This window comes from Cellulophaga sp. RHA_52 (genome assembly GCF_007827205.1).
GTDB lineage: Bacteria > Bacteroidota > Bacteroidia > Flavobacteriales > Flavobacteriaceae > Cellulophaga > Cellulophaga lytica.
In genome coordinates, this window is sequence record NZ_VIRZ01000001.1 from 1,915,857 (window position 1) to 1,973,527 (window position 57,671).

Here is a 57,671-nt window from a genome sequence, read left to right on the forward strand (position 1 = left end):
CCAAATTAAATTGCTGCTAATGCTTTTTTCGTTTTTTGCATCAGGTTTAAAAATGGTAAAGTTGTAGCCATCATATCTATTTAACCCATCATGGGTTCCTAACCACATAAACCTATCATTGTCCTGAAAAATTACATTAACATCACTTTGCGATAAACCATTTTCTGTAGTTAAGTGCTCAAACTTTAAAGAGTTTTGAGCATATGTTGTAGTACTAAATAATAGAAATATGCTAACTGTTAGTAGCATTATTCTTGGGTAAGTATAAAGATTAGTAAGGTTATAGGTCATACTAACAAATATATCAAAATAGAACATACAATAGGTCATATGGTTTTTTGTATTTGTTAGGTGTAAAAACAAAGTAATTGTATTAAGGTGTTGGTTATTAGTTAATTGGTGTTTGTAGGTAAAAGTTTTAATGGCTTGCTAAATAACATATGTTCTAGATTTTAAAACATATACTGTAATTAACAAAACTGATATAAACGAACTTTACCAAAGAGCTAATAAAACAATTAACTGTTAAAAATAACTAACAATAACGCCATTAATAATGAAGTATATAGTTTGTGAAAAACCAGGAGAATTTCTTTTAAAAGAGAAAGATGCACCAGTTAGAAAAGAAGGTGAAGCCCTACTAAAAATTAATAAAGTAGGTATTTGTGGTACAGATTTGCACGCTTATGGTGGCAACCAAGCTTTTTTTACCTATCCTAGAATTTTAGGCCATGAGTTGGCATCAGAAGTTTTAGAAATTGGCGCAAATGATAAAGGAATAAAAGCAGGAGATAAAGTAGTTGTTATGCCGTATATAAGCTGTGGAACTTGTATAGCTTGTAGAAAAGGAAAAACAAATTGTTGTACTAATATAAAGGTTTTAGGTGTGCATACAGATGGTGGTATGCAAGAACAAATTACTGTGCCAGCTTCTATATTAATACCAGCTAATAATTTATCTGATGACCAAATGGCAATTGTAGAACCTTTGGCAATAGGAGCCCACGCTATCAGAAGAGCAAATATTGTAAAAGGAGAAACTATAGCTGTTGTTGGTTGCGGTCCTATTGGCATAGGAATTATGAAATTAGCACAAATTGCAGGTGCTAAAGTAATAGCACTAGATTTAAACGAGCAAAGACTACAATATGCTAAAGATAAAATAGGAGTAGACTATACCGTAAACGTTGCAGATAATCCTGTAGCTAAAATTACAGAGATTACAAATGGCGATTTATGTACAGCTGTTTTTGATGCATCTGGACATAAAGGAGCACTAGAAACTTGTCCGTCTTACATGTCTCACGGCGGAAGATTTATACTAGTAGGCCTGTCTAAAGGAGAGTTAACCTATACACACCCAGCTATACATGCAAAGGAAATGACCTTAATGTGTAGCAGAAACGCAACAACTGAAGATTTTGAGCACGTAATTAATGTGTTAAATGAGTTTCCTACAGATTCATTTATTACACACTCTGTACCTTTTACAGAGATGATTTCAAATTTTGATAGTTGGCTTAAACCAGAAACAGGAGTAATAAAAGCAACTGTAAATTTTTAAAAAATAGTAATGTCTAAAAACTACATACAAATAGATGCTAAAGATAATATTATAGTTGCCATTACAGCATTAAGTAAAGGTACAGTAGTAACTATTACAGGCAAACAAATAGTTTTACAACAAGACATAAAGCAAAAACATAAGTTTGCTTTGCACGACTTTAACCCTGCAGATAAAATTTTCATATATGGGGTTTTAATAGGTAAAGCAACCACAACAATTAAAGCAGGTAGTGCAATTACAACAGAAAATATAAAACACGCATCATCAGACTTTACCAATCAAAAAAAGGAGTTTGTTTGGAGTACGCCAAACATATCTAAGTTTAAAGACAAAACATTTAATGGATATCATAGAAAAGATGGTAAGGTAGGTACTGCCAATTACTGGTTGGTAATACCACTAACTTTTTGTGAGAACAGAAATATTGATGTTATAGAAGCTGCACTTGCAGAGAAACTAGGCTACCAAACAAAAAAAGATTTTGCTGTAGATACAGATGCTTTAATTAAGCAGTATAAAGCAGGAGCCCATAAAGATGATATTTTAAATACTCCAATTATTACCAGTCACGAGGAAATGGCTAAAAATAGGGTGTTTCCTAATGTAGACGGAATTAAATTTTTAAAGCATGATGGTGGTTGTGGCGGTATACGTCAAGACTCTGAAACCTTATGTAAATTATTAGCAGGTTATATATGCAACCCAAATGTTGCAGGTGCTACAATTTTAAGTTTAGGGTGTCAAAATGCACAAATTTCTATGATGCAAGAAGCTATTTTGGCTATAGACCCCAGCACTACCAAACCAGTATATTATTTAGAGCAACAGCGTAGTTTAAGTGAGCGTAACTTTATAGAAGAAGCTGTTAAGCATACATTTTTAGGTTTAATAGAAGCTAATAAAATTACCCGTAAACCAGCACCATTACATAAACTTGTTTTAGGGTTAGAGTGTGGTGGCTCTGATGGGTTTTCAGGAATATCTGCAAACCCAGCTTTAGGTTATGCGTCAGATTTATTAGTGGCTTTAGGCGGTAGTCCTGTTTTAGCAGAGTTTCCAGAGTTAAACGGCGTAGAACAAGAAATAATTAATAGGTGTGTAACAGAAGAGGATTCTAAAAAGTTTTACAATTTAATGAGAGCGTACTCAGCAGCAGCAGTTGCTGTTGGTTCTGGTTTTGAAAACAATCCGTCTCCCGGAAATATTAAAGATGGTTTAATAACAGACGCAATGAAATCTGCAGGAGCAGCCAAAAAAGGAGGTACATCTCCTGTTGTTAGCGTGTTAGATTATACAGAGCAGGTTACAAAACCGGGTTTAAATTTATTGTGCACACCAGGTAATGATGTAGAGTCAACTACAGGCTTGGTTGGTTCTGGTTGTAATGTAGTAGTATTTACAACTGGCTTAGGAACACCCACCGGAAACCCAGTTGCACCTGTTTTAAAAATGTCTAGTAATACCAACTTATACCAACGTATGCAAGATATTATAGATATAAATGCAGGTACTGTAATTAGTGGCGAGGATACCATAGAAACTATGGGTGAAAAAATATTAGAACATATTATAAAAGTTGCTAGCGGAGAACTAGCATCAAAAGCAGTAATACATGGCAATAACGACTTTATTCCGTGGAAGAGAGGAGTTTCTTTATAAATACTATTTACGTAGTAAACAAAGCATTGTAAAAATGGCAACAAAAGAAAAAACAATACAATTATTGGATAGGCATACAGCTCAAAAACCAGTTATACATCCCATACGTGTTATGCAATTTGGCGGAGGTAACTTTTTGCGTGCCTTTTGTGATTGGATGTTTGATGTACTAAACAAAACAACAGCGTTTAATGGTAGTGTAGCTGTAGTTAAACCAACAGAAACAGGAGATTATACTGCTCTTAGAGAGCAAAACGGTTTGTTTACTGTAGCCTTAGATGGTATTAAAAATGGGAAAACAGTATCAGAAGTTACTTTAGTAGAATCTATAAGTACCATTATTCAGCCTTATACAGAATGGGATAAGTATTTGGCATTGGCAGAGTTGGCAGAATTACGATTTATAGTTTCTAATACAACAGAAGCCGGAATTCAGTTTTCTGAAAATGATAAAATTACAGATTGTCCTCCTAAAGAATTTCCTGCAAAACTAACATTGTGGCTGTATCACAGGTATAGTTATTTTAATGGAGACAAGGATAAAGGCTGTATTTTATTGCCTTGTGAGTTAATAGAAGATAATGGTGAGGCTTTAAAAGAAACAGTTATACAGTATGCAAAACATTGGCAATTAAAACAAGAGTTTATAGACTGGATTTTAGATTGCAACCATTTTTGTAGCACACTGGTAGACCGCATAGTATCTGGTTATCCTACAGACAGAGCTCCATTTTTAGAGGAAAAAACAGGTTTTAAAGATAAACTTTTAGTTGCTGGTGAAGAGTACCATAGCTGGGTAATTAAGGCAAATGCATTGGTACAAAAAGAATTGCCTTTTTCTAAAACAGATTTAAACGTACAGTTTGTAGATAATTTACACGATTACCGAGAAATGAAAGTACGTATTTTAAATGGTGCACATACTTCTTTAGTTCCGGTTGGTTATTTAGCCGGTTTAAGAACGGTAAAGGAAAGTATGGATAATGAGGTGGTTAGCAATCATATTTTTCAAATTTTAGCTACAGAAATTAAACCTACGTTAACCAAGTTTTCTTCAAATGAAATAGATGCTTTTATAGATGCTGTGGTAGACAGGTTTAAGAACCCTACACTTCAACATTTTTTAATTGCAATATCATTAAATAGTACCTCAAAATTTCAATCTAGATTATTGCCAGCATTTAAAGATTACAACCAGTTACACGGTTCTTTTCCTAAACGCATTGCTTTTTCATTAGCTAGCTTAATTCGTTTTTATAAAGGTAGTTTTAATGGAGAAGTTATTGCTGTTACTGATGATAAGTTGGTTTTAAATTTTTTTGAAAACCAATGGAAAATGGTAGATAATAAATCACAATCTGTAACAGATTTGGTTGCACACACCTTAGCTAATAAAACCATAGTAGGAGAAGATTTAACAAAGTATAAAGGACTGGTAGATTTTATTGCTAAAAGCATTACGGCTATTGATGAATATGGAGTAGAAGAATGTTTAAGAAAAATAGAAAACTAATATGATAATAGATGCTCATCAACACTTTTGGAAGTATGAACCAACAAAACATAGTTGGATAGATGATACTATGGCTGTAATTAGAAAAGATTTTATGCCAGCCAAACTAAAGAAAGTTTATTTAGAAAATAATATAGATGGTTGTGTAGCTGTACAGGCAGACCAAACTACACTAGAAAATGACTTTTTAATAGACTTGGCATCTAAAAATAACTTTATAAAAGGTATTGTTGGTTGGGTAGATTTTAGAGCAGATAACATAAATGAGGTTTTAGAACATTACAGTAAAATAAAAATAATAAAAGGGTTTAGGCACGTAGTACAAGGAGAGCCAGACCATAATTTTTTATTAAGATCCAATTTTTTAAACGGAATTGCTCAATTAGAACAATACAATTTTACGTATGATATTTTAGTGTTTCCCCATCAATTGGGAGCAGTGTTAGAGTTTGTGAAAAAGTTCCCTAAAATAAACTTTGTTATAGACCATATTGCTAAACCATATATAAAAGATGGTTTTTATGATGGTTGGGCAAACTTAATGTTGGCAATTGGCGCCCAACAAAACGTGTATTGCAAACTATCTGGTATGGTAACAGAAGCAGATTATAAAACGTGGACATCAGAAACTATAAAGCCTTATATGCAGTTGGTTTTAAAAGCATTTGGAGCAGATAGGTTATTATTTGGGTCAGATTGGCCTGTGTGTTTAGTAGCAGGCAATTATAAAAGAGTAAAAGAGTTAGTTACAGATTTTATTTCCCAATTGAGTGCAGAAGATCAAGAAAAGATACTTGGGTTAAATGCTGTAAAATTTTATAATTTATAAAAGATATAAAATGGATTTAGGATTAAAAGATAAAGTAGTTGTAGTAACAGGCGCTGCAGGTATAAAAGGTAGTATAGGAGAAACAATAGTGCAGCATTTAGCGGCAGAGGGCGCAATACCAGTTATAGTTTGTAGAAATGATAGAGGTTTTGGATATGAAAAAGGACTTAAAGAAAAGGGTATAGATGCTTTGTTTGTGAAAACAGATTTATCAGACCACATACAAATTGAAGCAGCAGCTAAAATAATAGAAAAAAAATACGGTAAAATTGATGCCTTAATAAATAATGTTGGTGTTAATGATGGTGCAGGTTTAAATGCTTCTATAGAAGATTTTATGTATTCTCTTAAGCTTAATATGGTAAGTTATTTTGCAATGGCAAAATACTGTTTGCCAATGCTAAAAAAAGCCAAGGGTAATATTTTAAATATAGGGTCTAAAGTAGCACTTACAGGCCAAGGAGGCACATCTGGTTATGCTGCATCTAAAGGAGGTGTGTTTGGCTTAACACGTGAGTGGGCAGTAGATTTAGTTAAGTACGGCATACGCTCTAATGCCATTGTTATTGCAGAAAGTTGGACACCTGCTTATGAGGCTTGGATTAAAACCTTAGAAAACGGAGAAGACAAGCTTCAATCTATTGTAAAAAAGATACCATTAGAAAATAGGATGACAATGCCTGCTGAAATAGCAGACCAATGTTTGTTTACAATATCTTCAAAATCATCACACACAACAGGACAGTTTATTACTGTAGATGGTGGTTATGTCCATTTAGATAGGTCTTTGTTAACAGAATAGCACATAAAATCATTTGTTCTGCTATTTAAGCCAGAAGTAGCCCTTTTTAACAGCTGTCATTTTTAATTTTATACTAAAGTAATTAACCTGTATTATGAACTCAACCAACAATAAACCTATAGTAAAAAAGGAATTGTTATTTCCTTTTATAATGATAACCTCTTTATTTGCTTTATGGGGAATTGCAAATGACTTAACCAACCCTATGGTTTCAGCATTTAAAAAAGTAATGCCAGAATTGTCTAATATGCAGGCATCGTTAGTGCAGTTTGCTTTTTACTTTGGTTATTTTTTTATGGCATTACCTGCAGCTTTATTTATAAGAAAATACAGTTATAAATCTGGTATTGTATTAGGGTTATGCTTGTATGCTATAGGTGCTTTTTTGTTTTATCCGGCAGCAGCTTTTCAGGAGTTTAATTACTTTTTAATATCGCTATGGGTTATAACATGTGGTTTAGCTTTTTTAGAGACTACATCTAACCCACTAATTTTATCATTAGGAGCAAAAGAAACTGCAACGCAACGTTTAAACTTAGCACAAGCATTTAATCCTATTGGTTCTTTAATAGGAATGATAGTTGCTCAACAGTTTGTTATTTCTGCACTACGTTCTGATGATAAAAATGAAGCAGGGGAATTAATTTATGACGGGTTGTCCTCATCTGCAAAGGCAGTAATTAGAGAAAATGACTTAAGTGTAATTAGCGTGCCATATATTATACTTGGAGTAGTAGTTTTATGTATTATGGCAATTATTTTATTCATTAAAATTCCTAAATCTGTAGATGGTGATAAAATGTCTATCTCAGATTCTTTTAAAAAACTGTTTTCAAATAAAAATTACATTTTTGGTGTAATAGCTCAAGCATTTTATGTGGGAGCACAAATTATGTGTTGGACCTATATTTTTCAATACGTAGATAATATAAATGAAGGTTTGCCAGCAAATGAAGCCTTAACGGCTACTTGGTATAATGTAGCAGCTATGGTTATTTTTTTAACAGGCAGGTGGATTGGTACAGCTTTAATGAAAACCTTAAACCCATCTCGTGTACTGTTATTATTTGGTTTAGGCGGAGTACTATTTTCTGCAGGAGCAATTTTATTACAAGGGCAATTAGGCTTGTACTCTTTAGTGGGTATATCTTTATTTATGTCTATTATGTTTCCTACCATTTATGGCATAGCACTTAAAGATATGGGAGACGAGGCTAAAATAGGATCTGCTGGCTTGGTAATGGCCATTGTTGGCGGTGCTTTAATGCCGGTTTTACAAGGTGGAATTTTAGACTGGGGCGGTCCTGGTTTTTCAGATGTAAAAATATTAGGATTTATTCCAGAGATTAACTTTTCATTTATACTACCACTTATATGTTTATCAGTGGTTACTGCTTATGGCTATGTAACCTATAAATCCTCAAAAAAAATATAAAATGCAAACCAAAAGATATTGTTACTCTTGCGACCTAAATAACGATTCTAAGCTTATTGAAGAATATAAGGCGTACCACGCAAAGGGCAAAGCTTGGCCAGAGATTACTAAGAGTATAAAAGATGCAGGTATTGTAGATATGCAAATATACCTTACAGGCAATAGAATGTTTATGATTATGGAGGTAGATGCTACTTTTAATGCCAAAAAAAAGGCAGAAATGGATGCTAATAATCCTAAAGTACAAGAGTGGGAAAACTTAATGTGGAAGTACCAGCAAGAGTTGCCTTGGGCAAAAAAAGGAGAAAAGTGGATTGCTTTAGAGAAGATATTTCAATTGTAAAAATTAGTTTTTTTTAGTTCTTTTTGTTAGTGTTTAAGCTGTTTTACTAACAGTTTAAATTTTTTTAGTAAAGAGTAAAAGACCCGCATAATTGCGGGTCTTTTTTGCAAAAACTAAAAACTAACTCTAATTTTTTTTAAGATATACTGTTGCTATATGCAACTATTACAATACCAATTACCATACAGCTAAGACCTAGGTATAAAAAGTTTCGTGCTTTTTTAGAGGCGTTAATCCATTCTTTGGTAATAATACCACTTACAATTGCAGTGGCTACACATGAGGTGTTAAAAATGGCATAACCAACAGTGTTGCCAGAAGCTCCTAATTTGTAGGCAGCAAAGGCGAATAGGGCAGAAGCAGCATAATGAAAAAATGCCATTACTAGTATTAATACAAAGTTTTTGCCAAAAGCTGGAGTTTTAAAATCCCCCCAAGCTTTTTTACTATTTAATTGCCATAAAAAATAGGCCGTCATTACAATACCCCCACTAATAAAAATTGGGAACATAACAGCAACAGCAGTTATCCACTCTGCATTTCCTGCAGCTTGGCTAGCCTCGTGTAAATAAGGTCTTCCTGCTGCATTAGCATAACTAAAACCTGTAGCAAGTAAACCACCAACTACTGCTATTAAAATACCTGTGGCCATAGATCCTTTTTTAGCGGTATTTTCTTCTGTGCTTTTCTCTACTTTTTCTCTAATAAAACCAGCTTTTCCGTTAGCAAAAATGCCAACTAAAACAACTAATAAGCCAATTAAAATAATGGTTAGTTTGTTAGTAGGTGGTAAGCCGTCTTCAATAAAAGGCAATACAGAACCTACCAAAATTATGGTTCCAATAAACAAAGAAAAGCCTAAGGACAAGCCAATGTGGTTAATTGCTTTACTCCACATCATTACACCAACTCCCCATAAAAAGCTGGTAAGTCCCATTTTAATCCATATGTCTGTTGGCATATTTCCAAAAATATCACCAAATCCTTTTATTAGTGATACAGATGCTATTATAGGAACCACAAACATGGTTAGTAAAAAGAATAAGCTCCACGTGTTTTCGTACTTAAAATCTTTTGTAAATTTTTCTGGTAGGGCATACAGGCCCAACATTAATCCTGCAAAAATTGCTAGTAATACTCCTTCTGTCATAGTTTGGTTGTTTTTTGAGTGAATTAGTTATGTTAAAATGAAAATTTAAAGACGGTTGTGCTCTTAAAATTTTCACCAGCTTTTGTAATAGATTTTGGAGAGTTTTTAATATTTGGTCCGTTAGGGTACCTGTGTGTTTCACAACAAAATCCTTTGTATTTTCCGTATTTAAGTCCGTTTTCTCGTTTAAGATTATCTGCGGTGTATTTACCTGTGTACAGTAACATGCAAGGTTCTGTAGTAAAAACATCAACACTTAATTGTCCGTTTTCATTAGCTATGGTAGCTACTTTTGTTACCTCATCTTCAGTAGTATCAAAAACGTAAAAATGTTCAAAACCGTCATTCATTGCATTGTGTGCGTCTGCAATTTTCTTAGGCTTTGTTAAATCATCCACAGCATTAGATACATCTATTATTTCTCCTGTTGCGGCACCAGTTTCATCTATTTTTAAACGTTTATTAGTATATACTTGTGCAGTATGGTTCTCTATAGATGTGGTAAAGCCAGATAAGTTAAAATACGTATGGTTTGTTAATGATAATGGTGTGTCTGCATCTGTTGTAGCACTGTAGCTAATGGTTAACTCATTACTATTTGTTAGTGTAAATGTTACAGATACATTAACATTGCCAGGAAAGCCCTCTTCTAAATTTTTACTTACTAAAGATAACTTTAATTTATTTTCACTAGCAGAAGTAGTATCTACTGTCCATATTTTTTTATCAAAGCCAACAGCACCTCCATGTAAATTATTGGGCCCACAGTTTTTTGCTAATTCATATTTTTTACCGTTTAAAATAAACGTAGCATCTTTAATTTGTGAGCAGTACCTACCTACGGTACTTCCAAAATAAGGAGCATTATTTTTGTATTCATCAGAAAAATAACCATCTAAAGTATCAAATCCACAAGCAATTTCTACTAATTCTTCTTTAGCATTAGGCACTTGTATAGACGTAATTGTTGCTCCGTAATTGGTTATTTTAACAACCATTCCGTTTGCATTTTTTAATGTATACAAATCTATTTCTTGCTCATTTAGAGTTCCAAAATTGCTTTTTATTGGTTTCATACTATTATTTTTTATTGTTGATAAGGCGCTAGTTTTTCCCAGTTAAATACAACTCCCGTACCAGGGGTATTAGGAGCAACAGCTCTATAATTTTCTACTACTAATGGTCTTGTAGTATATTCATCTATAGGAAAACTATGTACTTCTAGCCACCCAGCGTTTGGTTGTGCAGATACTAAGCTCACGTGCAGTTCTTGCATACCATGGGAACAAGCAGGAACTCCGTGTTTGTCTGCTAAACGTGCAGCTTTTAACCAGCCTGTAATTCCTCCACAGTTTGATGCATCTGGTTGAATAAAAGAAAGCTTTGCTTGGTTAAAAGCATACTCAAACTCGTGTATCGTATGCAAGTTTTCTCCCATAGCTAAAGGAAATCCTGTTTTATCAACTATTTCTGCAAACCCTTTGTAATTATCGGGTATAATTGGTTCTTCAAACCAAGTAATATTGTATTGTTTAAAACCTTCAATTGCTTTTATGGCTTTTTCAACAGTCATAGAGTAATTGGCATCTACCATAAAAGTTACATCCGGACCAACAAATTCTCTTACTGCCTTTATACGCTCTAAATCTTCTTCTAAATTTTCTCTTCCTATTTTTATTTTAACAGCATTAAATCCGTTAGCTAAATAGGTTTTCATATTATTTAAAAGTTTTTCTATAGGAAACTGTAAGTCTATACCACCACAATATGCTTTACAAGTGTTGTCTGTTCCGCTGACCATTTTCCATAAAGGAAGGTTGGCTTTTTTGCATTTAATGTCCCAAAGAGCAATATCTATAGTAGAAATTGCAAATGATGCAATACCACCACGACCTACGTAGTGAATATGCCACTCCATAAAATCATACAAGCCATCTATGTCTGTACCATCTTTACCTATTAAAACAGATGCAAAATCGTTTTCTACCATTGCTTTAATAGCGTGCCCACCTTTACCGCCAGTATAGGTGTAGCCTGTTCCTGTACTGCCATCTTCTAAAGTAATGGTAGTGGTTACTAGCTCAAAATGTGTGTGGTCTCCGTGTTTGGCATCATTTAAAACCTCTGGTAACGGAACCTTAAAAAGCTTAGTTTCTACACTTTTAATTTTTGTACTCATTTTTAATCTTTAAAAGTTGCTATTAAGCTTTATGTTTAATGTAAAACGTTTTCTTTTCCATATACTGTTCAAAACCATATTTACCATCTTCGCCACCAGAACCAGATAATTTGTAACCGTTATGAAAACCTTGGTGTTGCTCTCCGTGACCACGATTTACATAAATTTCTCCATATTCTAGTTCGTCATTACATTTCATAATGGTGTTCATATCATTGGTAAAAACCATAGCAGCAAGTCCGTATTCACAGTCATTAGCATAACCTATAACCTCATCAAAAGTTTTAAACTTTAAAACAGGTAAAATAGGACCAAAAGACTCTTCATGAACAATAGTCATATCTTGTGTTACGTTGGTTAAAACGGTAGGCTCAAACCAGTATCCTTTTTCAAATTCTGCTCCTTCTGGTTTTTTTCCTCCAGTTGCAATTGTAGCTCCTTCTTTTACACTAACAGCAACTAAATGCTCCATATGTTTTAACTCGGCAGCATTTACTTTAGGTCCCATATCTGTATCCTCTAACATAGGATTACCAACTTTTAATGCCTTAGTTTTTGTTATGAATTTCTTCATAAAAATATCGTAAATATCTTCATGCAAATACATACGTTCATTACAGGTGCAAACTTGTCCGCAATTGTCAAATCTAGAATGTAATGCTGCATCAACGGCAGCATCAATATCAGCATCTTTAAAAACTATAAATGGAGCTTTACCACCAAGCTCTAACTGAACGTGAGTAAGGTTATTTGCAGCATTTTTAGCTATTTGCTGACCAACAGGTGTAGAACCCGTCATTGTTACCATTTTAGTAATAGGACTTTCTACCAAAGCATTACCCATAGCTCTACCAGGGCCAGTTATAATATTTAGTACTCCAGCAGGAATACCCACGTTGTTAGCCAAATTTCCTAACTCTAAAGTTGCTAACGGTGTTTCTGATGTAGGCTTAATTACAATGCTGTTACCAGCAACCAAAGCCGGACCCAATTTACGGCCAGCCAAAGCCAAAGGAAAATTCCAAGCTGTAATTGCAACAACAACCCCACGCGGAACTTTTTGAATCCATATTTGCTCGTTAGGGTTATCAGAAGGAATAATATCACCTTCAATTCTGCGAGCACCTTCACAAGCGTATCTAATAAACGAAGCCGTAACAGCAACCTCAAAACGAGCAACCTTTAAAAGTTTTCCTTGTTCTTTGGTTAATAGTTGAGCCAAATGCTCTGTATTGGCATCAATTTCATCTGCCAATTTATATAACATATCTGCTCTAGAACGTGCAGGTAATTTTTTCCATTCTTTTTGTGCTTTTTCTGCTGCTTTTAGTGCCTCTAAAGCTTCTTCTGCAGTGCCGTTTTGTACATTTGCGACTACTTCTTCTGTAGATGGGTTTACAATAGCTATAGTTTCGCCAGATGTAGATGTTACCCATTCTCCGTTAATAAATAACTTGTATTCTTTAGTTGATGACATAGTGTATGGTATTATTATTTTGTGTTTGTTTTTTTGTAAGCATCCATGCGTTTTGCAGCATAACCTTCAAACTCTCTTCTTAATTGCCAAAGTGGTCTTTCTAATGTTAGTTCCCAAGCAAATAATTGCTTGTATAGCTCTTTAACTTTTTTAGGATATTGATAAGCAAGGTTATGTACTTCAGAAATATCTTCTTTTATATTGTATAGTTCAGCAGGCCTATCAGGAAATCGTATTAGTTTCCAATCCATATTTCTAATAGCGGCTCTGTTTTCTTTTTTCCAGAAAAGAACCTTATGCGGTCTCTCTTTATTTTCTCCTTTTACATAAGGCATTAGGTCTACACCGTCTAGTTGTTTTAATTTTGATGAGTTTCCGTTTGCTACGTTTAAAAATGTTGGAAAAAGATCTAAGGTGCTAATTGGGTAGTTGTAAGTTGTATTTTTCTTAAGCTTACCAGGCCATGACATTAAAAAAGGCACTCTAATACCACCTTCTAAATGGTTAGCTTTTGTACCGCTAAGCGGATTATTGTTAGATTGGTTTGCATCTGATGGTCCGCCGTTATCATTGGTAAATACAACTAAAGTATTTTTATCTAATCCTTGTTTTTTTAGTTCATCTAAAACAGTTCCAATAGCTCTGTCCATAGCTAAAGTCATTGCAGCTAATGTTTTTCTTTTACCAGTTAAATGAGAAAAATACTTTAGGTCTTCTTTTGTAGCCTCCATTGGAGTATGTACAGCGTTAAAAGATAGGTAAATAAAAAAGGGAGTTTTTTTATTTTTATTGATGAATGATATAGCCTCATTGGCTAATTTGTCTGTAAGATAGCCTTTGTGTTCTAAATAATTTCCAAAACCTTTTTCTAATCTGTCTTCATTTTTGGTTAGTACATTGTTTTTATCATATGGTAAATAGCTACGTGAACCACCTCTAAAACCATAAAATTCGTCAAAGCCTCGTTTTGTTGGGTGAAAACGATCTGCGTTACCCATATGCCATTTTCCAAATAGGGCAGTAGTATATCCTTGTTTTTTTAAATAGTTTGCAATAGTAAGTTGGTTTGTGGGCAATCCCATTTGATCACCTAGTAAGCCAGAACTACTCATATAACCAGGTACATTATTTTCTTCAAAACCAAATTTTTGCTGGTATTGCCCGGTAAGCATTCCTGCTCTAGATGGTCCACAAACAGCTGCACTTACATATGCTTGTGTAAATTTCACACTTTTTTTTGCAAGTTTATCTAACTCTGGAGTTTTAAACTCAGTACTACCTTGAAAACCAAAATCAGCATAACCAGCATCATCAGAAAGTATAAAAACAATATTGGGTTTTTGTTGTCCAAATAGTAAACTCACCTCTAAAAGAACAAATAAGAGAACCGTTATTTTTATATTTTGATGATGCATTGTATATCTTTTAAATTATCTTCCCATCCATCCGCCGTCTACTAGCATAACAGCTCCACTCATATAATTAGCAGCTTCAGAAGCTAAAAAAACTACAGGGCCAGCAAAATCTTCTGGTTTTCCCCATCTTCCAGCAGGAATTCTTGCTAAAATAGATTCTGCTCTCTCTGGATTATTACGTAAAGCTTCAGTATTGTCTGTAGCAATGTAACCCGGAGCAATTGCGTTTACATTTACCCCTTTGCCTGCCCACTCATTTGCAAAGGCCATAGTTAATTGGCCTATAGCACCTTTGCTTGCAGCATAACCAGGAACAGTAATGCCACCTTGGTATGTTAATAATGAAGCTGTAAAAACAATTTTTCCATTACCTCTAGCAACCATTTCTTTACCAATTTCTCTGGTAAGTATAAATTGTGCATTTTGGTTTACTTCAATTACCTTATCCCACATTTCATCTGGATGTTCTACAGCAGGAGCTCTTAAAATTGTACCAGCGTTATTAATTAAAATATCTATTTGTGGATGATCTTTTTTTACCTGATTGATAAATGTGTACAAAGCTTTTCTATCAGAGAAATCGCATTGATAAGCACTAAAATTTTTGCCTTTTGCTTCTACTTCTTTAGCCACACTACTACCGGTTAATTCTAAACTAGCAGAAACCCCAATAATATTTGCGCCAGCTTCTGCTAAGCCAATAGCCATAGCTTTACCTATACCTCTTTTACAGCCTGTTACTAAAGCTGTTTTACCTTTTAATTTAAATGTATCTAAAACACTCATTTTTTATATTGTTTCTTTAAAAATTATAAACTGCAATCCATCAATACTTTCATTCCAGAAGGGTTTTTATCAATGTTTTCAAACACTTGCTGAATTTTGCTTAAAGGCTGTACATCTGTAATCATAGCCTCAAAAGGAAGTTTGTTTTCTGTAATAAGCTCTATAGATTTTTCATAATCTTCTTTTTCATAAACTCTAGCACCAATTAAGCTCAATTCTTTCCAAAAAAACTTAAAAAGGTCTACAGGTTTTTTATCTCCATGAATAGCAACCATTAAAATTCTGCCTCTAATACCTGCAACCTCACACATAATATCTAAAGCAGGTTGTACGCCAGCTACTTCAAAAACAACATCTGCTCTTTTGTCCTCTGTTTTACTTTTAACGTATGCTACTAAATCAACCTCAGTTGGGTTAACAGCGTCAAAACCTAGCTCTTTTGCCATTTTAATTCTTGTAGGGTTTACTTCAGAAATTATAACCTGTGCGCCAACTTCCTTAGCAACCATAGCAACCAACATACCAATTGGCCCGCCACCTAAAACAACAGCAGTTTCACCTTTAACTAGTCCGCTTCTGCGTACATCATGTGTTGCCACAGACAATGGCTCAATTAGCGCAGCTAATTTTAAATCTGTTTCTGGTTTTAGCTTGTGTAAAACAAACGCAGGTACGTTCCAGTACTGTTGCATAGAACCAGGACTGTCAATACCAATAAATTTTAAGTCCTCACAGATATGATTAAACCCTTTATCAGAAGGTTCTACTTTTCTGTCATCTAAAGGCCTTACTACAACTTTTTCTCCTGCTTTAAAATTGGTTACATTTTTACCTACAGCATCAATAACACCAGACATTTCATGGCCAATTGTTTGCGGTATAGAAACTCTTTTATCCATCATACCATGATAAATGTGTACATCTGTACCGCAAACGCCAGAATAGGCTACTTTTATACGAACCTCATCATCTTTGGGTTCTTCAATTTTTTTATCAATTACAGCAAAATTTTTATTGCCTTTATATTGTGTTGCTATCATTTATTTAAGTTTCAAATAGTAAACTAGTTTCATATTTGAAACAAATATACATTTTTTTATAAACTATTTATCATCTAATTAAACATAAATTAGAGGTAAAGTGTTAAAATATAATGAAGTAGGAGTAAACCCTTTTTAAAATAAGGGTTGTAGAATGTTTGTAAGGTTAATATTTTACAAAATGAAGATTGCTTTTATTGAGAAATAAAACCAAGTTTAACAGATATTTCTAAGGCGTATTTTGCTACAATTTGTCCTTTTTTATGAAATTCTTCATGTGGTAGTCTACCGTGTGGAGCTGTAATCCAGAGTGCAGCAACAGGATAGCCAGACTCATTAAATATTGGTGCACCAATACAGTGTATACCTTGTATATCTTCACCGTTATCTATGGCATAACCATTTTGTTTAACCAAGGCTAGCGTTTCTTTAAACTCCTTTTTAGATGTAATGGTGTTTTTTGTGTATTTAGTAAGACTAATTTTTTTTAAAATGCTATTAGATTCTTCTTTAGGTAAAAAAGCTAAAATACTTTTTCCGCCAACAGAACTGTGTAAATTAAACTGTGTACCTGGTTCTACAAATAATTTTACAGGATAGGAAGATGATACCTGCTCTAATATTGTGCCTTTAGTGTCTAATAAAACTCCAAGCATTACAGATTCCTTTAGTTTATCTCTTAAGGCGCGCATAACATCTATAGACATTTCTACAATACTTTGTTCGTTCATTGCAGATATGCCTAGTGTAAGCATTTTTCTAGAAAGTGTAATTTTTTTAGTGGTCTCGTTTTTTTGCAAGTAATTTTTAAAAATTAACGTGCTTACAACTCTAAAAGCAGTGGTTTTTGTAAGGTCTAGTGCTTCTGTAATTTCTGCAAGCGTTAAACCGTCTTTTTTAGTGGCTAATATTTCTATAACCATTAAGCCTCTTTCTAAATTAGGAACATTGTATTCAGATTTTAAAACTTCCTTTGGTTTACTCATTACCGGTATGCTTTTATACTGTAAAATTACTATTATTTATTAAACTACACGTACAATAAAAAAAGGAACAATAATTTACTGTTCCTTTTTTTGTGCTTAGTTTATAGTGTTACTTATTTAGATTTTACACCTTTAGCTCTGTGTGTAGTTTTTCTGGCAGATGTAAAACTCATAATACTTTGGTAGTCGCTACTATTGTATACATGTGTAAGTCCCCAGCGTAATATTTCTGTTGGATCTTTTTCTGTATCTGCAGATCTGTTTAAGCCTATTGCATGTGCTGGTACACCAGGAATAACAGATTTAATTTCAAAATTAATACCGTCTGGAGCCCATTGTATGGTATTTTTTTCTGGACCATCTGTAGTAATTAATGACGCAATACCACCATTGTATGGCCAAACACAAATTTCATGACCACTATTACTTATTGGGTTGTAAGGTGATTTTACATAAGGCCCTAAAGGATTGTCTGCAATAGCAACGCCATGGCGTATTTGTCTGCCGCCAAACGTAATTTTTTCGCCCATTTGCTCGCCTTTATAGTACAAGTAAAATTTACCTTTGTAAGGCAAAATACAAGGGTCATGTACTTTGTGACTATCAAAATCTCCTTTTTTCTCTACAGCAAAACGGTCTTGTTCTTCTCCTTTCCAGATGCCATTATCTGCAGGACTAAGTATAGGCTCTTCACTTTTTGTCCAAGGTCCGTTTGGCGAATCTGACCACGCTAAACCAACCTGATTTTTAACGCGTACTGTATAGGGAGATTTTACGGTTTGGTAGCATAAGTAATATTTGTTCTGATATTTCATTATTTCTACTGTAAAAACAGACCTGTCATCATAAGCGCCTTTTTCGCCTCTTGCAACAGCAATGCCTTCTTCTTTCCAAGTTTCACCGTCTTCAGATGTAGCGTACCAAATATCACATCTATCCCAAGGAAAAACTTTTTCATTTTCTACATCGCCACCAAAACCTTGTGATGGCCCAGTGCTTTTGCTGTACCAAACGTAGTATTTGCCATCTTCTTTAATAATAGCACTTGGATCTCTACGCACAACACCTTCTTCATAAGCTAAATCTCCTTTTAAGGGTTTAAGGTTAGAGAATTGTATAAACCATTCATTACCTAAATCTTTTGGCCATTGTAATGCTCTTTTTGTTGCAGCACTTAAAGAGTCTGGGTTTGTTATACCCAACTCATCTATTTGCTCTGGTGTAATTTCTTGCTTAGGTTCTTCTGCTGTGGTAACACTTGCTGTATTCGTATTATTTTTACAAGCTGTAATTAAAAGTATACAGGTAATTGTGCTTAGTACTATACTTTTCTTTATCATAGTATTAATTTTTTTTAGGTTCTAAAGTAATTGTTATTTGGTTGCTTTTTAATGAAGCAGAGTTTGCTGTAATATTTATAGGAGTTGTTTTGTTTTGTAAAGATTGAACTATTAAAAGAGCCCTTCCTTTACTGGTTTTAATTTTATTGCTTTTAAAATTTTGTGTATTAGTAATGCTACCGTTATCTACACCTAAAACTGTTGCATTACCAGAAACACTAAAGTTAATAATTTGATTTTCAGTTTTTATAGGGTTACCGTTTTTATCTACAAGTTGTGCTATAATATGTGCAACATCATAACCGTCTGCAGTTAATTTTTTCTGGTCTGTGGTGAGTTTTATAGTTGTTGGTTTTGTTGTAGTTGTAATAGTAGATTCTACTTTTTTACCATCTTTTAAGCCAACCGCTTTTAAAGTTCCTTTTTTGTAGGGAACTGCCCATTTGTAAATATGATCTTCAAAGTTGCTAAGCTTTTTTACCCCTAAAGATTTATTGTTTAAAAACAGCTCTACCTCTGTACAGTTAGAGTATACTTCTACAACCGTAACAGTATTGTTATTATAGTTCCAATGTTCATTTACATTATGCCATTGCCATAAAGCCGTTTTCCATTTGCCATCTTGTTTTTCTACAGGGTTGCCATTGGCATCTAGTTTATAAATAGATTTATCTAAAGTTTGAGAAGTAATATAAATATTAGGCTCAGTGTTCCATAAAGCATTAAACATATGGTATGATGGTTTTTTAAACCCAGCCACATCTAATAAACCGCTAGAGGTTCCTTTTTTTGGCCATCCTTTGTTAGATTCTCCCATATAATCTATTCCTGTCCATAAAAATGTACCAGAAATAAAAGGTCTTTCCATAACTGCTTTCCATTCATGCCATTGACCAAGATTTTCGGTTCCCATAAGTGGTAAATTAGGATAGTTTTTATGTCCGTAATCATATATTACTCTACGGTAGCTAAAACCTATAATATCTAGAGCATCTGCATACCCAGACTCATAGCTAGAAGAAGGTAAAATGCAATTTGCAATTACATATCTAGTGGTATCTAACTCTTTGGTCCATTTTGCTAGTTTTTTTGCAGTTTCACCAATATCATATTTGGCTTTTGGGAGCGTTTTAAGTTTTTCTTTTATAGTACTTATATTGTTAGGAGGTAAAGACCAAAAATAATTACCACTCCAATCTATATTATTAAAAAAACCAGTAGCATTTGCATTTCTTGGGTAAGTCCATTCAATTTCATTACCAATACTCCATTGAAAAATAGAAGGGTGGTTTCTGTGTGATAAAACTGTATTTTTTAAATCTATTTCTGCCCACTCTTGAAAATGTTCTGCGTAGCCTCTTGTAATGTAGTCTACGCTTTTTTCATTCATATTTTTCCGTTTGTCTTTAGGGTTGTCCCACTCATCAAAAAACTCATCTTGTACAAGAAAACCCATTTCATCACATAGGTCTAAAAACTCATTAGAAGCTGGGTTATGAGATATTCTAATAGCATTGCAGCCTATATTTTTTAAAGTTTGTAAACGTCTTCTCCAAACTCCTTTTGGCACAGCAGCACCAACTAGCCCGGCATCATGGTGTAGGCATACACCTTTTATTTTTCTGTTTTTTCCATTTAAATAAAACCCTGTATTAGCGTCAAACTTAATACTGCGTATACCAAATTTTGTTTTTTGTGTGTCTATAACTTCATTATCCTGTGTAATGGTAGTTATTGCAGTGTATAGTGTAGGGCTATCAATATCCCATAATTTAGGATCAGTTACTTTAATAGTAGCTAAATTTTTTAGGGTTGTATTTTTAGCAACAGTTATATTTTTGGTATTGGTATTAACTACTACATTATTTGTATCATATATTGTTGTGCTTAGTATTGCTGTTTTGCTGCTATTGAATTTATTATTTATAGTTGTTTGTATGCTAACAGTAGCTAATTTATTAGTAACGGTTGGTGTTGTAATAAAAGAACCCCAAATAGGAATGTGTAATTTGTTTTTGGTAATAAACTTTACATTTCTGTATATTCCAGAGCCAGTATACCATCTACTATCTGCATATCTTGTTCTGTCTACCTTAACATTTATAGTGTTTTTGTTGCCATTTTCATTTAAGGCAGATGTTACATCGTAATAAAAGGGAGAGTAGCCGTAAGGATGAAAACCTAGTTCTTTATTGTTTAAGCTAATGGTTGCGTTGTTGTAAACGCCATCAAAAAGTATATAAGCAACTTGGTTACTATTTAATTGTGTATAAAAGTCCTTTTTGTAATACCCAATGCCACCTAGTAAATAAGCTGTAGCACCTTCCCCTTTTATAGAGTCAAACTTATTAGTAACACTCCAGTCATGTGGTAATTTTATTTTTTTCCACTCGGTATCATGAATTCCTGCAACAGTGTCTTCAAGTTTAAAGTGCCAATCAAAATTAAAATCTGTTTGTAATGTTACAGTTTCTTTAGACTTGCAATTAAAAGCTGTAATTATGCATAAGGTAATAAGTGCTAATTTATATTTCATTTTAATAGTATTGGTTTTCTGCTTTTTAAAAATTGATTTTAGCTTAGTTATACTTATGCGTATAACACTACTGCTATGTGGAGGTATGCAAATATGTGTATATATTGATACTTAAATATATATAAGTACTAGACAATAACTGAACAATACACAATACGTTGTATGTTTTTAAACATTTGCACTAGATATTAATTTAGCAACTACAAAAAAGTGTAAGTTTTTACTAAAGTTTACTTTTTATACAAATGATAAATAGTAAATAAGGTATAGAGACGTTATTTGGTAAATTATGATGGAAGTAAAACTGAAAATATTTCTATAAAAGAAAAAAACCTTGCAGATAAATTCTACAAGGTTTTAAAATAAGATTTCTCTTTGTGACCGGGCTGGGGCTCGAACCCAGGACCCTCTCCTTAAAAGGGAGATGCTCTACCAACTGAGCTACCAGGTCATTATTCCAACAAGCAGCGCATTGCTGTTTGCGGGTGCAAATATATGACCTTTATTTTATTCTACAATGGTTTTTTTTAGAGAAAAACACATAAAATAGAACTTAATATGTAACACCTTAAAAAAGAATAATTTATATTTAAAATAAGGCATAAAAAAAACCGAAAGTATAAACTTTCGGTTTTTTATTTTTGTGACCGGGCTGGGGCTCGAACCCAGGACCCTCTCCTTAAAAGGGAGATGCTCTACCAACTGAGCTACCAGGTCATTATTCCAGCAAAACAGCGTATTGTTGTTTGCGGGTGCAAATATATGACCTTTATTTAAATTCACAAGTACTTTTGTAAAATTTATTTTATTTTTTTTATTTCGATGTAAAATAGACCATCTTTGTATAAAAAAATAGATGCAAATAGTACTTGTTGGTTATATGGGGAGCGGAAAATCTACAGTAGGAAGAGAGCTTGCCAAGCGTTTGAAAATCAATTTTTTGGATTTGGACTCTTACATAGAAAAAAAGTTTGAGATGTCTATTTCAGATCTTTTTTCTATAAAAGGAGAAATATTTTTTAGAAAAGCGGAAATTTTATGTTTAAACGAAATTTTTGCAACAAATGATGATTTTGTGCTCTCTACAGGGGGCGGAACACCTTGCTACGGAGACAATATTAATGTTATGACTAATAATACTAGTAATGTTTTTTATTTAAGCGTGCCAATACCAGAACTTATAAAGAGGTTAGTAAAAGAAAAAGCAAACAGACCTTTAATAGCAAACATACCAGAAAACGAACTGCCAGAGTTTATAGGAGCACATTTGTTTGAGCGTAGTTACTTTTACACAAAAGCTCACCATACTATATTAGTACAGCAAAAGAAAGCCGCTGAAGTGGTAAATGATATTGTAGAAAAGTTAGTTTAAGTACACAGCATCATCATTATCTTTAAATTCTACCTCTATATGTTCTTGTAAAGATGTAGATAAAGACAATCCTTTATAATCTGCTTTTACTGGATATTTTTTATGGTTTCTGTTTACCAAAACAGCCGTTTTTAATTGGCGTAAGGGTACTTTTAAAAAATGAAAAACACCGTATATTAAGGTTGTTCCGGAGTTTAAAACATCATCTATTAAAACAACAGATTTATTGGTGTATTCTTCTTTAGAAATAGAAGTTGTAACTCCGCTGTTTAACGGGTTTTTTTTATCCATTTTTACTGTACACAATGTAATTTTAGCAGTGGTAATGTCTTGTAAAACAGTACTTAGTTTTTTTGCAAATTTTAATCCGCCACCATCTATACCAGCAATTACAATCTCTGTTTCTTCTACATTAGCCTCGTAAATTTGGTAAGCAATACGCTTAACTTTATGCTGAATTTGGTTGTGAGATAATATTTTGTTCTGCATTGTGTATTGTAATTTTATATAGTCAAAGATACTAAACACTTTTTAAGTGTTATTCCTCTTCGGTAGAATTTGTAGTTGTGTAATCATCAATTTCTCTACGGTCTTTTTTTGTAGGTCTTCCTGTGCCTTTTTTTCTATAATAGTCCTTAGAGTATTTAAGTAGTTCAGAGTGCTCAAAAGCTTCTTTAGGTGTAGTATCTTTACGGTACATATCTACTAATTTAGCGCCAACTCTGTTAGGTGGTACATCTAAAATAGTAAACTGGTAATTTATTTGGTTTTTACGTACCGTTATTTTGTCCATAGGAAAAACATCTCTAGACGGTTTTACCACTTTATCATTAACTTTAATGTGTCCTTTTTTACAGGCTTCAGTAGCAATATTTCTTGTTTTAAAATAACGTGTACACCATAAATATTTGTCTATCCTCATATTAACTCCAAATTCTTTGTTAACTACTTCTGCAAAAATAGTGGAAAATTGTATCTTGCGGCTCATAAATTAGAATAGATGAAATTTAAGAACGTTTTTTTAGTTGCTATACTGGCCATAATAGTATGGGCTTGTAATAGTGATGATAATGGCTTTTCTATAGAGCCACCAAAGGCATTAAGTGAAATAGTAGACCAAGATAAAGACTCTATAGTTAAATACTTAGAGACACACTTTTACAACTATGAAGATTTTCAAGATCCACCAGCAGATTTTGACTATAAAATTGTTTTAGGAGAAATTGAGGGGGAAAATGCAGATAAAACACCGTTAATTGATATGATGACGGCAGTTAAAACAACTGTACGCTCTGAAGAAATAGGATTAACTGATAATAAAGAAGTAGAACATACTTATTATTACCTTGTAGCAAGACAAGGGGTAGGGGCACAGGCTAACACAGCAGACTCAACATATATACGTTATGAGGGGTTGTTATTAGATAATACTGTTTTTGATGCATCTACATCTACTCCTTTATGGTTACCATATACAGGTAGAATTCGTGGCTTTTCAGAAGCAGTACAACATTTAAAAGCAGGCAAGGCATTAACAGAAGATGATGTTAACCCTGATGGTACTTTTGAAATAAGTGATTATGGTGTTGGAATGATTATTTTTCCTTCTGCTTTGGGTTATTACAATAATGCTACTGGTTCTATACCTGCATATAGTCCTTTAATTTTTAAAATTGACTTAGTGGCTGTAAATGAGTCAGATCATGATAATGATGGTATTCCTTCTTATATAGAAGATTTAAACGGTAATGGCTATTTATATGATGATAATACAGACAAGGCTTCAGAAGATAGTTCTTCTTCTATATCTAGTGTAGCTAACTTTTTGGATGATGATGATGATAACGACGGGATATTAACTAGAGATGAAATTAGTGATGAGGATGGTAATATAATTTTGCCTTACCCAGATACAGACGGTGATGGTATTCCAAACTATTTAGACCCAAATAACTAATAGTTTTACCATTATAGTTAAAAATACAAAAAGCCCTAGAAATTAATTTCTAGGGCTTTTTGTTTGTTGTGTGTTAAAACTTATAGTTTTAGAGATAAACTTAAAATAAGTTGATCTGGCCTAGTGTCTATTCTGTCTTTTTGTACAGATGTAATATCAGCATTTATAATATCAACTTCATTATCGCTAAATCCTCTTTCATACCTAATGTCAACTCCTAATTTACCTAAGTTAACACCTATACCTACGTTAAGGCCTACGGTAAAGTCGTTCTCTACATCACCAATAGTTATACCATCATAATCTGTATCTAAAATGTACTGAAAAGCAGGACCTGCAAATACGTTTAACGGACCAATTACCTTTGCGCCAACTAAAACAGGTAAGTCTAACTTTTGCATTTTAAAATCTTCTGCATAACCAGATTTTAGAGATGTATACACTAATTCTGGTCTAAGATATAAATTGCCGCCAGTTTTTGCATAAAGTCCAATGTGGTAACCTACATTTTTATCAGGGTCATTATAAGCATCTTTTGCAGAGTCATAATAATCTCCATTACCACCATAGTTTAAACCTCCTTTAATACCAAAACCAGCATCAGTTTGGGCAAAAGTTGTTAAACTTGCCAAAGCCATTGTAATTACTAAAAGTGTTTTTTTCATTTTAAAAGTGTTTTAAACAATAAGAGAGCGACTGTAAAAAAACAATCACTCTCAATATGTTATTAATTAATATGTAAGTTAAGTATCAAAAACGATACCATTTTCTTACTTGCGTTCTATAACTTTTAAAACGGCTTTTTCTATAGCTTTATTGTCTAAACCGTATTTTTCCATTAATTGTGCAGGAGTACCACTTTCACCAAAAGTATCGTTAGTACCAATAAACTCTTGCGGAGTTGGTTGGCTAGTTGCTAAAACACGAGCAACACTTTCTCCTAAACCGCCTAAAACATTATGTTCTTCTGCAGTTACAATACAGCCTGTTTTTTTAACAGAATTAATTATAGCATTAGCATCTAATGGTTTAATAGTGTGTATATTAATTACTTCTGCAGAAATCCCTTGACTTTCTAAGTTTTCGGCAGCAATTAAAGCTTCCCATACCAAGTGGCCAGTTGCAACAATAGTAACGTCTGTACCTTCTGTTAAATGTAGTGCTTTGCCTATTTCAAATTTTTGATCTACTGGAGTAAAGTTAGCTACTTTTGGTCTTCCAAAACGTAGGTAAACAGGACCTTCATAATCAGCAATAGCAATAGTAGCTGCTTTTGTTTGGTTGTAATCACAAGGGTTAATAACTACCATTCCTGGTAACATTTTCATTAAACCTATATCTTCTAAAATTTGGTGTGTTGCACCATCTTCACCTAAAGTTACCCCAGCATGCGAAGCACAAATTTTTACATTTTTACCAGAATAAGCAATAGACTGGCGTATTTGATCATAAACTCTTCCTGTAGAAAAGTTAGCAAAAGTACCTGTGAAAGGTATTTTTCCTCCAATGGTTAAACCTGCGGCAATCCCCATCATGTTAGCTTCTGCAATCCCTATTTGAAAGAATCTCTCTGGATTTTCTTCAATGAATTTATCCATTTTAAGAGAACCAATTAAATCTGCACATAATGCAACAACGTTAGGATTTGATCTTCCTAATTCTGCTAAACCTGCACCAAAACCACTTCTAGTATCGTTTTTTCCTTGATCTGTGTATTTTTTCATATCCTTTATGATTTTTCTCTTTTGTATAAGAGAAGGTAGATTTAATTTTTATTAGTAGTCTCCTAAAGTTTCAGGGTTTTGTGCTAGTGCTGTCTCTAGTTGTTCATCACTAGGAGCTTTACCATGCCATGCGTGTGTGTGCATCATAAAATCTACACCATTACCCATAACTGTATGTAATAAAACACAAATTGGTTTTCCGTTACCTGTCATAGATTTAGCTTTTTTAAGACCAGCTATTACTGCTTCAAGGTTGTTTCCTTCTTTAACATCTAAAACATCCCATCCAAAAGCTTCAAATTTAGCTCTTACACTACCCATATTTAATACAGTGTCAGTAGAACCGTCAATTTGCTGACCATTTAAATCTATAGTAGAAATTAAATTATCAACCTTATTGGCAGAAGCATACATCATAGCTTCCCAATTTTGACCTTCTTGTAACTCACCATCACCGTGTAAACTATACACAATGTTGCTGTCTTTGTTTAGCTTTTTTGCAAGTGCTGCACCAATAGCTACAGACATTCCTTGTCCTAATGACCCAGATGCAATACGCACACCAGGTAAACCTTCATGTGTAGTTGGGTGTCCTTGTAGTCTAGAATTAATTAGTCTAAAAGTGTTAAGCTCGTCTACTGGAAAGTATCCGCTACGTGCTAATACACTATAATAAACAGGAGAAATATGACCGTTAGATAAAAAGAAAAGGTCTTCACCCTTACCATCCATGTCAAATCCTTCGTTTAGTTCCATTAATTCATTGTACAGGGCAACAAAAAATTCTGCACAACCCAAAGAACCACCTGGGTGGCCAGAGTTTACTTTGTGCACCATTCTTAAAATATCCCTTCTCACTTGCGTGGTCAAATCTTGTAATTCTTCCAGTCTTGGCATTTTATATGTTGTGTTAATTCGCGTGTAAAAATAAGTCCTATCTTTTGCGTGTACAAGGCTAGTTGTTATAATTTATTAACTACTTTACAATTAATACCTAACTTTATTTTTTTGTTAGCAATTTTTTGTAGATGAGTTGATTATATTTGCGGTCATAAATACTATAGTTTTTGAAATTTACATTAGAAAAAAAGGACCCACAGAGTAAGGCACGTGCTGCTACAATGGTAACAGATCATGGTGTTATAGAAACACCTATTTTTATGCCTGTAGGTACAGTTGCGTCTGTAAAAGGGGTTCATCAGAGAGAATTAAAAGAAGAAATAAATCCAGATATTATTTTAGGAAATACATACCATTTGTATTTACGTCCTAAACTGGATATACTTGAAGCAGCTGGTGGTTTGCATAAATTTATGGGCTGGGATCGTAATATTTTAACAGATAGTGGTGGTTACCAAGTATATTCTTTATCTGCTAATAGAAAAATAAAGGAAGAAGGTGTAAAGTTTAAATCTCATATAGATGGATCTTACCACTTTTTTACTCCAGAAAACGTAATGGAAATTCAGCGTACCATTGGTGCAGATATTATTATGGCTTTTGATGAGTGTACACCTTACCCTTGTGATTATAATTATGCAAAGCGCTCTATGCATATGACGCACCGTTGGTTAGACCGTTGTATGAACCACTTAGAAAAACTACCTTTTAAATACGGATACGAACAAACTTTTTTTCCTATTGTACAAGGTTCTACATATAAAGATTTACGTAAACAATCTGCTGAATATATTGCAAACGCAGGTGCAGAAGGAAATGCTATTGGTGGTTTGTCTGTAGGTGAGCCAGCTGAAGAAATGTACGCAATGACCGAGGTTGTTTGCGATATTTTACCAGAAGAAAAGCCAAGATATTTAATGGGTGTTGGTACACCAATTAATATTTTAGAAAATATTGCTTTAGGTGTAGATATGTTTGACTGTGTTATGCCAACACGTAATGCACGTAATGGTATGTTATTTACAGCACACGGTACTATTAATATTAAAAATAAGAAGTGGGAAGCAGATTTTTCTCCTATTGATGAAATGGGAATTACATTTGTAGATACTGAATATTCTAAAGCATACTTACGTCATTTGTTTGCTGCTAATGAATATTTAGGTAAACAAATTGCTACCATACATAACTTAGGTTTTTATTTATGGTTGACTCGTGAAGCTAGAAAGCATATTATTGCCGGAGATTTTACCGAATGGAAAAATATGATGGTAAAACAAATGGATAAAAGATTGTAATAGTTGAGTATATTAGATAAATACATATTAAAACGCTACCTGCTTACCTTTGCGGTAATGCTATTGTTATTTGTGCCAATTGGTGTAATGCTAGATTTGGCAGAAAAAATAGCTAAAATGGTACGTAATGAGGCCCCAACCTTAGAGATTTTAGAGTATTATATGAACTTTATTATCTATATAGGTAGTTTGTTATTTCCTATATTTTTGTTTTTATCTATCATCTTTTTTACATCTAAACTCGCCTCAAATACAGAAATTGTTGCAATATTAAGCTCTGGTGTTTCTTTTGGTAGGTTTTTAAGGCCTTATTTTATGGGTGCTACCATTATTGCAATACTAATGTTTGTAATGGCAATGTTTATTGTCCCCAAAGCCAGTTTAGACTATCATGAGTTTATATTTAAATACCTTAAAAAAGGTAAAAAGTTTCAGGAGACCACTAACATTTATAATCAATTAAACGAAAACGAGTTTTTATATATCAGTAGTTTTGACCCTAACAGGCAAAGAGGTAGTAATTTTGTTTTAGAACATTTTGATAATGATGATAAATTAGCATACAAACTTACTGCATCTAGTATAAGGTGGATACCAACAGATACCATATATAGGTTAACAGGTTTTACTTCTAGAACCGTTAAAGGGAATGTAGAGGTAATTGAAAAAAAGAGTAGGTTAGACACTATTTTTGATTTTAAAATAGATGATTTAACTCCTGTTAGTTATGTAGCAGAAACTAAAAATATTTTTGAGCTAAATAAGTTTATTGAAGACCAGCGTAAAAAAGGAGCATCTAACATTAATACGTATGTAATGGCTAAATACAAGCGTTGGGCTTTGCCAGTTAGTGCTTTTATATTAACACTAATAGCAGTATCTGTTTCTTCAATAAAACGTAGAGGAGGTATGGGGCTTAATTTAGCATTTGGAATTGTAATTGCCTTTGTGTACATATTTTTTGATAGAGTTTTTGCTATTCTTGCAGAAAAGGCTGGTTTATCACCCTTAATAGCAATTATTATTCCTAATGCAATATTTGCAATCATTGGCTTATACTTGTTAAAAAATGCTAAGCGATAAATTTAAAAATTACCTGCATTTACATTTTATAGTTTTTGTTTGGGGCTTTACTGCTGTATTGGGTAAATTAATAACTATAGACGCGTTACCGTTAGTGTGGTATCGTATGTTATTTGCAGCTCTTTTTGTATTGCTGTTTATAGTAGTGCGTAAAAACAAATTACAAGTTAACCGCAAAACATTATTGTTATTGCTTGGTACAGGTGTAATTATAGCTTTGCATTGGGTAACTTTTTTTTCTTCTATAAAAGTGTCTAATGTCTCTGTAACCTTAGCAACCATATCATCTGGAGCTTTTTTTGCTGCTATACTAGAACCAATTTGGTACAAAAGAAAAGTTATTTGGTACGAGATTATTTTTGGACTTATAGTTATTGGCGGTTTAGGACTAATATTTAATATTGATGCATCATACAAAGAAGGTATTGTACTAGCATTAATTTCAGCATTTTTAGCAACAGTTTTTTCTTTAATGAATGGTAAGCTTATTAAAGAACACAAGCCTTCAATTATTTCTTTTTATGAGCTTGGTGCTGGTGTAGTGTTTTTATCAATTTATATGCTTTTTCAAGGAAATTTTAGTCAAGTAAATTTTCAACTATCAGTGTCAGATTGGATTTACATTTTAATACTAGCTTCATTTTGTACTGCATATGCCTTTATTGCATCGGTTAAAATAATGAAATTTTTAAGTCCGTATACCGTAATGCTAACTACAAACTTAGAGCCTGTTTATGGTATTCTATTGGCATTTATAATTTTTGGAGATAGTGAAAAAATGGACCCTATGTTTTATTTAGGAGCATTCATCATTTTAATTACTGTTATAGCAAATGGTATTTTAAAAAACAGAACAGCCAAAAAGAATTTAAAAGCGGCTAATAAGCAAGTGGTTGTTTAACTTTTTTAGGTTATAAACTATTATTGTTGATATCTACCAAAGTTTATTGCTGCTAATTTTATGGATTACATTATTTTTGCCTCAAAGTAAAAAAGTATGAGTTCATCTAATAGCGAAAGGTATAACCAAAGAGGAGTTTCTGCATCTAAAGAAGATGTGCATAATGCCATTAAAAACATAGATAAAGGGCTTTTTCCTAAAGCTTTTTGTAAAATTGTTCCAGATTATTTAACTGGTGATAATGACTATTGTTTGGTAATGCATGCAGATGGTGCAGGTACTAAATCTTCGTTAGCATATATGTATTGGAAAGAAACAGGAGATATTTCTGTTTGGAAAGGCATAGCGCAAGATGCTTTAATAATGAATATTGATGATCTTATTTGTGTAGGTGCTACAGATAACATTATGTTGTCTTCTACCATAGGAAGAAATAAAAACTTAATTCCGGGTGAGGTTTTATCTGCTATTATTAATGGTACAGAAGAACTTATAACTGATTTAAAAGAACACGGTATTGTAATACATTCTACTGGTGGTGAAACTGCAGATGTAGGCGACTTGGTGCGTACTATAATTGTAGACTCTACGGTAACTGCTAGGCTTAATAAAAAGGATGTTATAGACAATGCTAATATTAAAGATGGTGATGTTATTATAGGCTTAGAGTCTTTTGGACAAGCAACATACGAAACAGAGTATAATGGAGGTATGGGAAGTAACGGACTTACTTCTGCAAGACATGATGTGTTCTCTAAATACTTAGCAGAAAAATACCCAGAGAGTTTTGATGCTGCCGTACCTGAAGATTTGGTATATTCTGGTGCTGTTAAATTAACAGATAAAATAGAAAACTCTCCAATAGATGCAGGTAAACTGGTATTGTCACCAACTAGAACGTATGCGCCAATTATTAAAAAAATATTAGAAAAATACAATGCTACAGACATACATGGTATGGTACATTGTAGTGGAGGTGCGCAAACAAAAATTCTTCATTTTGTAGACAACTTACATATTGTAAAAGACAACCTTTTTCCGGTTCCTCCTTTATTTAAGCTAATACAAGAACAATCTAAAACAGATTGGAAAGAAATGTACCAAGTTTTTAACTGTGGTCACCGTATGGAATTGTACGTAAATCCTGCTGTAGCAGAAGATTTAATTGCTATTTCTAAAAGTTTTGGTGTAGACGCTAAAATAGTTGGTAAGGTAGAGGCTAGTGCCACTAAAAAGTTGATTATTACTAGCGAGTACGGAACTTTTGAGTATTAATTAACAACAATTTTCACCTTTTAACCGTTGTACTTATAAAACAACTTATTATGGAAAGAAAACAGTTTTTAAGAACTTTAGGGGCAGGTGCGGCTTTTGCTTTAACGTTTCCTTGTTTAGGTGGGTGTTCTAGTGATAGTGATAGCGAAGAAGGAGATAAAAAAGAAGTGCCAACAGGTGTAGATTTTACTGTAGATTTAGAATCAGATGAAGCATCTAATCTGAAAACCAATGGCGGTTTTATTTTGAAGAATGATGTTGTTGTAGTTAAAAATTTAGAAGGTGAGTTTGTAGCTGCCAGTCAAATTTGTAGCCATGAGAGTTATGACCAAGTACGTTTTGCAAATGTAGATGGCGGTATTTTTTATTGTGATGTTCACGGTTCTAGATTTAGTCAAACTGGTACTCCTTTAAACCAAGTAGATAGTAAGGCAGCAAAACCATTAAAAGTATACCAAACAACACTTACAGGTACTATGTTACGAGTATTTGAATAGTTTGGCAGTGTTTTTTGGACTTAAAATAATATGAAAAATTTAGTTTTAGCATTATTCATTTTCTGTACATATACTATTACGGCACAGGAGTGGAGTAGTAGTTTTAGCAGTGCAGTAGAAAAAGCCCATAAAGAAAATAAATTGGTTTTATTGGTTTTTTCTGGGTCAGACTGGTGTGCACCTTGTATAAAGCTAGATGCCGAGATTTGGCAATCGTCAGAATTTAAAGAATACGCAAAAAAAAGCTTAGTACTTTACAAAGCAGACTTTCCTAGAAAAAAGAAAAATAAACTTTCTAAAGCTTTAAGCTTGGCAAACAAAGAGTTAGCAGATACATATAATCAGCAAGGATATTTTCCGTTGGTTGTGTTGTTAGATGGCGACAAAAATATTTTAGAAAAATCAGGATATAAAAACATTTCTCCTTCAAAATATATAGCGCATTTAACTACTTTTGTTAAGTGAAAAAAATAATATTCCCCCTGTTTTGTTTTTTTGTATTGCTTACAGTTGCACAAGAAAAACACATAACTGCCCATAGAACTGTAAAATTAATGGGCAATAGATTTGATTTTACCATTGTTGCAAAAGAAACAGTAACAGCAAATGCTTATATAGATGAATGTATTGCAGAGGTAAAACGTATAGAGACAATAATATCTTCTTGGAACCCAAATTCCCAAACAACAAAAATTAATAAAAATGCAGGTATAGCTCCAGTAAAAGTTGCTCCAGAACTTTTTGGTTTAGTAGAGCGTGCCATACAAATATCTAAAGTAACAGATGGCGCTTTTGATATTACTTATGCAGCATTAGACAATGTTTGGAAATTTAATATAAATATGGAGTACTTGCCTACCAAAGCACAAGTAGAAAAATCTATTGAAAAAGTAGGTTACCGCAACATTGTTTTAGATAAAGAAAAACAAACCATTTTTTTAGCAAAAAAAGGAATGAAAATAGGGTTTGGAGCTATTGGCAAAGGTTTTGCAGCAGATAAAGTAAAGGAATTAATGATAAGCAAAGGTGTTGTTGGTGGTATAATTAACGCATCTGGAGATTTAACTACTTGGGGAACGCAAGTTAGTGGCAAAAAATGGCTTGTAGGTATTAGTAACCCGTTAGATGCAGATAAAATATTTTCATGGCTACCAATTGTAGATTCTTCTGTGGCTACGTCTGGTAATTATGAAAAATACATCATTTTTAAAGGAGAAAAATATTCGCACATTATAGATCCTAGAACAGGTTGGCCATCTAAAGGAGTAAAAAGTGTTTCTGTTTTTGCAAAAAAAGCAGAATTGTGTGACGCCCTTGCAACATCAATATTTGTAATGGGAGTAGAAACAGGTATGTCTGTTATAGAGCAGTTAAACGGAGTAGAGGTTATTATTGTAGATAAAAATAACCAAATACATAAGAGTAAAGGCATAACCTTTCAAAATAATTATTAATTTTAGACTATGAGAAATTTAATACTTCTTTTTGGTTTAATAATTACTGCTACATCTTGCGTTACTGTAAAAGGGTATGATAAGGTATACCTTAATGATGACGAAATGATTCTTGCAGCAAAAAATATAGAACGTTATGAAACTAATTTTCAGGTGTATAGAGAGTCTGCTTCTGGTGCAAACGGAGGTAAAACAGGTGGTGGCTGTGGCTGTAATTAAAAAATAAAGTAATGCAAAAGGTTTTAATACCAATAGCTTTATTGTTTTCTGTTTTTATATACGGACAAGAAGAGGCTACTTACACAAAACGCGTTTTAGAAGATACAGAAGTAGATTTACTTTTTAGTTATTATGACCAAGATGGTAAAAATGCAGCAGTAACTGGTGGCGAGGGAACACAAGAGTTAACAGATGTAACCTCTACCATAGTAGTAAAAATGCCTTTAAATAATGATGATGTACTAACTGTAGATGTTGGAATTTCTGCGTACACATCTGCATCCTCTAGTAATGTAAATCCTTTAGATGGTGATTTTAATAAGGCTGTAAATCCTTTTAATGCTTCTTCAGGAGCATCAAAAAGTGATAAATTAATACACATTAAAGCCAATTACGAGCATAGTTCCAAAGATCGTAATAAAATAATAGGAGCAAGTTTGTATGCAGCAAATGAGTATGATTACAGCTCCTTGGGATTGGGAGTAAATTATGCCTATTTGTTTAATGAAAAAAACACAGAACTATCTATCTCTGGTCAGGTGTATTTTGATACTTGGAAACCGCAATATCCGGTAGAATTAAGAGATGGTTTTTTTGATAGTAGAGTTACAGGTAACGGAACTTATAGTCCTAATTTTACAGCATTTACAGATAAAAATAGAAATACTTATTCAGTTTCTTTAGGCTTATCACAAATACTAGGTAAAAAAGTACAAGGATCATTATTTGCAGATTTTATTGTGCAAAGCGGATTATTGAGTACACCTTTTCAGCGCGTGTATTTTGGAGATGTAGACAATTTTTATATTGATGATTTTCAACTAGCTGATGATGTAGAAATTTTACCAGAAAATAGAGTTAAAATTCCAATAGGAGGTCGTTTAAATTATTATGTAAACGATGCTTTAGTGGTACGCACATATTACCGTTATTATACAGATGATTGGGGAATTAATTCTAACACAGCAAGTGTAGAGCTACCTATTAAGCTTAATACAGTTTTTACGTTGTACCCAACATATCGGTTTTACAACCAAACAGCTGCAGATTATTTTTATAAGAAAGAAGAAGCCTTATCTACACTAAATTATTATACGTCTGATTATGACTTAAGTAAGTTTACAGCTCACCAGTACGGAGCAGGTTTACGTTACAAAGATATTTTTGCAAAACAACGTGTTTTTGGCTTTGGTTTAAAGGCTTTAGATGTTAGAGGTACAATGTATAATAGAGATAATGGTTTAGACTCTTTTATAGTTAGTTTAGGAGCAACATTTGTTAATGTTAACTAATAAATAGCTCTTTTTTCTTGTCAAGATAGTTTTGTTGTTTATAAATCTTTAAAAATATCGTAAATTCGCAGTCCAAGCGAAGCACGGATTATGATTGACAAATTAAATATAGTAAAACAACGTTTTGATGAGGTATCGGATTTAATTATCCAGCCAGATATTATATCAGATCAAAAACGCTATGTAGAGCTCAACAGAGAATACAAAGATCTTAAGAAGTTATGTGACAAAAGAGAACTTTATCTTGAGTTTACAAACAATATAGAAGAAGCTAACGAAATTATAGCAGACGGAAGTGATGCTGAAATGGTAGAAATGGCCAAAATGCAGCTTGAAGAAGCTAAAGCAGGTTTGCCACCGTTAGAAGAAGAAATTAAACTATTGCTTATACCAAAAGATCCAGAAGATTCTAAAAATGTTGTGGTAGAGGTTAGGGCAGGTACTGGTGGAGATGAAGCTAGTATTTTTGCAGGAGATTTGTTTAGAATGTACACTAAGTACTGTGAGTCTAAAGGTTGGAAAACCAATGTTATAGATTTAAGTGATGGTACCAGTGGTGGTTATAAAGAAATTCAGTTTGAAGTTACCGGTGATGAGGTTTACGGTACATTAAAGTTTGAAGCTGGTGTACACCGTGTACAGCGTGTGCCACAAACCGAAACTCAAGGTAGAGTACACACAAGTGCAGCAACAGTAATGGTATTGCCAGAAGCTGAAGATTTTGATGTGCAAATAGATCCTAAAGATGTACGTATAGATTTCTTTTGTTCATCTGGTCCAGGTGGGCAGTCTGTAAACACAACATATTCTGCCGTACGTTTAACACACGTGCCAACAGGTTTAGTAGCACAATGTCAAGATCAAAAATCACAGCATAAAAACAAAGAAAAAGCATTTAGAGTATTGCGTTCTAGATTGTATGATTTAGAATTGGCTAAAAAGCAAGAAGAAGACGCAGCTAAACGTAATTCACAAGTAAGTAGTGGAGACCGTTCTGCAAAAATTAGAACCTACAACTATCCGCAGGGTAGAGTTACAGATCATAGAATTGGTTTAACACTTTATGATTTGCAGAATATTATAAATGGTGATATTCAAAAAATTATTGATGAATTAAGACTAGTTGAAAATACAGAGAAACTAAAAGAAGCATCTGAAATTTTCTAGTAAAACATAATTCTAAAAACAAGAAGAGATTTTGTACGTTGATATATTGATGAATGAAGAAGTTCAGATTCAAAAAAAATCAATTACAAAATCTTTTTTTATACACTAAAGTCAAAAAAATAATACACAAATGACAACAGAGCAGTTAGTAGCGCAAATACATAAAAAAAAATCTTTTTTATGTATAGGGTTAGATGTAGACTTAGCTAAAATTCCTGAACACTTATTACAAGAGGAAGACCCTATTTTTGCTTTTAACAAACAAATTATAGACGCTACACACCATTTATGTGTAGCTTACAAACCTAATACCGCTTTTTATGAAGCATATGGTATAAAAGGTTGGATGGCTTTAGAAAAAACAATTAAATACCTAAACACTAATTATCCAGAAATTTTTACAATTGCAGATGCTAAACGCGGAGATATTGGTAATACGTCTACAATGTATGCTAAAGCATTTTTTGAGGATTTAGCGTTTGATTCTGTTACTATTGCACCATATATGGGTAAAGACTCTGTAGAGCCTTTTTTAGCCTTTAAAAACAAGCATACCATACTTTTGGCCTTAACATCTAATGCTGGTGCTTTTGATTACCAAACAAAGCTTGTAGACGGTAAAGAGTTGTATAAGCAAGTTTTAGAGACCTCTAAAGCATATAAAGGAGCAGAAAATTTAATGTATGTTGTAGGAGCAACTAAAGCAGAATATTTATCAGAAATAAGACAAATAATACCAGAGAGTTTTTTACTTGTGCCAGGAGTAGGGGCACAAGGAGGTAACCTTGCTGATGTTTGTAAATTTGGGATGAGTAGTAACGTAGGTTTACTTATAAACTCATCTAGAGGTATAATATATGCTGGCGCCGATTTAAATTTTGCCGATAGCGCAGCAGAAAAAGCATTAGAGTTACAACAGCAAATGCAGATAGAGTTAGAAAAACTAAGCTAGTTTTTCTAACGTTTTTCTAGTTTTAGTAGCTTTTACTTGTAAAAACTCAGCTAACTTAGTATTACTATTTCCTATTTGTGCAGCCATCTCAATAAAAGAGTTATATCTGCGTTCTAATAGAGAAACCATATTTTTTTCGTTAGTTAAAGGAGTAGTAGCACCTACTTTGCAATATTGATTTTTCATAGCTAATGTTTTGTTCTTTACAAAGATACGTTTCAATTAGCTGTTTTGGTTCACTAGAAATGGGGTGTATGGCTAATATATTGGTAATTTATCTTTTTTTTAACTTTAATTGCTTAAAATCCTAACATTGTGATACAGACAATACATATAATTCATATTTTTACGCACTTATTACATCATCAATCAATACAAAAATATATTGCTTAATTACACAACTTATAGGCACAAAACTTCAAAAAAATGGGTTACGTTTATACACGGAGCAGGAGGTAGTTCTTCAATCTGGTTTAAACAAGTAAGAGCATTTAAAAATGAGTTTAATATTTTACTAATAGATCTAAGAGGTCACGGAGGATCTAAACATAGTTTTAAAGATGTGTATGATAAAAAATACACCTTTAATTTTTTAACTGAAGATATTGTACAAGTTTTAGAATTTGAAAAAGTTGAAAAATCACATTTTATTGGTATTTCTTTAGGAACCATTTTAATTAGAAACCTTGCTGAAAATTACCCAGAAAAGGTAGAGAGTATGGTTTTAGGCGGAGCTATTTTAAAATTAAACTTTAGATCACAGGTTTTAATGCGTTTAGGAACCATTTTTAAGTCTGTAGTACCTTATTTATGGTTGTACAAGTTTTTTGCTTTTGTAATTATGCCAAATAAGAACCACAAAGAATCTAGATCTCTTTTTGTGCGTGAAGCAAAGAAATTGTACCAAAAAGAGTTTATACGTTGGTTTAAGTTAACTGCTGATATAAACCCATTATTGCGTTTTTTTAGAACTAAAGATATTAAGATACCTGCTTTGTATATTATGGGGCAAGAAGATTATATGTTTTTACCCTCTATAAAAAAAGTTGTACAACAGCATACAGCTTCAGAATTGGTAGTTATAGAAGATTGCGGACACGTTGTAAATGTAGAGCAGCCAGATGTTTTTAACGAAAAAGTAATAAACTATATAGCATCGTTTTAAATACAAACTACTGTAAAAAATAAAAACCGGTGCTCCCACCGGTTTTAAACTAACTAACTCAAAAAAATACTAACTCAATTTTTTTACAAAAATCGAAAATTTTGTAATATCCACGGTTAACTAAACATTAATAATAAGTTAGATAACGCGTTTCATATTTACATAACGTCCTTATTTTTAGATTATTGTAAAATTGTAATAAAAATTAGTAATATTTTTAATCTTGTAGGGCAAATACTTTTTTAAGAAGATCTGTAGACCTAGAAGATACCTTGTTTCTTATTTCTTTTTCTTCAACAGCAATCATTGTAAAAACACCTTCTAAAGCCTGTTGTGTAACGTAATCTGTTAAATCTGGATTTACAGGTTGTACCAATGGTATGTTGTTGTATTTAGTAATTAATTGTGTCCAAATTTTATCTGCACCAACTTTAGAAAAAGAGTTTTTAATTACAGGATTAAATTTATTGTATAGTGCAGTTTCTGTATTTGCAGTTAAATATTGTGTAGCGGCATTATCTGCACCAACTAAAATATTTTTAGCATCTGTAAAACTCATATTTGTTATAGCATTAACAAAAATAGGAGTAGCCTCACCAACAGCATCTTCTGCAGCTCTGTTAATAGCTTTTAAACCTTCATCTGCTAAGTTGCCTAACCCAATTTTACGTAAAGTGTTGTCTACTTTCTGTAATTCTTCTGGTAGTAATATTTTTACCAGTTCATTTTTATAATAGCCATCTTTTAGGGTAAGTTTGCTAACTTGTTTTTGTACGCCTTGGTTAAGTGCTGCGGTTAAGCCATTTGCAATTTCTTGGTTGCTTAAAACGGCACCACTTTGCGGTAATTGATTTACTACTTGTTGCAACTCTGCACAACTAACTAAGTTAAATAAAACAATTACCAATAGTAATTTTTTCATAATGTTATGGTTTGTGTTTATAAAATACCTTATTAGGTACTGCAAAAGTAGTAAAAGCCCCGAGTTTTTAAGCGTATTTAATTTTTTTTTAACCTTAATTATATAATCTTATTATTTCTCCGTTGCGTTTGCCTTTTACGCTTCTAACATAAGCGCCAATAAGCCTGTTCATTGATATTGGCATATTTCCTGGAAAAAAATCTTTATACTTTTCATATGCATCCTCTACAACATTAGCAGACACGGCATTAACTCTTATTCCGTTTTCTATTTCTAATGCAACGGCCATAACAAAACTATGTATAGCCCCATTAACCATTGCAGCACTAGTAGTTTTAGCTACAGGATCATCTGCTAAAATGCCAGTAGTTAAAGTTATAGATCCATTTGTGGTTAAATAATCCTTGCCAATACGTACCAGGTTTACTTGTCCCATTAATTTACTATTTAGGCCTATATGGTAGTCTTCTTCAGTTAAATTATTAAAAGTGTCCCATTTGGCTTCGCCGGCAATAGATATAATTGCATTGAGTTTACCAGTTTTAGCAAACATTTTTTTTATAGATGTGCTATCTGCTATGTCTACTGTTAGGTCTCCACTTGTTCTTCCTGCAACAAGTACTTCAGCTTCATTTTTAAAGTGGGCTGTTACTTTTTTTCCTATGGTACCATTACCACCAACAATTAAAATTTTCATATCAATATATTTTATAGTTAAACGTATAAGTTTTAAATGGTTTTTCTTCTATTTCGGTTTTTATAAATGGTTAATGTGGCAATTATACTCCACAATAAATTGGTTACAAAAGGCGGAATAGCATTGTAGTAATAGCAATTTATGGCAATAAATAGTCCGCCAATTAGGTTAAGGTATTTACCGTAATTTAAAAACTTTTTGTTTTCAATAAGTGTAAAGCCATATGCTATTATAATAAAAGCAGATCCAGACCAACCCAAAATATCAATAAGTGTTTTCATATTGTTATATCTAAATATGTCTATATATAAAGTAAAAAAAATACTAACTTATAAAACTAGTATACTCTTTAATAATTTTTTCGTTTCGTTTAAAATAAGACCATTTTCCGTGTTTGGTAACCACAAGCAATCCGCATTTTTCCATATTAGTTAAATAGGTAGAAATGGTAGATTGAGAAAGTCCAGATTTTTCTTGAATATATGTAACACAAACTCCATCATTAAAATGTTTTAAAGTTTCGTGTGGCGGAAAATTAGCTTCAGGTTTTTTTAACCACTCCATAATTTGAACTCTGGTTTGGTTAGATAAACATTTTCCTATTTCTGTTGCTAATTTAATATTCATACTTCAAATATATCTATAATTCTAGATATATAAAAACGTAAAAATCATATTAACTTATAATTTAACAAATAGGTTCCCAATAATTTGCGTGAAGTAGAAAATTTTTAAAATTAATAGCTTTTGGTTTATCGCCTTTTTCTTTTATAAAAAAGGAACCCTTTTCTTTGTTCCATCCTAAAATTATGTAGCTATGTTCTATAGTTAAATAAGTGTTGTAAATATTTTTTAGCTCGGTAAAAATAGCAGACAACTCCTTAGTACTACTAAAAGCTTTATTAGTAATGCTAGTTTTAATAACCTTTAAATCCTTTGGAGAAATACTATCTATAGCTCCAGAAATTAAATAAGTTATAGTTTCATTATTTTCAATACCAGTTACAATTTTTTTTATATCAGATATAGATTTTGGTTCTGCTTTGTTTTGGCTGTAGCTATATACCCAAGCGCTTTTTTGTTTGGCGTTTAACCCAAAAGGAATAAGCTCTGGAGTTACTTTAGTATCTGTGCCTTTAATAGGAATAGTAAAATTAAGGTAAAAAGCAGGGTTTTTTAAAAAAGGAATTATTTGTGTTGATGAAAAAGAATTAAAGCCAAAACCTTTTGGTAATACTTGATTTAACTCTTGGTTTATTTTTACATTTTTGGTCCAACTGCAATCATTTTCATTAGTCTGTAGTAAAGTATAGTTGTTTTTATCATCTTTGTAAGCAGCAACTTTTGCACTACAATAACAACCACAAGTAGGGTATGTACCGCAAACTTCTAGATATCCATTTTTGGTATCCTCTATAATTTCTAAATTATTTTTATCTTTTTCATCTAAGTCATTAAAATTTGAAAAACAGCTTTCTACGTTCTCCCAAAGCAATTTTTTTAACTCATTATTTTCTTGCGCCAAAATAGCATTAGAGAATAGTATAACGCAGCATATACTGAAAACAATTTTTTTCATATATCAATGTTTTGTGATTGTAATTTATTTAAAAATAGCAAATTAAAATCACTATTTAAAAACGTCTGTATATTTAGCTGTTACCTTGCTTAGATTTTCTGATAAGGTTTTAAGCCACACTAATTGGTTAGATATTAGGTGAGATTCTTGTAAATTTAGCAAAGTATCTTCATCAATTTCTGTTTTACCTGCCTCAATATCTTTATCTCTGGCCAATGCTAAAGCATCAAAATCTTTTAATAGTTTTTGTTGCGCTTTGTTTACATGATGTTCTTCTTCATCTGCAGTAAAATTCACCTGCTCTAAAGTTAATGCAGAGTTTTTTAAAGAGTTATTAATGCTAAACACAATAATATCAAACTCTTTAGATGCAGGAGTAGTTTTATGGTTTAAAATATAGCTGCCTATAGATGCTATTGCAGATAACATTGTGTGGTTTAAGGTAACAATATCATAAATTAAAACAGATTGTTTTTGTTTAGATTTTGGGTCTTGAGTTAATCGTTGAAAAGCCGCATTTAAGTTGCTCATTGCTAAAAAGGCTTCTTTTCTATAAACTTTATATTCTAAAGAATTGTGTTCTTTATTATGATAGAGTTTTTTAGTGGCTTCCAAATAATCTCTATTACTAAGGATAACTTTTAATATAACAGTATCTAAATTTTTATACTCCCAACTAGGAAAAATAATATAGTTAGCAAATACTGCTATACCTGCACCAATAACGGTATCTATTACCCTATACTGAATTACAGAAAAAGCATTAGGATCTAATAATGCATATACAAAAACAATATTAAGAGTAATAAAAGCAGCGCCAGCTTTGTAACTTTGCTGTATTAATGAAAAAGCAAAGGTTAAAGATAGTACAGCCAAAACCATATAAACAATAGTGTTTTGTGTAATAAGTACTATTATAGTGGCAATTACGGCGCCAATAATAGTACCTATAATACGGTTTTTAGAGCGCTCTTTGGTTAAACCATAATTAGGTCTCATAATTACTATTATGGTAAGCACAATCCAATAGGCATTTTTAATATCTAAAATACTACCAATTACAAACCCAAAAATAATAGCTAATGATAATCTTAGTGCGTGCCTAAGCATAGGCGATTTTAAGCTAAAGTGTTGTAAAAGAATATTGAACTTATATTCCTGTAGCGTTAAAAACTGTTTAGATTCTTGTGTTTTTAGTAAAACTTTTGATACATTTTCTGAATTATTTAAAACACGTCTAATAGCTTTAATTTCGGCTAAAAGTTGTTTTTGGTAATCATGCAAGTTGCGCAATGTAATAGCACCATCTCTTGCTTTTGGTAGTTTTACTTCTTCTATATAAGCATTAATAGATTTGTTACATTCTTTAAGTGTTTTATTGAGTAAAGAAATATCTGGTAATTCTCTTTTTTTAAGTAATAATTCTGATAAAGCAATAAGGTGGTTACCCATTACTTTATTCATTTTTTTAAACGATTTTAGATGGTGTTTTTGTAGCTCAAAAAGAGAATCTATTTTAGAATAATCTAAATTATTGGCTAAAGCGAGCTCAAAAATATCTACCAGAGAAATAAAAATAAGTAGTCTTTTTTCATTAGATAAAGACCTACCAGAACGCTTACGATCCTTTAATAGTAATTCCCTTAGTGTTTCGTGTTTATCGCTTATTTGCGTTTGTATAACCAAGGCTTTGGTAGAAAACTTATCTCTTTTAGCAGGTTTGGTTAAAATTTTAGCTCTAATTTTTAAATACTTTCCAGTAAGCGCAGAGGTGTCAGACAATAGTTGGTCTACATCTTTTTTAGGAGAAATCCATCCAGAGATTAATGAAACAACCAAATACCATAAGCCACCAACACCTAGTAAACCTATATGTTGCCAAATTTCTGTAATCTCTGTTTTTTTAACAGCCAAGCCAAGTACAATAGCTAATAAGCCAGAGAAAGAAACCAAAGAGGCTCTAAACCCATAGGCAGAAATTAAAGCTATTAAAAAGCTTAAAATAGCAATGGCTATAAGTAATAAGGTAAAAATTGGTTTGGTAAAAAGGATTACAGTAGTTACAATTAAGGTTAATGTAATACCAATTAAAATACCATTTATTTTTCGTTTTAGGCTGCCAGGAACATCACTTGGTGCATTTAAAAAAGCACCTAAAACTATAGAAGGAGCATACTCTATTTGTCCTATTAAATAAAAAAAAGCTAAAGGTATAACAACAGATATTGTAAGTACAATACCTCTATAAAAGCTAGACCCTTTTAAAAAGAGCTCTATAGTTTTTAAATATGTAGTAATTTTTTTTTGCATTGTTGGCAAAGATAGGCTAATTGTTTTTTAGCTATTTTGCCCTTAATGTTAATTAAAATGCAATTAATTATTAGGTTTTAGACACTTAATATATAGCTGTTTTAGAAGCTTCAGTTTTTTTAGACTCCCTAATTAATGCACTAGCTAAAACTGTTGTAGCATCTATAATTAAACTATCTTCTATTTTTTCAGACTGTATGGCAAGCGGAATTTCTGTGCATCCTAAAATTACAGCCTGTGCACCTTTTCTAGACAAGTATGTTGCTGCCATACTAAGGTTTTCTTTTGCTTTTTGATTAACAGGATTAGAAAAAGCTTTAATACCATAGTTGGCATCATATATAGAAGGATGAACAAACAAATTTTGAATATCTTCTGAAGGTTGAATAACTTCTATATTATACTTGGCCAAAACATCTGGATATACTTTTGCCAAAATAGTACCTGTTGTACCTAAAACTCCAACCCTTGTAATTTCTGGGTGTTTTGTAGCTATATATAAGCCAACTTCTTCAATAAGGTTAACAAGTATGCAAGACTCTGGTATGCTTTTTTCTATTAAATTAAAAATTGGTTTAGCATGAGCAGTGTTACAAGGAATTGCTATAATATTAGAACCACTAGCTATTAATGTTGCTATAATTTCTGATATGGCTATACCAGGATTAACATCTGTTTCTCCTAATAAATATTTAGTACGATCTATTATTTTATGAGGTACAGATAACATAGAAACAGGTAAATGTTCTTGGTCTGATTTTGCCTCTGTAAGGTCATAAACCTTTTTAATTAAGTCTATGCCTGCATAACTACCAACACCACCTACTATACCAATTGTTTTATTTATCATAGCCAAAAAATTAAGGGTGTAAAATAACAGTAAAATTTAATGAGTTTGTTCTAAAAAAACTATAAATTTTTAACTAATTCTGTTAAGTTGTGTATTGTAGTAGTAGGCTCTATTCCCCAAGGATCCATAATAGCATCTGGTGTACGTTGTACCCAAGCAGAGTGCATACCAAACATTTTAGAACCAATAACATCAAAATTATTACTAGATATTAACCAGCTTTCTTCCTTTTTAGCATTAGTACTTTCTAAAAAATAGTCATATACAATAGGACTAGGTTTAAACATTTTTACATTTTCAACACTAATTACGTCTTCAAAATAATTAAAAATACTAGCTGTTTTAAGCAGTTTAGTAACGGCTTCTTTACTGCCGTTAGAAAAAGCAAATAACCTGTGTCCTGCAGTTTTTAAATCTTCCAATGCATCTTTAACATCATCAAAGGCAGGTAGCACAGTATATTCATTTAAAAGAGCCTCTTTTTGCTCACAGCTTAAAGTAACATTAAACTTTTTGCAAACAAAATTTAAGGCATTGTCTGTGCATATTGAAAAATCTGTGTACTTATCCATTAAACCTCTTCTAAATGAATACTCTAATTGCTTATCTCGCCAAGTATCCATAAATGGTTTAGCGGTATCTTTCCCTAATAGTTTTTCTAAAGATACAAGTACAGAAGAGGTATTTATTAGTGTACCATATACATCAAAAGCTAAGGTATATTTCATATTTTTTTATTTAGGTAGTTTAATTTTATAAACTGTAAAATTCATTGCAGATATATCTGCACTAACTTCATTAATTCTAGAGTTGGTATAGTATAAATAGTTGTTGTAAATACTAAATGTATCTGCCCATTTTACAGCGTCTCCTTCTAGTAAAATATATGTGCTGCCATCTGGTTTACGGTACATAATTTTATCATTTTCTAAATCTGCATAGTATAGGTAGCCTTTATTGTCAAAAATCATTCCGTCTGGAGCACTAGTTTTAGCTTCAAAAGTGACTTCTTTTTCTAAAGCAATACTATCTTTTAACGTTAAAGCAGCAGTTGGTATGCTATACAAACTATAACCAGTAAGTGCGTGGTAGTATAACTTATCATTTTTTGTGTCTAATGCAATACCATCAGAATGTACAGTATTTGTCCATTTTTTAGAGTTAAAGGTCAAAAAATCTACTTCTGCTTTTGTAGAAGAATGATTGTCTAAAACTCTGGTAAACTTTTCTGTTTTTAAATCTAAAATTACCAAGCCCGAATTGCCAGAGTCTGTAAAGTATATTTTATTTTTTTTATGATCTACTCTTAAATCATTAATATAGGAGTTAGGGTGATAAGTGCCATTATTTAAAATATAAGCGTGTTCTAAGTTTTTGGTTTTTATATTAAACACAAATACTCTTGGCGCATCTAAAACCTCTTGAAAAAGTGGACTTCTAGTATCTAAAACGTATAAAAAATCATTAGAAGCAACAACAGATTGTACGCCTACAAATTTGTTAGGAGAAACAGGATCTCCAATTTTCCAAGAATTCCATTCTTTGTTAGGAAAAGGGGAGTGGTTATTTCCACTAATTTCCACTACAGAATTGGTAACACCTTTTCTCCATCTGGGAAAGTTTACAAAAATACGCCCCTTGTTACTTACCGTAACACCAGTAACTTGTTGTCCTTTAAAAGAGGTAACTTTAATAGGTGTATTGGCAGTAGTGTTGGTTGTGTTTAATAAACTATCATTGGTGGTATTAGATTCTTTTTCTTTACAGGATATAAATAAAATACAAATTACAATTATGTAGCTTAGTTTTTTCATTGCTTAAGATTCTAATAACTCAGTTAATACTTGTTTATAAACAGCTACAGGTTGCGCACCTGTTAATGCACTTTTACGGTTAAAAACTACGGTAGGTACAGAGTTTACACCTAGACTTTTCCAATAATCTTCATCAGACTTAACCTTAGTTCTTTTGTCTTGGCTGTCTAATAAAGCAAAAGCTTCACTGGTATTTAGGCCAACAGTCTCTAGCTCTTGTTTAAGAATGTCTCTGTTAGAAACATCTTTGCGTTCGCCAAAAAAGGCATTCATTAAGCGCATTTTTAATTGTGTTTGCTTTCCGTTTTCTTTAGCATATTCTAACAATACGTGTGCATCAAAAGTATTTGCCATACGCATTCCCTTAAAATAATCAAATTTAAACCCAAGTTCAGCTCCAAAATCTGTCATACGTTCTTGTGACTCTTGTTGCTGTTCTGGAGTAGAGCCATATTTTTCTGTAATATGCTCTTCTAAATCCTGACCATTAGTAGGCATATTAGGGTTTAATTGAAAAGGTTGCCATTCTAGTTCTATCTTATCTTGAATACCCATTTCTGTAATAGCCTGTTCTAAGCGTTTGTATCCAATGGCACACCAAGGGCAAACAACATCAGAAACAACATCAATCTTTATTTTATTACTCATAATTTAAAATGTAATTAGTTCGCTAATTTGCAACTCTCCTTGTACGTTACTATAATTTACTACGTCTGCAGCAAATGTTTTAGCGTGTGGTGTAAAAGAAGCCTGAAAAGATTCAATATCATTAAATTTTAAGTGAGCAATTGCCACATAAGGTGCTGGTTCTCCGGGAACTCTACTTGCCATACCCAGGTCTAATTCTAGTCCTTTTAGTGCATCTCCTAGTGCCTTTACAACCATTGGTAAATGCTTTGTTTTGTAATAGTTGGCATTAAACTCTACGTCTTTGCCATTTGGGTACATTACAGATACTTTTATCATAACTTTTTATTTATTTTAAACACCAAAACAGTGTCACACATAAAATTACAAATTGTAAATATGTGTGCATACTTATTTGTGTTTTCTTTAAGTTTTATTATTGATAAAAAATAACCTTCCGCAGGGGAAACGGAAGGTTAAATGTCGCTATCTTCTTCATTCTAAAAAAAAACAACATATTGCGACAATTTTTTATTTTTTAGACCAAGCAAATTTTTGGAAAGCTTCATCTACAGGTGTATTAGCAATGTGGTTTGTGTAATTACTAATTACTTTTTGAGATAAACCTAAAATTATTTCTAAAACGTGTTGTTCTCCATAACCAGCAGCATAAAAAGCATCTAACTCTTCTTTAGAAACATTACCACGATTTTTAACAATAGCTAAAGTCATTGTACGCAAAGCTTCTAATTTTGCATCTTCTAACGGAGTTTCATCACGTAAGGCATCAATAATTGCATCATCAACCTTCATCATTTTAGCAATACCTGTATGTGCAGGAACACAGTAATGACAAGCGTGTTCTACATTAATTACTTGCCATACAACAGTTAGCTCAGCTTCGTTAAAAGAAGTCTGAGTAAATAACTCATGCAATGTTTGGTAAGCTTCTAAAATTTGTGGAGAACTAGCTAATACCCCGTGTAAACCAGGTATCATACCATACGCTTTTTTAGATTTTTCTAGTAATGGTTTTGCAGCTTCTGGTGCAGACTCAATGTTGTGTACTTTTAAAGTTGTCATAATTTTAATTTTTATGTTATTAATTTTTGTTTGAATTCAAAACTAAGCATTTGCTTAGTTATTTTATAAAAAAAATGTTACAGGTTTGTAAATGTAACTTCTATTATATTATTTAATTGCTCTTTAGTAAACACTTTAGATGCTATAGACAAGCCTAAAATTGCATTCATTAAATAATCTGCTTGCTGTTGTACTAAGGAGTTACTCTTTTTGTCGTCTTGTTTTAAATTGCTTACAAATAAATCTCTAATTTCATTGGCAAACTTTTTAAGCTCTATTATTACCTCAGGTTCTTCCTCTTCTTTAACCTCATTTACTGTATTGGTTACTAGGCATCCTTTGCGTAGTTTTCCTTCGCTTGAAAACTCAATAAAATCATAAAAATATTGCTTAATGCCAACAATACCGTTGTTAGATGCTTTAAGTTTATTTTTAATAGTATTAATTTGTTTTTTGTAGTATTTAACGCTTTCTAAAAATACTCCTTGTTTGTTTTTAAAACTAGAGTAGATAGAGAATTGGTTTATACCCATTTCTTTTTCTAACATACGAACAGTAGTAGACTCATAGCCATTACGCCAAAAAAGGCCCATAGCTTTTTTTATTACTTCTTCTTCGTTATATTGTTTTTTACGTGCCATTATTAATGTAACTACAATGCAAAGCTAAGCAGTTGCTTTGATATAGAAAACTATTTAAGATTATTTAACACATTTACTAAATAAACAGTTGCATAATTCTGCTTACTAACCATCATATATAGGCTTTACAATAGTAACCTTACTATACAAGACAGCTGTTTACAGCTAAATTTAATATGCGTAAAACAGGTTAATAAGAAAAAAGTAATATTTTTAAAAAGTACCAACAATACCAATTTGACTACCAGAAAATTTTAAATTCCAAGTAACTAATTTTGGTTTAATAGGGTAGTCGTACAACTTTTCTTTAAACAAAAATTTATCTATACCATCTACAACAAAAATGCTAAATGCAGCACCAAAGGCAACATCACTTAACCAATGAGATCCGTTTACCATTCTAGATATAGCAGGCAAACTGCCAACAGAGTAAATACCAACTTTTGCCCAAGTATTGTTAACCTGTTTAGCAATAGAATGTGCTACCGTCATCCCCAAAACTGTATGTCCAGACGGAAAAGAAAAGTATTCTTCTGTACCCTCAAAAGGTTTAAAAGTATATGGGTCTTTACCAGAATATGGTCTTGCGCGCCCAAAGGCAGAACGCGCCATAATCTGTAAATACCCAGCAGTAATAGATGAAGAAATAATTAAAACACCTGTTTTACGTATTTGTTCATTTTTAGTAAATAAGCCAACACCGTAAACACCTGCATTTAACGCAAAATAGTATTGTGGCTTAGCAAAGTAAAAACCAAATTCTTTTACAGCGTGTGGTAAGTGTTGTTCTTGATTTATAAAAAAGTCACTAGTTTGCCTGTCTGCAGTTGCAATTATAGCAGTACCAACAAATAGGCTTCCAAACTTAGCAAAGTCCTTTCCTTTCCAATGTAATGGTCTAGTTACAGAGTGTTTTATACCACGCCATGATGAGTTGGCATCATACTTAAAAGTTTTCCAGATAGTGGTACTATCTGTAGGTTTATTTAGTTGCTGAGCAGAACCAGTAAATGAACATAAAAGTAACAATAGTATAAAACCTAAACGCATAACTTGTGGTTTTTGTAATAGTTAATAATACTAATTTATGCTTTAAAATTACCTTAGTAATCTGCTGTATTAGTATAGAATTAGCCGGCGAAATTAGCACTATATATTTATAGAAACAATGTAATTTATCTAATTTATTAAGTTTAGAGGCTTTTTAAACGCTTAATTGTTACTTATTTTAAAAAGTAACAACACTTCATCATCATTAGGTAAGGTTGTGGTTCCTGTTAATTTAAAACCTAATTTTACCAGTAAATTTTGAGAATTGATATTATCTTTAGTGGTAATAGCACTAATTTCTTTTAAATTAAATGTAGAAAAAGCAGTATGTTTTAGAGCATTGGTAGCTTCATAAGCGTACCCTTTTTTTTCATATTCTGCTAAAAAGGCAAAACCTATATCTATACCCTCTAAACCGTCTCTGTTATACAAACCACAAGAGCCAATTTTAACGTTGTCTTCCTTTCTAATAACGGTATAGTTAGAGAAGCCGAATTGGTAAAGCTGAGGTAGCATTTTCTCTTTTATATACGTTTTAGCATCAGAAATATTGGTTACGTTTCGGTTACCAATGTATTGTAACCACTTAGGAGAATTTAAAAGTTGAAAAATAAATTCAGCATCTTCTTCTGTAGTAGGTTTAATGTATAACCTGTCTGTTTCAAATGCCTTATAATTTTTCATCTTTTAGCAACTGCTTTAGTACTGATTGGTTTTTTCAAAATATTTATTCATGACAAGAAGAGATATTAAATCTTCTCTCTTTTTGTTTTTAAATTTTTGAACATATTCATTAGCATTTTTTACAATCTCTTGTGCCTTATCTGGGTTATCTATATAAAATTGTAGTCTTTCTTCTAAATCAGAAAAATCTTCTTTTATAGCAACATAATGGTAATCTGGTATAAGAGTACCTTCCATAAACCAAGTCTCAAATTTAGCTTTAGGCATAACAGCTAATGAGCCAGAAGACATTACCCATTTTAAATTACTAGCAACATCATTACCCTCTAGACACAGAATAAATTTGTAGTAAAGTTTTTCAGAAATAGTCATTCTATTCACTTTCCATTTCTCTATAATTTTATGAGTATTTACCATACCAATATCACACATAGGATGATTAAAATACATTTCTAAAAATTTAATTCTATGGGGCTGTGATTTAAAAATTTGACCACGACTAACTAATATATTCTTCTTTTTAGCAAAAGGTACTTTATCTTTTTTAACAAACATAAAGTGTCTAACCTTATTCCATTTTAATAAAATAGAGTTTTGGTTAGCATTACTAACAGGTCTACTTTTAACAAAAGCGGGTTCTTTATATACCTTTGTTATATCACCAAATAAAAAATGGGCTTTTAAAGACTGTTTAAAATATCTCCCATATTCATACACATCAAAAAAATATTCTTTAGAACCTTTTTTTAGCTCTAACTCATCAAATCTTTTTGCTTCTTCAGATAAATTAAAAGGAGTATCTAACTTATTGTAATAGTTTACTCTAGTATTAATTTCTTCAATTTCATCTTTACTTAGGCTATTAATACTATTCAGTTTTTTTTGTAACTTTTTCTGATAAAAACTTACAGGCATAAGCTGTCTTAAATAGTTTTTTCCGTAGTATTTTATTTTACTATTCTTGTGTTTGTAAGACAACCTTTTTAATTCCATTAGTTTAATTTTAATTTAAGATTTAACTTAATGTTACTATTAGTAACCAATAAATTATTTTACAAATATAAAAGACTAGTTTTATATGAAGTTATAATTTGAAGTAAACCATAAAGAAACTTTTTTGGCTATTTAAAATACAGTAAATATGCTTTACATAGCATATAGCTTTATTAGTATAACTCAACTTTAGAAATACTACCATTTTTTACTGCTATACTTATTGTAGGATACTCTTGGTTTTGTTTAGACTCTAGGTTTAGCTCAAAATCTAGACCTTTATCGTTATTTGTGTATATGGCAGCAAGAAAAAACTCATTTTTCCAGTTTTTTAACTCTTGTTTTTTAAAAAAATATTGGTTGCTTATTTCATTTTCAATTTTAAGTAAGTAGTCGTTTTTCCAGTTTTTAAGTAAATCGGATATAAAATTTAATTGGTTAGGGTAGGGGCTAGTATTATTTCCGTTTATAAAAATAGATGTCACACAATCAGCGCTATCATTATAATATAGATTAGTTTTTCCAATCCAGTAATAAGTTTTAGAAGTATTGTTACCCTTTATTCTTTGACTAACAAATTCACCTAAATAAGGATGATTAAAAACTTTTTTACTGCCAAATATGTAACTGATTAAACCCATTTAATTTTTAAGTTTCTTTTGATTATACTTTCTTTTTCTTTTAATTAATTTGTATCTAAAATCGTCATAAAACAAACTAATTAATAAAATAACAGCAGCAATACTAAGTGTATTTAATATAAAATTCAATTTAGAAAAAAAGAAACCACCAATGAGTCCGCCTCCAAAAAAGAATAAAATAATGTAGACTCTTAGTTTAATAGTAGATTTTAGGTTTTGTTTATGTGGAGCAGATTTTATAAAAAACAACTGAGAAATTTCTATTCCCAAATCTGTAAAAAGTCCTGTTAAATGTGTGGTCCTAACTATGGCATTAGATATTTTGGTAACATATGAGTTTTGTAAACCCATTGCAAATAGTAATAAGTAGGCAATAGCATTGGGGTGTTTTATTGCTACAAAGTTGCTAAAAAGCGCAATAGAAATTAAAATTACAGATTCTATGACCGTAGGAATAACAAAAACATTTAGTTTTTTATTTGCTCTGTACTTTTCAATAAGAAAACTAGATGTAAAGGAGCCAAACAAAAACGAGAAAATATATAAAAAGTAAATAGTTCCTTTCCAAAAATCAAAATTAGTAAGGTCATATATAAAAAGCGCAAAATGTCCGGTAACATTTGTTGTTAGTTGCTTAAATTCTAAAAAACCAGAAACATTTACCATACCAGCAACTAATGATAGTACTGTTGCAATTTGTAAATTGTGTTTAAAAGTTCTGTTTTTGTTCTTGTGTCTAAACATCAAATTTTATTTAGTGAACTACAGTAGTAAATAGTGTTAAAACAAACTATTTTGAGCCACTAAATTACTAAATACAGACAGTATAACACCATTATAAACACAAAAAAGCAAAGAGCCTCAATAACTAGTTCTTTGCTTGTTATAGCATATTTTTATAATATTTATTTGGCATACGCTCCCGAGGAGTAAGTTAACTCATAGCTATGGGTATATATTTCAAAAACAATTCCAAAAGGGTCTTCTACATAACACATCTTAAAAGGTTTGTCTTCTGGGTAATATTCCCTAACAGGCATTCTTTGTTTACCACCGTTTGCTACAATTTTAGCAATTAGTTCTTCAATATTTGGATCTTGAATACAAAAGTGAAATAAACCAGTATTAAAAGGATTAAATTCTGGAGCTTCTTTAACTCCGTGTGGGAAAGAAAACAATTCTACACCAATGCCGTCAGATGTTGCTAAGTGTGCAATCTCAAACTCTGTCCAATCCTCACCAAAAACATCTATGCACATTTGCCCAATAGCTGTTTCTGCTTCTTTTTTTACTTTTGATGGAGGCATAATTATGTACCAACCCATTACATTAGAGTAAAATTCTACAGCTTTGTGAATATCAGGAACAGTAATTCCTATATGTGAAAATGATTTAGGATAATCTTTGTTATTTTTCATAAGTTCTAAATTAGACCGCAAAATTAAATTATATTTGCCTTTTTGGCAATAACTTACTAAAAAGTAATATAGTTACCTAAAAGAGTAAATTGCTGATTTTTAATATAATAAAACTTTAATTTTGAATAAAGAAATTAGCTGTCCGTTAAATTATACAATGAATTTAATAGGAACAAAGTGGAAACCATTAATCCTTTTTCATTTACTAGATGAAGATTTAAGGTCTGGTATATTACAAAAGAAAATTTCTGGTATCTCTAACAAAATGTTTACACAAACAGTTAGGGAATTAGAAAAAGATGAATTAGTTTTTAGAAAAATATACCCAGTAGTACCGCCAAAGGTAGAATACGGATTAACACCCAGAGGAAAATCTTTAGAGCAAATTTTAAGGAGTTTAGACCAATGGGGTTTAAAAGATTATACTAAAATAAAAGAGTAGAGGCAATCACTAAATTAACTGTGCAGCAATGTGCTTTAGTAAAAAAGTTTCTCGTTCTATAGACATTCCTTTTTTGTCACTAGTAGCCATAGTTTTTTCATTGTGTTTAATAGCATCAAAAATGTTAACCCATTTGGCATACATACCATTTTTTATTTCGTAAGATTCCATTTTGGAAACTCCCAATACCTCATTTACAGAGCAAGTGTAGCAGTAAGATATCATATGCTGAATATCAAACTCTGGTTTGTGCCAAGGTCTGTATTCCTCATAAACACCAAATGGCTTAATATCTGTAATGTCTTTGGCTCCAGTTTCTTCAACAAGCTCACGTATCATACCATTTACGTAGTCCTCATCCTTATCTAAACCACCACCAGGCAAACTATAATCCTCATACCTTTCTGTGTAAAGTAGTAAAATATTAGCTCCTTTAATAGCAATACTTCTGGTAGCAAGTCTAGTAAAAACAGATTTGTTTTCTAGTGTTTTAACATCTGGGTGGTAATGCGTTTTTAAAATTTGCATATAGTAACTTCTGTTTTTAGCAAAGGTAAGGCAACGTACCGTTTAGTTTAGGTGTTTAAATGTAAATACGTTTTCTTTATTTTTAATAGGACTATTTACCATTATTTTGTTCAATAATTTTTATAATTCTATTGTATGATATTTCAGATAAGTTCCAGTTGTAGCCACTAAAATCTGTAGTATTGGTAAACTGCACAACAACAGCGTCTATATTTTTATGGTACTCTGCAATACTTTGGTAGCCAGGTATAAGGCCGGTATGGTTGTACTTGTATATTGAAGCGTAAATTTCATTTTCAGTACCAGTAAATAAGCTACCATTATTTAAAGCACGTAAAAATATACCAACATCTTCTGCAGTAGCAATCATAGAGCCATAATTTGTGGTTTTTATGTCCTTTTGTATACCAACGTAATAACCACTCATTAAGTTATCTAAATTAATATCTTTAATAGAGTTATAAGTGTTTGTAATACCTAACGGATTTAAAATAACTTGCTTTATATAATTAAATTTTGATTGTTTAGATGCTTTTTCTATAAGCAAAGAAAGTAGCAAATAATTGGTATTGCTATACTCGTAATCTGTATTGGGTTTAAAGTTAGCAGGTAAACCTTTTATTAACTCAAGAGCTTCTTGAGCATTTTGTGTGGGGTTGTTCCAAAAATTAGGAGTATTAGTATAATTAGGAATACCACTGCGGTGTTGTACCATCATTTTTACAGTAATTTTATCTGCATACTCAATTTTGCCATTAAGCTCAGGAAAATAATAAGCTAAGCTTTTGTTTAGGTCTAGTTTATTTTGTCCAATAAGTTTGGTAATGGCAACAGCAGTGTACAATTTATCTATGCTAGCAATTTTAAATAAAGCATTTGGTTTAGCAGCAATTTTTTGTTCTTTATTATGCCAACCATTGGCATAAAAAGCAGGCGGTTTACCAGCAACATCTACGTATAGTATAACGCCATCAAAACCATAATTAATAGTCTGGTTTAGTTGCTGCTGTATAGTATTTGGTATAGGTTTAAGCCAAGCGGTTACAATAGGCCAAGGCACATAAAATAAAGACACTACTGTAGAGACAAGCAGTAGTGCTCTAAAAATATTTTTTTTGCTCATTGGTATACCTCTTTAAATGTAAGTAAACAACCAGTATATAATTTTAGCAATTAGTAATGTTAAAATTATACCATTTTACTTTTTCTTTGGTGTTTTTCATACTGTTTTATGCTTATAACATAAAGTGCGTTTAATAGCTAAGATAAAAAAATACAAACTAACAGCCAATTGGTACCATTTATAAATTATTTTAATGCATTTACACATATCTGTAATTCTACCACAAAAAATGTTTTTATATTGTAAGAAAATTAAGCGCTAAAAGCAAAAATGTGCGTTTATTACGCCAATAGGGGTGAATAAACGCAATTAATTGCGTTTATATATAGTTGTAAAACATTTTGAAAACCAAAGCCTTATTGAAAGAGAGAACCATACTTTTTATTATTTTATTAATAACCCTTGGAATAATTGTTTATAATTCAGTTGATTTTAATGACCATGAATTATCAGAATATGATAGAGAACTAGTCAGTTATTTTAGTGAAGTTGCCTTAAGTGCGGAATTTTATGACAACTCAGATAGAATAATTAAATGGACTGAACCTATGAATCTTTATATATGGAAAGATGGGGAGTTTAACAGACAGGTTTCAATAATTAAGAACACAATTAATAAAATCAATAACCTTATCGAGGGCGAATTTAAAATTAAATTAGTAGATAATTACCTTAAAAGCAATGCCGTTATTTTCCTTATGGAAAAAGATGAAGTTGAGTCATTAGTTCCTAAAATTTTTGAAGGTATCGAAGAGGAACTAGCAGGATTAGCTCTTATCGAGTATGAATTAGACAATTATGAAATTAAACATGCAAAAATATTCATTGATATTAATGAACCTCTTCAGACTCAAGAATCTACAATTTTAGAAGAATTAACTCAAAGTATTGGTTTAATGAATGATTCTGAAAAATATTCAAAGAGTATTTTTTATCAAAATAAAGCACTCGACAGTATTAATACTGTGGAATATTCGAAAATGGATGTAGATATTATTAAAATACTTTATCATCCAAAAATGAAACCAGGACTAAACATTAAAAAAGCAGAAAAGGTAATCAAGCAAATTTTGAAAAATTAAAAACGTTTTACAACAATACCTAAACGTAATGCGGTCTTTAGGGTAAAATTGAAAGGTCTGTGTTTATTTACAAAGACCGCCAAATCGTTGATTTGGCTTCAGAACAAAAAAAGTTAAAACAAAATAAATCCCGAAGCGTTTGGATGGCTAAGTACTTAATCGGAAATTAATTGCTTGCTTTTTATTCAACGTCACATAATATTTAGAGTTGTGTAGCATAAAAAAATATAAAAATGGAAGAAGAGCAATTTTGGAAAATAATAGAGCAATCTTGGGAAGATTCTCCACAAATAAAAAAACTACGAGATGAGGCTAAAGACAACGAAGCGTCTTTAGAACAATTGAGTTATAAATTAGAAGAAGATATTACAGAAAACTATATAAAAAGGTTATCTAAACTTGGTAAAGAAGAATTAACTGAATTTATTCATTTCTTAGAAGAAAGAATTTACCATATAGATAGGAAAGAAATACATACCTATACAGATGGTTCTGATGATGGATTTTTATACTGTAGGTGTTTTATTTTAGGAATGGGTAAGGATTATTATAACTCAATTGATAACAACCCCTCTAAAGCTAAATTTGACTTAGAAGCTGAAGGATTTGGATTTTCAGCATATCAAGTATATGAAGAATTATTTAATGAAGAATTTGATAGATATTCTAGCCACTCAATGGAGTCTTGTTCAAACTCAAACGGTTGGAGCGAATAATACCAATAACGCTGTAGAATAACGTCCATAAGCAAACTCTTGTAACTCATAAGAAAAATAAAAATGTCTATAACAACAGAATCAGAATTACTAGGAATGATAAAAGTTAGTGAAGTTGTTGGTACTACACTAAAATTAATGAAAGAGTATGCTAAAAT

63 protein-coding genes and 2 tRNA genes (2 of these 65 cut by a window edge) are annotated in these 57,671 nt (G+C 32.0%); 25 read left to right on the forward strand and 40 right to left on the reverse strand.

The window, feature by feature from the left end; all coding sequences use genetic code 11:
- Positions 1-291, reverse strand: the beginning of a protein-coding gene (locus tag JM80_RS08365) for a two-component regulator propeller domain-containing protein (protein ID WP_255436724.1). Its footprint begins 3,981 nt before the window's first position; only the first 291 of its 4,272 coding nucleotides appear in the window; the start codon lies at positions 289-291; its stop codon lies beyond the left edge, outside the window.
- Between the two features lie 265 nt (positions 292-556).
- Between JM80_RS08365 and JM80_RS08370 the strand changes: the two genes are divergently transcribed.
- The 7 genes from JM80_RS08370 (at position 557) to JM80_RS08400 (ending at position 8,148) form a co-directional block, all read left to right on the forward strand.
- Positions 557-1,564 carry a zinc-binding alcohol dehydrogenase family protein gene (locus JM80_RS08370; RefSeq protein ID WP_144709694.1) on the forward strand — a complete coding sequence of 336 codons (1,008 nt, stop codon included), beginning with the start codon at positions 557-559 and terminating at the stop codon, positions 1,562-1,564.
- A gap of 9 nt (positions 1,565-1,573) precedes the next feature.
- Positions 1,574-3,226, forward strand: coding sequence for a UxaA family hydrolase (locus tag JM80_RS08375; RefSeq protein ID WP_144709696.1), 1,653 nt, complete (start codon positions 1,574-1,576; stop codon positions 3,224-3,226).
- A gap of 34 nt (positions 3,227-3,260) precedes the next feature.
- Positions 3,261-4,739: a tagaturonate reductase gene (locus tag JM80_RS08380; protein WP_255436725.1), complete on the forward strand. Its 1,479-nt coding sequence runs from the start codon at positions 3,261-3,263 to the stop codon at positions 4,737-4,739.
- Position 4,740: 1 nt separating this feature from the next.
- On the forward strand, positions 4,741-5,568 hold the full coding sequence (locus tag JM80_RS08385) for an amidohydrolase (RefSeq protein WP_034645160.1): 828 nt from the start codon (positions 4,741-4,743) through the stop codon (positions 5,566-5,568).
- A 10-nt stretch (positions 5,569-5,578) separates the two neighbouring features.
- Positions 5,579-6,370: an SDR family oxidoreductase gene (locus JM80_RS08390; protein WP_144709700.1), complete on the forward strand. Its 792-nt coding sequence runs from the start codon at positions 5,579-5,581 to the stop codon at positions 6,368-6,370.
- A gap of 94 nt (positions 6,371-6,464) precedes the next feature.
- Complete coding sequence (gene fucP / locus JM80_RS08395) at positions 6,465-7,805, forward strand: L-fucose:H+ symporter permease (protein WP_013619999.1); 1,341 nt, start codon at positions 6,465-6,467, stop codon at positions 7,803-7,805.
- Position 7,806: 1 nt separating this feature from the next.
- A complete protein-coding gene (locus tag JM80_RS08400) occupies positions 7,807-8,148 on the forward strand; it encodes an L-rhamnose mutarotase (protein WP_144709702.1) in 342 nt (113 codons plus the stop codon).
- Between the two features lie 136 nt (positions 8,149-8,284).
- Here the strand turns inward: JM80_RS08400 and JM80_RS08405 are convergent, their stop codons facing one another.
- From JM80_RS08405 to JM80_RS08460, 12 genes are all read right to left on the reverse strand, one after another.
- Positions 8,285-9,298, reverse strand: a complete 1,014-nt coding sequence (locus JM80_RS08405; protein WP_013619997.1) for an L-rhamnose/proton symporter RhaT — start codon at positions 9,296-9,298, stop codon at positions 8,285-8,287.
- 32 nt (positions 9,299-9,330) lie between these two features.
- On the reverse strand, positions 9,331-10,374 hold the full coding sequence (locus JM80_RS08410; protein WP_089118672.1) for an aldose epimerase family protein: 1,044 nt from the start codon (positions 10,372-10,374) through the stop codon (positions 9,331-9,333).
- Positions 10,375-10,385: 11 nt separating this feature from the next.
- Entirely contained in the window at positions 10,386-11,477 is a 1,092-nt protein-coding gene (locus JM80_RS08415; RefSeq protein ID WP_144709704.1) for a mandelate racemase/muconate lactonizing enzyme family protein, read from the reverse strand.
- Between the two features lie 22 nt (positions 11,478-11,499).
- Positions 11,500-12,954 (reverse strand): aldehyde dehydrogenase, encoded by a 1,455-nt coding sequence (aldA, locus tag JM80_RS08420; RefSeq protein ID WP_144709706.1) that lies wholly within the window; start codon positions 12,952-12,954, stop codon positions 11,500-11,502.
- Between the two features lie 14 nt (positions 12,955-12,968).
- Entirely contained in the window at positions 12,969-14,369 is a 1,401-nt protein-coding gene (locus JM80_RS08425) for a sulfatase (RefSeq protein ID WP_038504623.1), read from the reverse strand.
- A gap of 15 nt (positions 14,370-14,384) precedes the next feature.
- A complete protein-coding gene (locus JM80_RS08430) occupies positions 14,385-15,155 on the reverse strand; it encodes an SDR family oxidoreductase (protein WP_144709707.1) in 771 nt (256 codons plus the stop codon).
- A 23-nt stretch (positions 15,156-15,178) separates the two neighbouring features.
- Entirely contained in the window at positions 15,179-16,195 is a 1,017-nt protein-coding gene (locus JM80_RS08435) for a zinc-binding dehydrogenase (RefSeq protein ID WP_144709709.1), read from the reverse strand.
- A gap of 194 nt (positions 16,196-16,389) precedes the next feature.
- Entirely contained in the window at positions 16,390-17,181 is a 792-nt protein-coding gene (locus JM80_RS08440; RefSeq protein ID WP_144709711.1) for an IclR family transcriptional regulator, read from the reverse strand.
- A 113-nt stretch (positions 17,182-17,294) separates the two neighbouring features.
- The gene (locus tag JM80_RS08445) at positions 17,295-18,521 is read right to left on the reverse strand and encodes a family 43 glycosylhydrolase (protein ID WP_013619989.1); all 1,227 of its coding nucleotides are present in this window, start codon (positions 18,519-18,521) and stop codon (positions 17,295-17,297) included.
- A 4-nt stretch (positions 18,522-18,525) separates the two neighbouring features.
- On the reverse strand, positions 18,526-21,057 hold the full coding sequence (locus JM80_RS08450; RefSeq protein WP_144709713.1) for a glycoside hydrolase family 2 TIM barrel-domain containing protein: 2,532 nt from the start codon (positions 21,055-21,057) through the stop codon (positions 18,526-18,528).
- A gap of 378 nt (positions 21,058-21,435) precedes the next feature.
- A tRNA-Lys gene (locus JM80_RS08455) sits at positions 21,436-21,508 on the reverse strand.
- A gap of 193 nt (positions 21,509-21,701) precedes the next feature.
- Positions 21,702-21,774, reverse strand: a tRNA-Lys gene (locus JM80_RS08460).
- A gap of 139 nt (positions 21,775-21,913) precedes the next feature.
- Between JM80_RS08460 and JM80_RS08465 the strand changes: the two genes are divergently transcribed.
- On the forward strand, positions 21,914-22,429 hold the full coding sequence (locus JM80_RS08465) for a shikimate kinase (protein WP_144709715.1): 516 nt from the start codon (positions 21,914-21,916) through the stop codon (positions 22,427-22,429).
- On the opposite strand, the gene JM80_RS08470 is transcribed toward JM80_RS08465, so the two are convergent.
- Both JM80_RS08470 and JM80_RS08475 read right to left on the reverse strand, forming a co-directional pair.
- Entirely contained in the window at positions 22,421-22,918 is a 498-nt protein-coding gene (locus JM80_RS08470; protein ID WP_013619986.1) for a phosphoribosyltransferase domain-containing protein, read from the reverse strand. The two genes, JM80_RS08465 and JM80_RS08470, sit on opposite strands and share 9 nt — an antisense overlap.
- A gap of 49 nt (positions 22,919-22,967) precedes the next feature.
- Positions 22,968-23,351, reverse strand: a complete 384-nt coding sequence (locus JM80_RS08475) for an RNA-binding S4 domain-containing protein (RefSeq protein WP_034646361.1) — start codon at positions 23,349-23,351, stop codon at positions 22,968-22,970.
- 78 nt (positions 23,352-23,429) lie between these two features.
- On the opposite strand from JM80_RS08475, the gene JM80_RS08480 reads away from it, so the two are divergent.
- Positions 23,430-24,386: an FKBP-type peptidyl-prolyl cis-trans isomerase gene (locus JM80_RS08480; RefSeq protein ID WP_144709717.1), complete on the forward strand. Its 957-nt coding sequence runs from the start codon at positions 23,430-23,432 to the stop codon at positions 24,384-24,386.
- Between the two features lie 80 nt (positions 24,387-24,466).
- Here the strand turns inward: JM80_RS08480 and JM80_RS08485 are convergent, their stop codons facing one another.
- The 3 genes from JM80_RS08485 to JM80_RS08495 form a co-directional block, all read right to left on the reverse strand.
- The gene (locus tag JM80_RS08485; protein WP_013619983.1) at positions 24,467-25,051 is read right to left on the reverse strand and encodes a porin family protein; all 585 of its coding nucleotides are present in this window, start codon (positions 25,049-25,051) and stop codon (positions 24,467-24,469) included.
- A 105-nt stretch (positions 25,052-25,156) separates the two neighbouring features.
- Entirely contained in the window at positions 25,157-26,110 is a 954-nt protein-coding gene (locus JM80_RS08490) for a transketolase family protein (RefSeq protein ID WP_034646285.1), read from the reverse strand.
- Positions 26,111-26,161: 51 nt separating this feature from the next.
- The gene (locus JM80_RS08495) at positions 26,162-27,007 is read right to left on the reverse strand and encodes a transketolase (RefSeq protein WP_013619981.1); all 846 of its coding nucleotides are present in this window, start codon (positions 27,005-27,007) and stop codon (positions 26,162-26,164) included.
- A 170-nt stretch (positions 27,008-27,177) separates the two neighbouring features.
- Between JM80_RS08495 and tgt the strand changes: the two genes are divergently transcribed.
- From tgt to pyrF, 11 genes are all read left to right on the forward strand, one after another.
- Positions 27,178-28,308 (forward strand): tRNA guanosine(34) transglycosylase Tgt, encoded by a 1,131-nt coding sequence (gene tgt / locus JM80_RS08500; RefSeq protein WP_034646287.1) that lies wholly within the window; start codon positions 27,178-27,180, stop codon positions 28,306-28,308.
- A gap of 3 nt (positions 28,309-28,311) precedes the next feature.
- Complete coding sequence (locus JM80_RS08505; RefSeq protein ID WP_089118585.1) at positions 28,312-29,391, forward strand: LptF/LptG family permease; 1,080 nt, start codon at positions 28,312-28,314, stop codon at positions 29,389-29,391.
- Complete coding sequence (locus JM80_RS08510) at positions 29,378-30,292, forward strand: DMT family transporter (RefSeq protein WP_013619978.1); 915 nt, start codon at positions 29,378-29,380, stop codon at positions 30,290-30,292. The genes JM80_RS08505 and JM80_RS08510 overlap by 14 nt, the downstream gene beginning before the upstream one ends.
- Before the next feature lie 96 nt (positions 30,293-30,388).
- Positions 30,389-31,567, forward strand: coding sequence for an AIR synthase related protein (locus tag JM80_RS08515; protein ID WP_144709719.1), 1,179 nt, complete (start codon positions 30,389-30,391; stop codon positions 31,565-31,567).
- Between the two features lie 50 nt (positions 31,568-31,617).
- The gene (locus tag JM80_RS08520) at positions 31,618-32,064 is read left to right on the forward strand and encodes a ubiquinol-cytochrome c reductase iron-sulfur subunit (protein ID WP_144709721.1); all 447 of its coding nucleotides are present in this window, start codon (positions 31,618-31,620) and stop codon (positions 32,062-32,064) included.
- A gap of 30 nt (positions 32,065-32,094) precedes the next feature.
- Complete coding sequence (locus JM80_RS08525) at positions 32,095-32,529, forward strand: thioredoxin family protein (protein WP_144709723.1); 435 nt, start codon at positions 32,095-32,097, stop codon at positions 32,527-32,529.
- An 89-nt stretch (positions 32,530-32,618) separates the two neighbouring features.
- Positions 32,619-33,518 carry an FAD:protein FMN transferase gene (locus JM80_RS08530; RefSeq protein ID WP_255436729.1) on the forward strand — a complete coding sequence of 300 codons (900 nt, stop codon included), beginning with the start codon at positions 32,619-32,621 and terminating at the stop codon, positions 33,516-33,518.
- A gap of 9 nt (positions 33,519-33,527) precedes the next feature.
- Positions 33,528-33,737: a DUF4266 domain-containing protein gene (locus tag JM80_RS08535; RefSeq protein ID WP_013619973.1), complete on the forward strand. Its 210-nt coding sequence runs from the start codon at positions 33,528-33,530 to the stop codon at positions 33,735-33,737.
- An 11-nt stretch (positions 33,738-33,748) separates the two neighbouring features.
- A complete protein-coding gene (locus JM80_RS08540; protein ID WP_144709724.1) occupies positions 33,749-35,029 on the forward strand; it encodes a DUF3570 domain-containing protein in 1,281 nt (426 codons plus the stop codon).
- Positions 35,030-35,119: 90 nt separating this feature from the next.
- Complete coding sequence (prfA, locus tag JM80_RS08545) at positions 35,120-36,196, forward strand: peptide chain release factor 1 (RefSeq protein ID WP_013619971.1); 1,077 nt, start codon at positions 35,120-35,122, stop codon at positions 36,194-36,196.
- Between the two features lie 130 nt (positions 36,197-36,326).
- Positions 36,327-37,148, forward strand: coding sequence for an orotidine-5'-phosphate decarboxylase (gene pyrF / locus JM80_RS08550; RefSeq protein WP_013619970.1), 822 nt, complete (start codon positions 36,327-36,329; stop codon positions 37,146-37,148).
- Here pyrF and JM80_RS08555 read toward each other — a convergent pair.
- Entirely contained in the window at positions 37,140-37,334 is a 195-nt protein-coding gene (locus JM80_RS08555) for a hypothetical protein (protein ID WP_013619969.1), read from the reverse strand. The two genes, pyrF and JM80_RS08555, sit on opposite strands and share 9 nt — an antisense overlap.
- A 199-nt stretch (positions 37,335-37,533) precedes the next feature.
- Between JM80_RS08555 and JM80_RS08560 the strand changes: the two genes are divergently transcribed.
- Positions 37,534-38,313 (forward strand): alpha/beta fold hydrolase, encoded by a 780-nt coding sequence (locus JM80_RS08560; protein ID WP_013619968.1) that lies wholly within the window; start codon positions 37,534-37,536, stop codon positions 38,311-38,313.
- Positions 38,314-38,530: 217 nt separating this feature from the next.
- Here JM80_RS08560 and JM80_RS08565 read toward each other — a convergent pair whose 3' ends face one another.
- The 19 genes from JM80_RS08565 to JM80_RS08655 all read right to left on the reverse strand — a co-directional run bounded on the left by JM80_RS08565 (position 38,531) and on the right by JM80_RS08655 (position 53,622).
- Positions 38,531-39,235, reverse strand: coding sequence for a DUF4197 domain-containing protein (locus JM80_RS08565; RefSeq protein ID WP_013619967.1), 705 nt, complete (start codon positions 39,233-39,235; stop codon positions 38,531-38,533).
- 94 nt (positions 39,236-39,329) lie between these two features.
- Positions 39,330-39,932, reverse strand: a complete 603-nt coding sequence (locus tag JM80_RS08570; protein WP_038504602.1) for a short chain dehydrogenase — start codon at positions 39,930-39,932, stop codon at positions 39,330-39,332.
- 32 nt (positions 39,933-39,964) lie between these two features.
- Positions 39,965-40,213 carry a hypothetical protein gene (locus tag JM80_RS08575; protein WP_013619965.1) on the reverse strand — a complete coding sequence of 83 codons (249 nt, stop codon included), beginning with the start codon at positions 40,211-40,213 and terminating at the stop codon, positions 39,965-39,967.
- A gap of 43 nt (positions 40,214-40,256) precedes the next feature.
- Entirely contained in the window at positions 40,257-40,559 is a 303-nt protein-coding gene (locus JM80_RS08580; RefSeq protein ID WP_013619964.1) for a helix-turn-helix transcriptional regulator, read from the reverse strand.
- A 61-nt stretch (positions 40,560-40,620) separates the two neighbouring features.
- Entirely contained in the window at positions 40,621-41,511 is an 891-nt protein-coding gene (locus JM80_RS08585; protein ID WP_089118577.1) for a hypothetical protein, read from the reverse strand.
- A 51-nt stretch (positions 41,512-41,562) separates the two neighbouring features.
- On the reverse strand, positions 41,563-43,821 hold the full coding sequence (locus tag JM80_RS08590) for an FUSC family membrane protein (protein WP_144709726.1): 2,259 nt from the start codon (positions 43,819-43,821) through the stop codon (positions 41,563-41,565).
- Between the two features lie 85 nt (positions 43,822-43,906).
- Positions 43,907-44,671, reverse strand: a complete 765-nt coding sequence (locus JM80_RS08595) for an aspartate/glutamate racemase family protein (RefSeq protein ID WP_013619961.1) — start codon at positions 44,669-44,671, stop codon at positions 43,907-43,909.
- 59 nt (positions 44,672-44,730) lie between these two features.
- Positions 44,731-45,399 (reverse strand): haloacid dehalogenase type II, encoded by a 669-nt coding sequence (locus JM80_RS08600; protein WP_144709728.1) that lies wholly within the window; start codon positions 45,397-45,399, stop codon positions 44,731-44,733.
- A gap of 6 nt (positions 45,400-45,405) precedes the next feature.
- Entirely contained in the window at positions 45,406-46,485 is a 1,080-nt protein-coding gene (locus JM80_RS08605) for an L-dopachrome tautomerase-related protein (protein ID WP_144709730.1), read from the reverse strand.
- Between the two features lie 3 nt (positions 46,486-46,488).
- A complete protein-coding gene (locus tag JM80_RS08610; protein ID WP_013619958.1) occupies positions 46,489-47,133 on the reverse strand; it encodes a DsbA family oxidoreductase in 645 nt (214 codons plus the stop codon).
- Between the two features lie 3 nt (positions 47,134-47,136).
- Positions 47,137-47,451, reverse strand: a complete 315-nt coding sequence (locus JM80_RS08615) for an EthD family reductase (RefSeq protein WP_075694303.1) — start codon at positions 47,449-47,451, stop codon at positions 47,137-47,139.
- Positions 47,452-47,643: 192 nt separating this feature from the next.
- A complete protein-coding gene (locus tag JM80_RS08620) occupies positions 47,644-48,195 on the reverse strand; it encodes a carboxymuconolactone decarboxylase family protein (RefSeq protein WP_144709732.1) in 552 nt (183 codons plus the stop codon).
- Between the two features lie 77 nt (positions 48,196-48,272).
- Positions 48,273-48,836 carry a TetR/AcrR family transcriptional regulator gene (locus tag JM80_RS08625; RefSeq protein ID WP_144709734.1) on the reverse strand — a complete coding sequence of 188 codons (564 nt, stop codon included), beginning with the start codon at positions 48,834-48,836 and terminating at the stop codon, positions 48,273-48,275.
- Positions 48,837-49,049: 213 nt separating this feature from the next.
- Positions 49,050-49,886, reverse strand: coding sequence for a phosphatase PAP2 family protein (locus JM80_RS08630; RefSeq protein ID WP_034646304.1), 837 nt, complete (start codon positions 49,884-49,886; stop codon positions 49,050-49,052).
- A gap of 162 nt (positions 49,887-50,048) precedes the next feature.
- Positions 50,049-50,570 carry a GNAT family N-acetyltransferase gene (locus JM80_RS08635; protein WP_089118573.1) on the reverse strand — a complete coding sequence of 174 codons (522 nt, stop codon included), beginning with the start codon at positions 50,568-50,570 and terminating at the stop codon, positions 50,049-50,051.
- A gap of 15 nt (positions 50,571-50,585) precedes the next feature.
- Positions 50,586-51,563: a glycosyl transferase family 90 gene (locus JM80_RS08640; protein ID WP_144709736.1), complete on the reverse strand. Its 978-nt coding sequence runs from the start codon at positions 51,561-51,563 to the stop codon at positions 50,586-50,588.
- A gap of 173 nt (positions 51,564-51,736) precedes the next feature.
- Entirely contained in the window at positions 51,737-52,204 is a 468-nt protein-coding gene (locus JM80_RS08645) for a hypothetical protein (RefSeq protein ID WP_144709738.1), read from the reverse strand.
- The gene (locus tag JM80_RS08650; RefSeq protein WP_144709740.1) at positions 52,205-52,948 is read right to left on the reverse strand and encodes a YoaK family protein; all 744 of its coding nucleotides are present in this window, start codon (positions 52,946-52,948) and stop codon (positions 52,205-52,207) included.
- 161 nt (positions 52,949-53,109) lie between these two features.
- Positions 53,110-53,622 (reverse strand): VOC family protein, encoded by a 513-nt coding sequence (locus tag JM80_RS08655; protein ID WP_038504571.1) that lies wholly within the window; start codon positions 53,620-53,622, stop codon positions 53,110-53,112.
- Positions 53,623-53,779: 157 nt separating this feature from the next.
- On the opposite strand from JM80_RS08655, the gene JM80_RS08660 reads away from it, so the two are divergent.
- Positions 53,780-54,064: a helix-turn-helix domain-containing protein gene (locus JM80_RS08660; protein ID WP_051456107.1), complete on the forward strand. Its 285-nt coding sequence runs from the start codon at positions 53,780-53,782 to the stop codon at positions 54,062-54,064.
- Between the two features lie 9 nt (positions 54,065-54,073).
- On the opposite strand, the gene JM80_RS08665 is transcribed toward JM80_RS08660, so the two are convergent.
- Entirely contained in the window at positions 54,074-54,592 is a 519-nt protein-coding gene (locus JM80_RS08665; RefSeq protein WP_144709742.1) for an NUDIX hydrolase, read from the reverse strand.
- Between the two features lie 91 nt (positions 54,593-54,683).
- Positions 54,684-55,715: a serine hydrolase gene (locus JM80_RS08670; RefSeq protein WP_144709744.1), complete on the reverse strand. Its 1,032-nt coding sequence runs from the start codon at positions 55,713-55,715 to the stop codon at positions 54,684-54,686.
- A 341-nt stretch (positions 55,716-56,056) separates the two neighbouring features.
- Here JM80_RS08670 and JM80_RS08675 point away from each other — a divergent pair, with 341 nt between their 5' ends.
- The 3 genes from JM80_RS08675 to map all read left to right on the forward strand — a co-directional run.
- A complete protein-coding gene (locus JM80_RS08675; protein WP_034647451.1) occupies positions 56,057-56,797 on the forward strand; it encodes a DUF2927 domain-containing protein in 741 nt (246 codons plus the stop codon).
- Positions 56,798-57,030: 233 nt separating this feature from the next.
- Positions 57,031-57,513 (forward strand): DUF4240 domain-containing protein, encoded by a 483-nt coding sequence (locus JM80_RS08680; protein WP_144709746.1) that lies wholly within the window; start codon positions 57,031-57,033, stop codon positions 57,511-57,513.
- Positions 57,514-57,576: 63 nt separating this feature from the next.
- Positions 57,577-57,671, forward strand: partial view of a type I methionyl aminopeptidase gene (gene map / locus JM80_RS08685; RefSeq protein WP_034646318.1) — the 5' portion only. Its footprint extends 670 nt past the window's final position; only the first 95 of its 765 coding nucleotides appear in the window; its start codon is at positions 57,577-57,579; its stop codon lies off the right edge, out of view.

What these genes read in the sequence shown, in the direction of transcription:
- JM80_RS08370 (WP_144709694.1), top strand. Translation starts at nt 557, where the DNA reads ATGAAGTATATAGTTTGTGAAAAACCAGGAGAATTTCTTTTAAAAGAG.
- JM80_RS08375 (WP_144709696.1), top strand. Translation starts at nt 1,574, where the DNA reads ATGTCTAAAAACTACATACAAATAGATGCTAAAGATAATATTATAGTT.
- JM80_RS08380 (WP_255436725.1), top strand. Translation starts at nt 3,261, where the DNA reads ATGGCAACAAAAGAAAAAACAATACAATTATTGGATAGGCATACAGCT.
- JM80_RS08385 (WP_034645160.1), top strand. Translation starts at nt 4,741, where the DNA reads ATGATAATAGATGCTCATCAACACTTTTGGAAGTATGAACCAACAAAA.
- JM80_RS08390 (WP_144709700.1), top strand. Translation starts at nt 5,579, where the DNA reads ATGGATTTAGGATTAAAAGATAAAGTAGTTGTAGTAACAGGCGCTGCA.
- fucP (WP_013619999.1), top strand. Translation starts at nt 6,465, where the DNA reads ATGAACTCAACCAACAATAAACCTATAGTAAAAAAGGAATTGTTATTT.
- JM80_RS08400 (WP_144709702.1), top strand. Translation starts at nt 7,807, where the DNA reads ATGCAAACCAAAAGATATTGTTACTCTTGCGACCTAAATAACGATTCT.
- JM80_RS08405 (WP_013619997.1), bottom strand. Translation starts at nt 9,298, where the DNA reads ATGACAGAAGGAGTATTACTAGCAATTTTTGCAGGATTAATGTTGGGC.
- JM80_RS08410 (WP_089118672.1), bottom strand. Translation starts at nt 10,374, where the DNA reads ATGAAACCAATAAAAAGCAATTTTGGAACTCTAAATGAGCAAGAAATA.
- JM80_RS08415 (WP_144709704.1), bottom strand. Translation starts at nt 11,477, where the DNA reads ATGAGTACAAAAATTAAAAGTGTAGAAACTAAGCTTTTTAAGGTTCCG.
- aldA (WP_144709706.1), bottom strand. Translation starts at nt 12,954, where the DNA reads ATGTCATCAACTAAAGAATACAAGTTATTTATTAACGGAGAATGGGTA.
- JM80_RS08425 (WP_038504623.1), bottom strand. Translation starts at nt 14,369, where the DNA reads ATGCATCATCAAAATATAAAAATAACGGTTCTCTTATTTGTTCTTTTA.
- JM80_RS08430 (WP_144709707.1), bottom strand. Translation starts at nt 15,155, where the DNA reads ATGAGTGTTTTAGATACATTTAAATTAAAAGGTAAAACAGCTTTAGTA.
- JM80_RS08435 (WP_144709709.1), bottom strand. Translation starts at nt 16,195, where the DNA reads ATGATAGCAACACAATATAAAGGCAATAAAAATTTTGCTGTAATTGAT.
- JM80_RS08440 (WP_144709711.1), bottom strand. Translation starts at nt 17,181, where the DNA reads ATGAGTAAACCAAAGGAAGTTTTAAAATCTGAATACAATGTTCCTAAT.
- JM80_RS08445 (WP_013619989.1), bottom strand. Translation starts at nt 18,521, where the DNA reads ATGATAAAGAAAAGTATAGTACTAAGCACAATTACCTGTATACTTTTA.
- JM80_RS08450 (WP_144709713.1), bottom strand. Translation starts at nt 21,057, where the DNA reads ATGAAATATAAATTAGCACTTATTACCTTATGCATAATTACAGCTTTT.
- JM80_RS08465 (WP_144709715.1), top strand. Translation starts at nt 21,914, where the DNA reads ATGCAAATAGTACTTGTTGGTTATATGGGGAGCGGAAAATCTACAGTA.
- JM80_RS08470 (WP_013619986.1), bottom strand. Translation starts at nt 22,918, where the DNA reads ATGCAGAACAAAATATTATCTCACAACCAAATTCAGCATAAAGTTAAG.
- JM80_RS08475 (WP_034646361.1), bottom strand. Translation starts at nt 23,351, where the DNA reads ATGAGGATAGACAAATATTTATGGTGTACACGTTATTTTAAAACAAGA.
- JM80_RS08480 (WP_144709717.1), top strand. Translation starts at nt 23,430, where the DNA reads ATGAAATTTAAGAACGTTTTTTTAGTTGCTATACTGGCCATAATAGTA.
- JM80_RS08485 (WP_013619983.1), bottom strand. Translation starts at nt 25,051, where the DNA reads ATGAAAAAAACACTTTTAGTAATTACAATGGCTTTGGCAAGTTTAACA.
- JM80_RS08490 (WP_034646285.1), bottom strand. Translation starts at nt 26,110, where the DNA reads ATGAAAAAATACACAGATCAAGGAAAAAACGATACTAGAAGTGGTTTT.
- JM80_RS08495 (WP_013619981.1), bottom strand. Translation starts at nt 27,007, where the DNA reads ATGCCAAGACTGGAAGAATTACAAGATTTGACCACGCAAGTGAGAAGG.
- JM80_RS08510 (WP_013619978.1), top strand. Translation starts at nt 29,378, where the DNA reads ATGCTAAGCGATAAATTTAAAAATTACCTGCATTTACATTTTATAGTT.
- JM80_RS08515 (WP_144709719.1), top strand. Translation starts at nt 30,389, where the DNA reads ATGAGTTCATCTAATAGCGAAAGGTATAACCAAAGAGGAGTTTCTGCA.
- JM80_RS08520 (WP_144709721.1), top strand. Translation starts at nt 31,618, where the DNA reads ATGGAAAGAAAACAGTTTTTAAGAACTTTAGGGGCAGGTGCGGCTTTT.
- JM80_RS08525 (WP_144709723.1), top strand. Translation starts at nt 32,095, where the DNA reads ATGAAAAATTTAGTTTTAGCATTATTCATTTTCTGTACATATACTATT.
- JM80_RS08530 (WP_255436729.1), top strand. Translation starts at nt 32,619, where the DNA reads ATGGGCAATAGATTTGATTTTACCATTGTTGCAAAAGAAACAGTAACA.
- JM80_RS08535 (WP_013619973.1), top strand. Translation starts at nt 33,528, where the DNA reads ATGAGAAATTTAATACTTCTTTTTGGTTTAATAATTACTGCTACATCT.
- JM80_RS08540 (WP_144709724.1), top strand. Translation starts at nt 33,749, where the DNA reads ATGCAAAAGGTTTTAATACCAATAGCTTTATTGTTTTCTGTTTTTATA.
- prfA (WP_013619971.1), top strand. Translation starts at nt 35,120, where the DNA reads ATGATTGACAAATTAAATATAGTAAAACAACGTTTTGATGAGGTATCG.
- pyrF (WP_013619970.1), top strand. Translation starts at nt 36,327, where the DNA reads ATGACAACAGAGCAGTTAGTAGCGCAAATACATAAAAAAAAATCTTTT.
- JM80_RS08555 (WP_013619969.1), bottom strand. Translation starts at nt 37,334, where the DNA reads ATGAAAAATCAATATTGCAAAGTAGGTGCTACTACTCCTTTAACTAAC.
- JM80_RS08565 (WP_013619967.1), bottom strand. Translation starts at nt 39,235, where the DNA reads ATGAAAAAATTACTATTGGTAATTGTTTTATTTAACTTAGTTAGTTGT.
- JM80_RS08570 (WP_038504602.1), bottom strand. Translation starts at nt 39,932, where the DNA reads ATGAAAATTTTAATTGTTGGTGGTAATGGTACCATAGGAAAAAAAGTA.
- JM80_RS08575 (WP_013619965.1), bottom strand. Translation starts at nt 40,213, where the DNA reads ATGAAAACACTTATTGATATTTTGGGTTGGTCTGGATCTGCTTTTATT.
- JM80_RS08580 (WP_013619964.1), bottom strand. Translation starts at nt 40,559, where the DNA reads ATGAATATTAAATTAGCAACAGAAATAGGAAAATGTTTATCTAACCAA.
- JM80_RS08585 (WP_089118577.1), bottom strand. Translation starts at nt 41,511, where the DNA reads ATGAAAAAAATTGTTTTCAGTATATGCTGCGTTATACTATTCTCTAAT.
- JM80_RS08590 (WP_144709726.1), bottom strand. Translation starts at nt 43,821, where the DNA reads ATGCAAAAAAAAATTACTACATATTTAAAAACTATAGAGCTCTTTTTA.
- JM80_RS08595 (WP_013619961.1), bottom strand. Translation starts at nt 44,671, where the DNA reads ATGATAAATAAAACAATTGGTATAGTAGGTGGTGTTGGTAGTTATGCA.
- JM80_RS08600 (WP_144709728.1), bottom strand. Translation starts at nt 45,399, where the DNA reads ATGAAATATACCTTAGCTTTTGATGTATATGGTACACTAATAAATACC.
- JM80_RS08605 (WP_144709730.1), bottom strand. Translation starts at nt 46,485, where the DNA reads ATGAAAAAACTAAGCTACATAATTGTAATTTGTATTTTATTTATATCC.
- JM80_RS08610 (WP_013619958.1), bottom strand. Translation starts at nt 47,133, where the DNA reads ATGAGTAATAAAATAAAGATTGATGTTGTTTCTGATGTTGTTTGCCCT.
- JM80_RS08615 (WP_075694303.1), bottom strand. Translation starts at nt 47,451, where the DNA reads ATGATAAAAGTATCTGTAATGTACCCAAATGGCAAAGACGTAGAGTTT.
- JM80_RS08620 (WP_144709732.1), bottom strand. Translation starts at nt 48,195, where the DNA reads ATGACAACTTTAAAAGTACACAACATTGAGTCTGCACCAGAAGCTGCA.
- JM80_RS08625 (WP_144709734.1), bottom strand. Translation starts at nt 48,836, where the DNA reads ATGGCACGTAAAAAACAATATAACGAAGAAGAAGTAATAAAAAAAGCT.
- JM80_RS08630 (WP_034646304.1), bottom strand. Translation starts at nt 49,886, where the DNA reads ATGCGTTTAGGTTTTATACTATTGTTACTTTTATGTTCATTTACTGGT.
- JM80_RS08635 (WP_089118573.1), bottom strand. Translation starts at nt 50,570, where the DNA reads ATGAAAAATTATAAGGCATTTGAAACAGACAGGTTATACATTAAACCT.
- JM80_RS08640 (WP_144709736.1), bottom strand. Translation starts at nt 51,563, where the DNA reads ATGGAATTAAAAAGGTTGTCTTACAAACACAAGAATAGTAAAATAAAA.
- JM80_RS08645 (WP_144709738.1), bottom strand. Translation starts at nt 52,204, where the DNA reads ATGGGTTTAATCAGTTACATATTTGGCAGTAAAAAAGTTTTTAATCAT.
- JM80_RS08650 (WP_144709740.1), bottom strand. Translation starts at nt 52,948, where the DNA reads ATGTTTAGACACAAGAACAAAAACAGAACTTTTAAACACAATTTACAA.
- JM80_RS08655 (WP_038504571.1), bottom strand. Translation starts at nt 53,622, where the DNA reads ATGAAAAATAACAAAGATTATCCTAAATCATTTTCACATATAGGAATT.
- JM80_RS08660 (WP_051456107.1), top strand. Translation starts at nt 53,780, where the DNA reads ATGAATTTAATAGGAACAAAGTGGAAACCATTAATCCTTTTTCATTTA.
- JM80_RS08665 (WP_144709742.1), bottom strand. Translation starts at nt 54,592, where the DNA reads ATGCAAATTTTAAAAACGCATTACCACCCAGATGTTAAAACACTAGAA.
- JM80_RS08670 (WP_144709744.1), bottom strand. Translation starts at nt 55,715, where the DNA reads ATGAGCAAAAAAAATATTTTTAGAGCACTACTGCTTGTCTCTACAGTA.
- JM80_RS08680 (WP_144709746.1), top strand. Translation starts at nt 57,031, where the DNA reads ATGGAAGAAGAGCAATTTTGGAAAATAATAGAGCAATCTTGGGAAGAT.